Source organism: Streptomyces sp. NPDC021020 (assembly GCF_044333285.1).
In the GTDB taxonomy this organism is placed as follows: Bacteria; Actinomycetota; Actinomycetes; order Streptomycetales; family Streptomycetaceae; genus Actinacidiphila.
In genome coordinates, this window is the sequence record NZ_JBIRQQ010000012.1 from 1 (window position 1) to 55,659 (window position 55,659).

The window sequence follows — 55,659 nt, forward strand, 5'->3', positions numbered from 1 at the left end:
CGCTCTGCGGCTGAACGGCGTGAAGAACATCGCCGCCGGGCTCCGCCCAACGCGCGCGACGCCCGCCGACTACGCCGAAGCCCTGCTCCCGGAGTACCTCCTCGGAATGTGGGACATCGGCTTTCGGTCCCCCAGCGGGGGTGACCCGCCGTCGGGGGCGAACCGCAGTGCCTCACACACTCACCCCCACCGGCAGGCAGCCGCCATTCCGGCCGGGAGGGGGACGGTGCGGGGTGCCCCCGCAGGAATGCGCACGCAAGACCCGCCACCTAACGCATGAGGTCAGACGCGCATTCCGAGGAGGTGCCCCGTGCCGGCCCCCGACCCCACCCGCCGCACGGAGTGCGCGATGCCCCGCCGGGTGACAACAGGGGCTGCGTGGGGGTACCCCCACGCGAAGCTCTGGGGGAGAACGGAGCGCTCAGCCCCCACCAAGGGAAGGTCGCGCAACACACCGCAAGCGCAGCGTCAGAGCGTCCGCAGGACCAGAACCACATTGTGGCCGCCGAAGCCGAAAGAGTTGCTGAGCGCCGTGAGAGGTCCGTCGAAAGAAAGTTCGCGGGGCTTGTCGCGGATGAGGTCGAGGCCGAGGGAGCGCACCTCGGGGTCGACCGAGGAGAGGTTGAGGACGGGGGGAGCGACCCGCTCGTGGAGGGCGAGGACCGCCGCGATCGTCTGGACCGCGCCGGAGGCGCCGAGCATGTGGCCCGTCATGGACTTCGTCGCGGTCACCCCGGCGTGCCGGACAGCCGCGGGTCCGAGGACGTCGGCGAGGGCGCGGGCCTCCGCGAGATCTCCCGCGGGGGTGCCGGTCGCGTGGGCGGCGACGTGGGCGACGTCGTACGGGGAGGCGTCCGCGTCGGCGAGCGCCGCGGCGAGCGCCTCGGCGACGCCGCGCCCGGCGGGGTCGGGCTGGGCGAGGTGGTGGGCGTCGGCGGAGGCGCCGTGCCCGGCGACCTCGGCGTAGACGCGGGCGCCGCGCCGCGCGGCGTGGGCGGCGGACTCCAGGACGAGGACGCCCGCGCCCTCGCCGAGGACGAAGCCGTCGCGGTCGGCGTCGAAGGGCCGGGACGCGGCCTCGGGTTCGGCGTTGCGCCGGGACATCGCCCGCATGGCGCCGAAGGCGGCGAAGGCGAGCGGGTGGATGACGGCCTCGCAGCCGCCTGCGAGGACGACGTCGGCGCGGCCGCAGCGGATGAGGTCGCAGGCCCAGGCGATCGCCTCGGCGCCGCTCGCGCACGCGCTGACCGCGGCGTGGGCGCCGCCGTACGCCCCGAACTCCATGCTGATACGGGCACTTGCGGCGTTCGGCATGAGCTTGGGGATGGTGAGGGGCGGCACCGCGCGGGCCCCGCCCGCGGTCATGGCGTCCCAACTGCCCAGCAGCGTGTGCCAGCCGCCGACGGCGGAGCTCACGACGGTGGCGAGCCTGCGGGGCTCGACGCGGGAGCCACCGCCGGAACCGGCCAGCCCCGCGTCCGCCCACGCCTCGCGCGCGGCGACGAGCGCGAACTGCGCGGAGCGGTCGAGGCGCCGGGCCTCGACCCGGTCCAGGACGTCGGCGGGGTCGCTCGCGGCGGGGGCCGCGATGCGGACCGGCAGCTCGGCCGCCCAGGGCGCGGTGAGCGCCCGCACCCCGGAGGAGCCGTTCAGCAGGGACTGCCAGAAGGCCGTGCTGTCGCCGCCCACCGGAGTCGTCGCACCGAGTCCGGTCACGACGACGCGGATACGTTTTTCCACTGCTGTCTCCTGGCACGTACGGACCGCGGCGGGGACAGCCACGGCGGGGGAACGTGGCTCAGTCAAGCCGCGCCCCAGCCCCCGTCCGGCGGCGACGCACTGTGGCAAAGCGGTGAATTCCCGCCGCAACGCCGGGCGTCGGGCGGGGCGGTGGGCGAGGGGCCCGGTAGACGGGGCGCCATGGCCTACCTCTACGACACCTTCCGGCTGCTGGGCAGCCGCCCCTTGCGCGCGCTGTGGGACCTCGACATCAGCGGCGCGCATCATGTCCCACGGCGCACGGGCGCGATCGTCGCCGCCAACCACCTGTCCGTGTGCGACGAGTATTTCCTGATGTCCGCGGTGCCGCGCCGGATGACCTTCTGGGCCAAGGAGGACTACTTCACCGGGACGGGCGCGAGCGGCGCCGGGATGCGGCTGCTGATGCGCGGACTGGGTGCGATCCCGGTGCAACGGGCGGGCGGCCGTGAGGCGTTGGCGGCGCTCGCGGCGGCGCTGCCGGTGCTTCGGGGCGGCGGGCTGGTGTGCGTCTACCCGGAGGGCACGCGGTCGCCCGACGGGCGCCTGTACCGCGGCCGTACGGGGGTGGCGCACCTGGCGATGGCGGCGGGGGTGCCGGTGGTGCCGGTCGGCATCACCGGCACCGACCGGGTCCAGCCCATCGGCCGCCGCCTCCCGGCGTGGGAGCGCGGCGCGGTGTCGATCCGCTTCGGCGCCCCGCTCCCGCCGCCGCCCGCCCCGGAGGGCTCACCGCTGCGTGCCGCACGGGAGTTCACCGCCGCGGTCATGGACGCCGTCCAGGAGCTGAGCGGCTTGCCCTACGTGGGCACGTTCGCCCCGCCCCGCGCGCGTACGGCGGCCTGAGGCGCGGGCACGGGTGCCCGGCCGGTGAGTTCGGCGACGACGAGCGGGAAGACGTCGCGGGCGGCGTCCTTGCCGATGAAGACGTCCTGGTGGCCGTAGCCCTCGACGATGTGCAGGGAGTGGGCCTCGCGCGGGCGGCGCGCGGTGAAGTGCTCGTGGCTGCGCAGTTGGCCCACCGGGTCGAAGCAGGCGTTGGCGGCGCCGGTGAGGAAGACCATGCGCGCGTCCGTACGGGGGTCGGCGGTGACGAAGTCGGCGGGCAGCAGCGGGTTCGCGGTGACGGGGACGAGGGCGCCGCGGCGTACGCAGCGCGCCATCTGGCGGAAGAAGTCGACGGGCACCCAGCCGAATTCGTCCCGCAGCCATTCGTGCGTGGCCTCGTCGAGGTTCTCGTGCCGCCAGAGGGTGGGGTGGCCCGCGCCGAACATGAAACTGGCCGTACGGCAGACCCCGTTGTCGCACTCCCGGTGCAGCGCGCCCGCCGCGGCGCAGGTCAGGCGCGGGACGAGGCCGCGCGGCGCCTGGCCCCACTGCGCGTCGACGAAGCGCGAGACGGCGCCGAACGGCGGGGTGAGGTAACGGAGTTTGCGGGCCGCCGCGCGCGGTACGACCGGGTGCAGGGACACCGCGCTGGAGACGAACGTGTCGACCTGCGGGACGAGTCCGGCGATCAGCGCCATCACGAAGCTCGTCGAGCCCTGGCAGTGCGCGACGACCGGCAGCCGGTCGGCGCCGGTGTGCCGCAGGACGGCGGCGACGGCGGCCGGGTGGTCGTACGCGGCCGCGTCGTCGAGTGTCCAGGGCGCGGGCGGCCGGTCGACGCAGGCCCGCCAGTTCTCCAGCCAGACGTCGAAACCGGCGGTGAGCAGCGCGTCCACGACCGTGTGCCCGGTGGGCGGCCGGAAGGACGCGGCGCGCACCCCGGCGCCGTGCACGAGCAGCACCGGGCCGCGCGTCGGGGCGTGCCGGCCGCGGACGTTGACCAGGCCGAGCGGGGTGCCGTCGCCCGCCAGGAAGGGCACGCAGACGTCGGCGCTCGCCCCCGGCGTCCGGGCGGGCCGGTCCGCACCGCCTGTTCCGCCCCTCCCGGCGCCGCCCGTGCGGTGCGGGGGTCCGGCTGCGTGCTGGCTGCGAATTGCGTCCACCTGATCGTCCTGTCCTACTGGTCGGGCCGGGGAGTGGTGCTGCGCTCGCTCCCGGCGGACGATACCCAGCAAATTGTGGCGGTGCGTCCGGCAGTTGAGTGAATTGACGGCCTCCTACCCGAAATAGCCCGGTTGCGCAGGGTCAATTGGGGTTGACTGTGCTCGACAGCGGCGCCGGCGGCGCGAATTCACCGCGGCCGTCCGTTCCGCGGCGCCACCGCGCCCTCCGCGCCACCCGCGGCCTCCGGCCGCCGTATTCCGCAACCGCGCACGCGCACACCACCGCGACAGCCACGGCCGACGGTTCGGCCGCTCCGAATTCCGCTGGTCCGATCACGCCGACACGTCCCGGGAGCCCCACCACCATGAGCACGCTGATCACCGACGGCAGCCGCACGTACGCCGCCGAGGCCGCCGGGCTGGCCCGCCCGCGCGACGCGGGTGAGGTGCGCGACGTGCTCGCCCGCGCCCGCCGGGCCGGCACCGGGGTGTGCATCCGCGGCGGCGGCTACAACCAGGGCGGCCTCAACCTCGCCGACGGGGCCGTGCAGATCGACACCGGCGCCCTCGACCGCATCCTCGACATCGACGTCGCGGGCCGCACCGCGCGCGTCCAGGCAGGCGTGACCTGGGACGCGCTGCGCGAGGCGCTCGACCCGCTGGGCCTGTCGCCGCGCGTGACGCAGAGCTACGGCGTCTTCACCGTCGGCGGCTCGGTCAGCATCAACGCCCACGGCCGCAACATCGACACCGGCGTGCTCGCCGCGACCGTCGTGAGCCTGCGCGTCATGCTCGCGGACGGCGAGATCGTCACCGCCGACCGCGAGCGCGACGCCGACGTCTTCCGTCTCGTCCTCGGCGGACTCGGCCTCGTCGGCGTCCTGCTGGACGTCACGATCGAACTCACCGAGAACCACGAATACCGCAAGTCACGTGTCGCGGTGATGCCGACCGGCGAATATCCGCGGACGCTGCGCGAAGTCACCGCGGCCGCAACGGCGGAAGCGGCGGAAAGCCCCGTGCATTTCCATTACGCGAGGCTCGCCGTCACCCCGTCCGAGCTGTGGGAGAAACTGCTGTGCGTCGACTACCGGCTCACCCCGGGCGGGCGCAGCCGCGAACCCGTGCGCAGCGAACCGCTCGGCCGGGTCGATCTGCTCAAGCAGCGCGGGCTCTTCCTCGGCTGCACCTACAGCTCGTGGATGCGTGAGCGCCGCTTCGGGTGGGAGGTGCAGCACCGCGCGCGGATGGAGACCGTACGGCGCAACAACGTCGCCAAGGAGTCCATCCAGGCGCTGAGCATCCCGCGGAAACGGTCCGGCTACTGGCTCCAGGAGTTCTTCCTGCCCGCGCACCGCATCGTCGAATTCCTCGACGCGGGGCGGGAGGTGCTGCGTGCGGAAAGGTTCCAGCTGCTCAACACGACGCTGCGGTTCGTGCCCCGCAACACCGACGCCTTCCTGTCGTACGCGGCCGAGGACCGGGTCGCCGCCGTCGTCTACTTCCGCCAGCCGCTCGACGAGGCCGCCGTCGCCCGCACCGTCCACGTCATGCGCGCGCTGCTGGACCGCGCGCTCGCCGTGGGCGGCACGTACTACCTGAGTTACCACCGCTACGCCACGGCCGAGCAGTTGCGCCGGGCATACCCGGCGGTCGACGACTTCTTCCGCTACAAGGCCAAGCTGGACCCGGAGTTCACCTTCCGCAACCAGTTCTGGACGCACTACGCCGACACGGACGGCGACGTGGCGCGTTACGCGCCCGACGAGGCCGCACGGTGACCCACGCCCCCTTCCCCCCGGACCCGAGCCCGGAGCCCGCGATGCGCCCCGCTTCCGTCCCCGCCCCCGCCTCCCGCACCGCCGTGCGGCGCGGGCCGCTGCGCGCCCTGGACCACGGCCTGTTCGGGCCCGGGTCGGTCAGCTGGAAGGTGTGGGCGGCGCCGACCTCGCTGGTCGGCTTCCAGCGCGCCATCGTCCTGGAGCACCTCGACCCGCTGCTCGCCGCGGCCGCCGCCGACAGCGGCGGCATGTACCGCAACCCGCACGGCCGTTTCGACCAGACCTTCGGCTATCTGCTCACCGTCGCGCTCGGCGACGCCCGCACCGCCGTCCGCACCGCCGAGGCCGTCACCCGCATCCACACCCGCGTCACCGGCACCGACCCGGTCACCGGCCGCCGCTACAGCGCCAACAACCCGGCCTCGCAGCTGTGGGTGCACATCGTCGCGTGGGAGTCGATGCAGGCCTGCTACGAGGCCTACGGGCCGGGCCGGTTGAGCCATGCCGAGGACCGCCGCTACTGGGCGGAGTGCGCGACCGCCGCCGGGCTCCAGACCTGCGCGCCCGCCGACGTGCCGCGCTCACGTGCCGAAGTGGCCGCCTACTACGCCGGGTTGCGGCCCGGCCTGTGCACGTCCGAGCGCGCCAACGACGGCATGCGCTACCTGCTGTGGCCGCCGCTGAGCAGCGTCGGCCCGCGGCTGGGCGCGGTCTCGCGCGTCACCGCCGCGCTCACCGTCGCGACGATGCCGGACTGGTTCTGGCGCGTCACCGGCTTCCCGCGCCCGCGCGCGACCGCCGCCGCCGTACGGCTGGGCCGCCCGCTGCTGCGCCGGGCGATGCGGCTTGCGGGCCGCCCCGCCCTCGCCGTCCCCCTGACCGCGTCCATCGCCCCGACCTGCGGCCACGTCCTGCGCGAGCACTTCGCGGCGCAGGACGTGGCGGAGGCGGTCACGCTGACCGTCGGCGAGGCCCGCTCCCGCTACTCCGCGCGCCGCCCGCGGGAGCGGGCGGGGGGCGCCCTGAGGGAGCGGCCGGGAGCGCCGTAGCGCCGGGCATACGGCCCACGGGCGGTGCGAGGTCCTGCCCGCGGGGCGGCAACGTCCGCACCGGCGCGGAGTCCGGCGCTCCGTGCGACCATCCCCCCATGACGCCCGATCCCCCCGCCCCGGCCCCGCGCAAGGCTTCGGCGCTCGCGGTGCTCGGGGCGCTGGTGGACCAGTCGTGGGAGATCGTCGGCGCGTGCGCCGACGCCCGCCGCTTCGACCGGCAGCTGCTCGCCGGCACCGCGGACGTCTGGGACAACAACACGCTCCCGTTCTTCCGCGCCGCCGAGTCCGCGACGCCCTGGACGCGGGAATTCCACGCCCGCACCGCCCTGCGGTGGATGGCCGACCTCGGCGCGGCGCGGCAGGAGTGGATACGGGACCGCGCGGCCGACGCCGGGCTCACCGTGCCCTTCCGGCTGCCGCGGCAGACACCGCTGGAGACGGTCTACCGCGACTACGACGGCGAGGTCTGCGCGCCGGCCGGGGCGCTGACGCCCGAGCTGGCCGAAGGGCTGGCCGGCGACTACGACCTGGACGCCGCCGAACTGCGCTCCTTCCTCGCCGAGCACAGCGGCGGCCGGCTGCTCGCCGGCTTCTCCGTACGCGTCCCCCGCCGCTACCGGGTCCCGGACGCGCGGCCGGACTCCCGCGCCGAACTGCACCTCCACCTCGCGGACGTCACGGACATCGACCTCGACGTGGTCGGCGCCCGCGGCCTCACGGTCCGCGCGGAGGGCGGGGGTTGGGCCGTGGGCCTCGGCTCCCGCGGCACGTTGCGGGGCGCGGGCGCGGACTTCCAGGTGGACGACCTGCGGTGGCACCTGTCCCCCTCGGGCCGGCGCGCCGACGCGACGCTCCCGCCGCGCGGCCGTTTCCCCTTCCACCGCCCTGACGCGCGCCGCCCCCCGTACGTCATCGTGGGCCGCAACGCCGACACCGCCGCGGCGCTCATGCGCTGGGCCATGGTCACCGTCCGCCGGGTGCGCTTCTCCTCCGCCGCGCACGAGCCCCCGCTCGCGGCGCTGCACCGCACCTTCGCCGGGGCGGGCACGGATGTGATCGCGGCGGGCGCGCACGGCTCGTGGCGGCGCCGGGAGGCGGCGTACCGGGAGTTGACCGAGGAGTGGTTCCGGCGCGGCGGCCCGGAGATGGTGCCCGTCTTCCGCGAGGGCCTGGAAATGGTGAAGCACCGACCGGACTTGCCCGGTCTGCTACCGGAACCGGACCCCCCTTCCGTACCCGCGGACATCCCGCCCGAGGCCCGGCTGCGGGCGGTGTCGTACCGGTCGGAGTCCATGCGGTGGGGTGCCCGCGAGGGCGAGGGCGAAGCGCAGGTCCAGCTGTCCGTACCGCCTTCCGCGGACGGCGGGGAGTGGTGGGGGATGACCGCGCTGGAGGGGCGGGACCCGGCGGAAATCCGTTTGCGCGGCGCCGCGTTCGACGGCCCGGCCCGCCTCGTCCGGGAGGGCGGGACCCTGACCGTACGGGACGGGGCCCTGACGGCCGTGACGGCGGGGGAGTGGAGCCGCGGAGAGCGGGGCGAGTAGCGGCGCCCGGAAATTGGCACGCTTTCGTAACGATCCGAACGCCGCCGTCGCAGCCGCGACTTCACGACGGCATTCCGGACCCCGCCGTGACAAACGGAGTCCCTCCTACCCCACAAGCATCCTTGACGTCCCAATTGCCCCAAGATCACAACTACTTGACGTACGCTCATGTCCATCCGAACGCCCGATCGGATTAACCGGGGGGCAAATGTGGAAGTGGCGCCCATTCCCGTGGATACGCCACCGGAACTCCCGCCCCAGCCGTTTCTGGCGTAGCTCCACGCTCATTCGGGTCACCGCTCACAACGCTGCGCAATGAGCTGACGTGGGACACGTCAGGCGCTAGTCTCAGCCGCCGACTGACAAATAGTTCAAACGCGCAGGGAGACAACACGCCATGACGTACGAGGTGCCGCCGCCCCCTGGCCCGCCGGCTCCGCCGCCGAACGCGGGTGGCCGGCCCGGGGGCTCGTTCGACCCCAACTCCGTCAATCGCCTCGACTGGGCGATTCTCGGAGTCGGGGCCCTTCTCTTCATCTTCTCCTTCTTCGCCTACGAGGGCTTCTCCGAGAAGTTCATGGGCCAGAGCGTGAGCGGAAGCTGGAACGCCTGGAACTTCGACCACGGCTTCTTCATCGCCTGGCTCGCGATGGCGATAGGCGTCGCGTCCGCGGTCGTGCTGGCGCTGAGCCTCTTCGTGCCGACCGTCTCGCTGCCCACCGCCCCGCGCGTGCTCACCTTCGTGGGCTTCGTGGCGAGCTTCGTGCTCTACGTCATCGCGATCTTCGCGCACGACGACTTCGGCGACGTCATCAGCCACAAGTTCGGCTTCTGGATCAGCCTGATCCTGGCCGCCGTCGGCGCGGTCGTCGCGCTCATGCGCGCCCAGCAGACGAACACCGCCCTGCCGGGCCCGTTCGCGAGCCTGCCGCGTATCGGCAGCTGACGCTCCCGAACTCACCGGGCCGTCCGCTCCCCGATTTCCGGGGGCGGGCGGCCCGTTGCGCTGTCCGGCCGCGGGCGGTCACCCCAAGTGGGCGTCGACCAGGGCGCGCAGGCCCTGCGGGTAGGTGTCGCGCAATGAGAGGTCGCGCCAGCGCGGGCCGATGGCGGCGAGGTGCGGGACGACACCGGCGTCGAAGACGGCGCGGGAGGGCGGCAGTCCGCCCGCCGCCTTGCGGCCCGCGGTGCGGGCGCGGACCAGGATCTCGCCGACCGTGAAGTACCAGACCACCCGGAAGAGGTCGACGGCCTCCTCGGGCGAGCGCCCGAGGTCGCGCGCGCCGCCCACGATCGCCTCGACCATCCACAGCGCCGACTCGTCGAGCAGGCCCACGAAGCCGTCCGTGGTGAGCACCTCGGCCGCCCACGGCCAGCCCGCCAGGGCGTCGTGCATCGCGGTCGCGGCGACGAGCACACGCTCGCGCGGCTCGGCCGGGAGCGGCGGCTGCTCCAGTTGCTTGGCATGGTGGTTGAGCAGCTGGAGCAGCAGGTCTTCCTTGTCCCGGATGTGGTGGTAGAGCGTCGTCGCTCCCACGTCCGCCTCGGCGGCGAGCCGCCGGATCGTGAGCTTCTCCCAGCCGTCGCGGTCGATGAGCCGCCGCGCCGCGTCCAGGATCTCCGCACGTGACGTGCGCGGCGGCCGCCCCGTACGCCCACCGCCGCCTGGGCTTTGGCCTGCGGTTTTTCCGGTACGGGCGGGGGGCGGTGGTGACGGGGACATGGCCCCATCATGCCGCGCGGCGCGGGTGTGACGCGAAGCCGGGCGCCTTCGGCGCGTGCGCGGGGGCTCTTCCGGTGCTACTTTCGGAACATGTTCCTTAAGTCGGCGCCGGGGGCGCCGGGGATGGAGGGCACGATGGCTGCGCATGCCGGAAACCAGGATGCGCCGGGCGGCGCCGACAGCGGCGGAGCGGCGCCCGGCGCCCGCACGGGCGGTGCGCCGCCGGGCGCGGGGACGAGCGGTGCGGCCGACGCTCCGGTGCGCGCCCCGGACGTCGAGGGGGCGTCCGGGACGGCAGCGCGGGGGCCCGTCCCGGACGTCGAGGGGGCGTCCGGGACGGCGGGTCCAGTGGCTGCGGGCCGTACGGCAGCGCGGGGGCCTGTCCCGGGCGATGCGGAGGCGTCCGGCTTCCCGGTCCCGGGTCGTACGGCGGCGCGGGGGCCCGTCCCGGGCGATGCGGAGGCGTCCGGCTTCCCGGTCCCGGCCCGTACGGCGGCGCGGGGGCCCGTCCCGGGCGGCGGGGAGGCGTCCGAGGCAGTCGGCGCGGCGAGCGCGGCCCGGGCGTCCGGCTCCCCCGTACCCGCCCGTACCGCGCTCCGGAAGCCCGCGGCCGTCCCGCCGCCGGCGCGGGGCGGAGCCGCGGGGGCGGTATGCGCGGGCCCCAAGGCCCGGCCCAAGGCCCGGCCCAAGGCCCGGCCCAAGGCCCGGCCCGGGGCCACGCTCGCGGTTGTCGCCGTCGTGCAGTTCATGGTCTCGCTCGACGTCTCCGTCGTGAACCTCGGCCTCCCGCGTATCGCCGAAGGCCTCGGCTTCGGCGCGAGCGGTCTGACGTGGGTCATCCACGCCTACGCGCTCACCTTCGGCGGTCTGCTGCTGCTCGGCGGGAAGGCGGCCGACCGCTACGGGCGCAAGCGCGTCCTCACCCTCGGGCTCGCGCTCTTCGGACTGGCCTCCCTCGCCGGGGGATTGGCCCAGCAGCCGGGTCAACTGGTCGCGGCCCGCGCGGTGCAGGGCGTCGGCGCCGCGGTGCTCGCGCCCGCCGCGCTCGCGCTGCTCACCGCCGCGTATCCCGAAGGGCGGGCGCGGGTACGGGCGTTCGGGGTGTGGAGCGCGATGAACGCCGCTGGCGGCGCGCTCGGCGTCGTCATCGGCGGGCTGCTCACGCAGTACGCGAGCTGGCGCTGGGTGATGTTCGTGAACGTCCCCATGGCGGCGACCGCCCTCGCCCTCGCCTGGCGCGGCATCGCGTCCGGCGAACGGGGCGCGCGCGGGGGGCGGCCCGACGTGCTCGGCGCGGTGCTGGCCACCGGCGGGATGACGCTGCTGGTCTTCGGCATCGTCCGCACCGACGGGCGCGGCTGGACGTCCGCCGCGACGCTCGGCACCCTCGCGGCGGCCGCCGTGCTGCTGGCCTCCTTCGTGGCGGTCGAGCGCCGCACCGTACGCGAACCCCTCGTCCGGCTGGGCCTGTTCGCCCACCGCACCGTCACCGCCGCGAACGCCTTCAACCTGCTCGTCGGGGCGGCGATGACCCCGGCGTTCTACTTCCTGTCCCTCTACCTCCAGGGCATCGTCGGGGAGGGCCCGGCGCTCACCGGCGCGATGTTCCTGCCCTTCACCTTCGCGCTCGTCCTCGGCTCGGTCCTCGCCGTCAAACTCGGCTACCGCGCCTCCCCGCGCACCCTGCTGGTGACCGGCGGCCTCGTCACGGCCGCGGGCCTGGCCTGGTTCGGGCAGATCAGCGCGGGCGGGGGCTTCGCGACCGACGTCCTCGGCCCCTCCCTCGTCGCGGGCACCGGCTTCGGCCTGTGCCTGGGCCCGATCGTCTCGACGGCGACCACCGGGGTCGCCCCGCACGAGGCGGGCATGGCGTCGGGCCTGCTCAACAGCTCACGCCAGATCGGCGCGTCCCTCGGCCTGGCCGCCCTCGGCACCGCCGCCCAGCACCGCACGGGATCCGCCGCGACCCCCGCCACCCTCACCTCCGGCTACGCCCTCGCCCTCACCCTGGGCGCGGCCCTCGCCCTCACGGCGACCACCCTGGCCCTCACGATCCTCCGTCCGGCGCGGGGGGCTGCCAGTGCCCCGAGCGCAGGGCGTCGAGGAGGTCGCGGCTCACGACGGTGAAGGGGTGGTCCCGGCCGAGGCCGCGGGTGCGGCGGTCGACGACCTCGGCCATGAGGGCGACGGCCTCCGCGGTGTGGCCGAGCGCGGCGCGGGTACGGGCGCGGAGCTGGACGGCCGCGAGCGCGTTGGGGTAGTCGGGGCCGAACCGCCGCACATAGCCCTGCGTGACCTCGTCGATCTCGGCGTCGGCCGCCGCGAAACGCCCCAACTGGTAGATCGCCCAGGCGTGGTTGTGCCGGGCCCCCACCGTGACGGTGTGCTCGGCCCCGAGATGCTCCGCGCACTGCTGCGGGAGCGAGAGCAGCCGGGTGCGCTCGTCCTCGGCGGTGAGTTCGGCCGCGCCGAGGGAGGACAGGAGGCTGGAGCGGGAGCGCAGGGTCAGCGGGTGCCAGGGCCCCAGCGTGGCCCGCCGACCGGCGGCGGTCGCGCGCAGCAGCGTGAGCGCCTCCGCGTCGCGGCCGGTGTTCCGCAGGACGAGCTGCATCCCGTGGGCGGTGTCCAGGCTGTCCGGGTCGTCGGCGCCGAAGAGCCGCTGCTGGACGGCGAGGGTCTGCCGCAGCGAGGCCTCGGCCTGCGGGTAGCGGCCCAGCCGGAAGAGCGCCCGCCCGGCGCGGGAGCGCGCGGCGAGCACGGCCCGGTGCTCCGCCCCGAGCGACCGCGCGGCCAGGTCCGCCGCGGTGCTCGCCGTCTCGTACGCCGACAGGTAGTCGCCGGTGCGGTGCAGCGCGACGGCCAGCCGGGTGGCGGTCCCGGCGGCCCGCACCGCGGTCGCGGTGTCGGCCGTCCGCCGCAGCAGCACCGCCAGGTGGGGGGCGAGCAAGCGGAGCCGCGGGTCGTGCGGCCCCGCGTCGGGCACGTCCGGCACCGCGGCGTCGAGCAGCTCCCCGGCGGTGGCGTCGAGCAGCGCGGCCTGCGATACGGGGGAGGCCGCCCGGACGCTGTCGAGCAGCACACCGTGGCTGCGGACGCAGCGCAGGCTTCCGCCGTCACCGGCGGCGACCAGTTCGGTGAGCGAGTGGTCCAGCAGCGCCCGCAGTGCGGACTCGGCGCGGGCGTACGGCAGTACGGCGCCGATTCGGCCGTTGTTCAGGACGGAGAGCGGCAGCGGTTCGGCGGCCAGGCGGGCGAGCAGGCGCAACAGGCCCACCGCTTCCGGCAGTCCGCGCTCGGCGAACGAGTCCAGCGTCAACTGCCATGTCCGGCCCACCAGATGGCGCGGATCCGGGTTGCCCAGGGCGTCCGCTCCCCGGTCGATGAGCTGGACGCGCTCGTCCTCCTCCAGTTGGCGCCCGTACGCGTCCATCGTCCAGGGGTCGATGACCTGGTGGGAGAGGAAGCCGCCCGCCAGGGTGAGCGCGAGCGGCAGCCTGCCCAGCCGGTCGGCGACCTCGGCGGCCTGGGCGAGCGTGCCGGTGTGCGGGGCGAGGTCGTGCAGGACGCGGGCCGCGTCCTCGCGCGGCAGGACGCCGATGTGCTGGAGCTCCGCGCCGGGCCACCAGCGGGGCGCGGCACGCCGGGTGGTCACCAGCACCGTGCCGCGCGGGCTGGTGCGCAGCCAGCTGCCGTCGCCGAGGATCGCGGGGTCGTCGGCGTTGTCGAGCACCAGCAGCCAGGGCTCGGCCGAGCGGTCGAGGTGGTGCCACACGAGATCCGCAGGGGGCCGGTAGCCGCCCAGCGCGGCGAGCAACTCGCCGTCGCCCGCGCCCCGGTCGGCGGCCACGGCGAGCATCCCGGCGCGCAGGCTCGCGCGGTCGGCGGCGTTCACCCACAGCCCCGTGCGGCCGTACTCCGCGGTGGCCGCCCGGAAGAACTCGTGCGCGACGGCGGTCTTGCCGCAGCCGCCCATGCCGTGCAGCACGTAGATCTCCCCGCACTGCCCGGCGGCGACGGCGGCGCGCAGCCGTCCGAGCACGTCGGTCCGGTCGCGCAGGACCACGGGCGGCCGGCCCACTGCGGGCCGCCGTACCGAGTCGGGGCCCGGGGCCGCCGGGTGCTGGCCGTAGTGGTGGTGCTCGCTGATGTGCTGGTCGCCCGACGCCTGGTAGACGCGGCCCTCGTCCCGGGCACGGCCGTCCATGGAGTCGCCCGTGGAACTGCCGCCGGTGTCGCCGCTGCCCGTACCGCTCATCGCTCGGTGATTTCCGGATCCATGGCTCTCCCCCGGCTGCCCAATAAGCCGATCATCATAATTTTATCCACCGATCAACCCGCTTCGGAGTCGTCAGTATGGCAGTACGGGTTCGGTTTGTGAGAGATGAACGGAGGGAATACCATCCGTACTGGCATATGCCAGAGGGCTGGTTCCCGGCCGCTCCGGTGCGCGGGCCCCGGGGGTGCGGGTAGCGTACGCCGCAATAGCATCCGTAACGGCTGATACAGGGGGGATGGCTGTGACAAGGCCATGGGAAGCCGACCCGGCGACCACGTTCCGCAGGCGCCTCGGCAAGTCCCCGCAGGAGCTGGGGAACACCACGGACAGCCCGGACTGCCCGGACATCTGGGAGCTGGAGAACGGCGACATCGCCGTCATCGGCCGGGATCTGACCGGGTCGCTCGGGCAGAAGCTGCCGGACGGAGTCTCCGTCGGCTCCGACGAGCGGCTCGTCGTCATCCCCAGGAACATGCTGATCGCGGCGAAGCCGGATATCCCTGGTGTTTGAGTCCTTCCCCGACGGCGAATTCGACCGCCTCGCGCGTCCCGCCTATCACGAGGATTTCTATCGCGTCCTCAAGAGCGGTATCGACCACCAGCGCAAACTCGAACGCGGCCAGCATTTCAAGGAGCGCGGCTTCCCGAGCTGGGAGGCCTTTGCCGCCGGGCGATGGGAGGAGGCGCTCGCCCTCGTCGAGGAAAAGCGCCCGGCGTACGCCCAGCAGTTCGCGGAGGCGGAAGGCCTCGGCGTCGTGCAGCGGCGGCTGCGGGTCGTCGAATTCCCGGTGACGCCGTACGTCCAGTGGGAGCTGCACGTCCTGCGCCTGCGGGTGGAGGTGGGCGACCTGATCAAGGTCCTCGACGCGCGGACGATCACCGACATCGAGCGCGACCACCCCGTCCCAGAGGTCGTGATCCTCGGCGACGCGGTGATGTACGAGGTCCAGTACGACGCCGAAGGCAACGCGGACGGCGCACGCCGCTACGCCGACCCCGCGCTCATCGCCGAGACCGTCACCGGATTCGAGGCGCTGTACGAGCGGGCCGAGCCGTTCACCGACTTCTTCACCCGCGAGATCCTCCCCCTTCCACCCCCGCAGCCCGGCCCCGCGAGCTGATCACCCCGCGTCCCGCACCGCCTCGACCGCCTCCCGTACGTCCGGGTCCGGGTCGGTCGCGAGGGTGTCCAGGAGGTTGGTGACGCCGGGGGTGGACCAGCGGGCGACCGCCCACACCAGGTCCTCGCGTACGGTCGGGTCGGGGTGGGCGGCGAGGCGGGTCAGCTGGTCGAGGGGGCCGCGGCGGCGCATGCCGAACCAGTGCAGGGCCTCCCGCAGCGCGGCCGGGTCGTCACCGGCCGCCGCGATCCTGGCGAGCAGCACCCGCGCGGGCGGCGGCGGTCCGTCCAACGGGTGCGGCATCCGCTCGCGCAGCCGCCGCGCCCCGTAACCGCCGCGTATCCGGCATCCGTAGCAGGTGCAGGGGGGTGTGCCGTGCGCGTCCGGACGGTAGCGCCAGCCGGCGACCTGCGGGGCGGCGCGCACCCGGTGGATCTCCCGCGGCCGGATCGCCCGCGGCACGAAAACCTCCCATCCGCGCGGGTCGTCCAGCGCGGCCACCCGCCGCACGGCCTCGGCGGCCCGCACGGCCGCCTGGCTGCTCCGCGCCCGGTCCGCGTAGTGCCCGACGAGCACAGGCTGTTCGTCGTCCAGCCGTACGTGCACGGCCACGAGCCCGCCCCCGCTGCCGCCCCCGAAACGCGCCAGTTCGCGCAGCCACTGGTGCGTGAGGACGTACGACGGCAGGACCGGGAAGCAGTACACCCCCCGCGCCCCGTCCTGCCCGTGGCTCGCCGCCCGGATCCCGGACCGGCGCATACGCGGCGTGCTCGCGGCTGAGGTGAGGTGCACGAACATGGCCATGGCAGGGGATGGTAGGCCGTGCCCCGCCGATCCCGCGCCGGTCCCCCGCCGGTCCCGCGGCGGCCCGGGGGCGGGTAGCGTGCCCCGCCATGGGTGAGCTGGTGGTGATCCGGCACGGGCAGACCGAGTGGAGCCTGTCGGGGCAGCATGCCGGGCGGACGGACGTCGGGCTGACAGCGGCGGGCGAGGCGGCGGCCAGGGGGCTGGCGGGGCGGTTGGCGGGGCGGCGGTTCCGCGCCGTGTTCAGCAGTCCGCTGGGGCGGGCGATGCGGACGGCGGAGCTTGCCGGGCTGGTCGGGGTCGAGGCCGATCCGGATCTGCTGGAGTGGGATTACGGGGGCTACGAGGGCCTGACCGCCGAACAGATCCGCGCGGCGCGGCCGGGCTGGGAGCTGTGGCGGGACGGGGTCGTCCCCGGTGACGCCGAGCACCCCGGTGAGACGCTGGCGCAGGTCGCCGCGCGGACGGACGCCGTGCTGGGCCGCATCCGTCCGCTGCTGGACGGCGGGGACGGCGGGGACGGCGGGGACGGCGGGGACGTCGCCGTCGTCGCGCACGGCCACCTCGCCCGCGTCCTCGCCGTGCGCTGGCTCGGCCTCGACGCCGCCGACAGCCGCCTGCTCGGCCACCCGCACCCCGGCACCCTCGGCGTCCTGGCCACGGAGGACGGCCTGCCGTGCATCTCCGCCTGGAACGCCCGGGAAACCGCCTAGACCGGTGACGCCTCCAGGACGGAGAGCGGGGACGCCGTCGGGATCACGCGGTCGAGGCGGAAGCCGGCCTGCGTGAGGAGGGCGCGGGCCTCGGCCTCGGTGCGTTCGCGGCCGCCGACCAGGAGGAGCATGTCGAGGTCGGAGAGCTTCCCGGGGTGGGAGCCGTTGCCCTCCGGGATGACGAGTTCGATGATCAGCAGCCGGCCGCCGGGGGCGATCGCGCGGCGGACGTTGCGCAGGATCAGCGCCACCTCCTTGTCGGGCCAGTTGTGGAGGACGTTCTTCAGCAGGTAGCAGTCGCCGCCCTCCGGCACCTGCTCCAGGAAGGAGCCCGCCTGCACCGAGCCGCGGTCGGCGAGGCCCGCCGCCCGCAGCGTGTCCTCCGCGCCCGCCACCGCCGACGACAGGTCGAACACGACGCCCTTCGCGCGCGGTGCCCGCGCCAGGATCGCCGCGAGCATCGCGCCCTGGCCCCCGCCGACGTCCACGACGGACGTGCAGGCCGCGAAGTCGTACGCGGCGACGACCGGCGCCAGGGTGAAGTTAGAGAAGTCGGTCATCGCGTCGTTGAAGACACCGGCCAGCTCCTCGTTCTTCTCGAAATACGTCCAGACGTCGACCCCCCGGACCTTCTCCATGACCGGCTCGCCGGTGCGTACGGCGTCCAGCAGGTACGACCAGTGCTCGCGCTGCTCAGCGGAGTTGGTGAACATCGCGATCGACCGCATCGGCATCTGCGCGTCCGAGCGCAGCGTGCTCGCGAGCGGGGTCAGCGCGAAGCGGCCGGAGCGGTCGACGCGGAAGACGCCGTAGCTCGCCAGGGCGCGCAGCAGCCGGTTGACGCCGTCGGCGGACGCGCCGACCGTCCTGGCGATCTCCTGCGGGGTGCGCGGGCCGTCGGCCAGCGCGTCGGCGATGCCCAGGGTGGCGGTGACCTGGATCGCCTGGCTCACCATCCCGGCGGTGATCATCTCCAGCATGGTCACGGGGGGCGGCATCATCCTCTGGTGCAGCCGGAACACGCTCTCCCGCAGCCGCTCGACGATCCGGACGAGCCGGGGCGGCGGCATCTTCTGAAGCGCGGGAACGGGCCGACTCCCGGGCGCGGGGCGGGTGTCCGCGACCTGGGCCACCTGCGCCACCTGCGGGGCCGGCCGGCCCTCCCGGGCCTCCCGCGCCTCGCGGATGTCCGACACCTTCTGGCTTCCCGAACGGCTCCCCGACTGGTTCCCCGACTGGTTCCCCGTCTGGTTCCCGGTCTGGCTCCCCGTCTGGCTTCCCGGCTGGTTCCCCGACATCGCAACTCCCCACGGTACGTAGCCCCGTCGGCACCCTGCGGCTTCGCGCGTCGCGGACCGGTCATGTCGGCGGCACCTGGGTGGCGGGTTTGCGTCCCAGCATGTCCGTACATTGATTTGTCAGGCAGAATTGTCGCGGGAGATGAGACAAAGACGGGTCAGTGGTCTGGGGGAGGCTGGTGGGACGCCCAGAACGAGCCGTGGACCCCGCTGCCGGGCCGGTGGCCGAATTCGCCGCGCAGTTACGTGCGTTACGGCAGTCCGCCGGAGCACCGTCCTACCGGGCGATGGCCCGCGCGGCACACTACTCGGCCTCCACCCTCGCCAGGGCCGCCGGCGGCAGCGCCCTGCCGACCCTGGACGTCGCCCTCGCCTACGTCGAGGCCTGCGGCGGTGACGCGGCCGCGTGGCGCGAGCAGTGGCGCAACGTGGTGTCCGGTACGCGCCGCGGGGCCGCCCGCCAGGCGCCGTCCCCGCCGCCGGCGCCGCGGGTCAAGAGCCCGCCGCCGGGCGTACCCACACCCCGTCAATTACCGGCGAGCACCCGACATTTCACCGGCCGCGAAGAGGAACTGCGGCGCATCTCGGCCCAGTTGCTCGCGCCCGCCGACGAGCCGGGCGACAGCCCATCCGCCGACGGGGCCTCCGCCGCCGTCACGACCGTCTGCGGCGGCGGCGGTATGGGCAAGACCAGCCTCGTCCTGGAATGGGCCCGGCGCCACGCCGACGCCTTCCCTGACGGCCAGCTCTACGTCAACCTCCGCGGATTCGACTCCGGCGGCCCGCCCGTCGACCCGGCCACCGCCCTGCAGGGCTTCCTCCAGGCCCTGGGCATGCCGCAGGAGGCGATCCCGCCCGCGCTCGACGCGCAGGCCGCGCTCTACCGCAGCATGGTGGCCGGCCGCCGGATGCTCGTGGTGCTGGACGACGCGGCCGACACCCGGCAGGTCGTGCCGCTGCTCCCGGGCAGCGGCTCGGCCCCGGTGCTGGTCACGAGCCGGCGGCGGCTCGACGGGCTGGCCACGACGCACGACGCGCGCCGCATCCGGCTCGACGCGCTGCCCGCCGACGACGCGCGCGATCTGCTCAGCCGGCGCCTGGGGCTCCGGCGGGTGGCCGCGGAGCCTGCGGCCGCCGAGGAGATCCTGGACCGCTGCGGGGGCCTGCCGCTGGCGCTCACGATCGCGGCGGCGCGCTGGGGCGCTCGCGACGGCTTCCCGCTCGCGGATCTGGCCGCCGAACTGCGCGACGAGAGCGCGCGGTTGGACGCGCTGGAGGTCGAGGGCTCGCTGATCGGGCTGCGGGCGGCGCTGGAGTCGTCGTACCGGGCGCTGTCCGCGCCCGCAGCGGCGCTGTTCGCGCTGCTGGGGTCCGTGCCGTACGCGGAGGTCAGCACGGAGGCGGCAGCCGGCCTGACCGGGCAGCCGACGCAGCGGGCCGCGGCGCTGCTGCGCGAGCTGGACGACGCGCACCTGGTGGCGCAGCCGGCCCCGGGCCGCTACCGCACGCACGCCCTGGTGCGGCTGTACGCGGCCGAGCGGGGCCGGGCGGCGCCGCGGGAGCACGTCGAGGCGGCGCGCGCCCGGCTCGACGACTTCTACCTGCACTCCCTCTTCCGGGCCGAGCGGCAGCTCTACCCGCAGCGCGCGCCGATCGCGCTGCCCGAGCCCGTCGCCGGGGCGGAGCCGATCCGTTTCGCCGGGCTCGCGGAGGCGCTGGCCTGGCTCGACACCGAATACGTCAACCTCGGCACGCTGCGCGAGGACGCCGTCGCGCGCGGCCGCCACGAGGTCGTCTGGAAGGCGGCGTGGGCCCTGATGACGTACCGCATCCGGCGCGGCAGGATGCGGGACGACCTGGTGTCCTGGCGGGACGCGCTGGCCGTGCTGCCGCGGCTGGGCGGGCAGCCCGAGGCCGCGTACATGGTGCGCTGCGGCTACGGCGGCGCCTGCGTGCGGGCGGGCCGGCACGCCGAGGGGCTGCCCCACCTGCGGCGCGCGAAGGCGCTGGCGGAGGCGGCGGGGGACGTCTTCTGCCTGGCCGAGGCGTATTTCCACCTCGCGGCCGCGGACCACTACGCCGGGGAGGGCCGGGAGTCCCTGGCCGACGCCACCCGGGCGCTGGCCCTCTTCCGTACGATCGGCGACCCGGTGTGGATCGGCCTGTCCCTCAACGCGGCGGCCCGCGCCGCCACCCACGTCGGCGCCTACCCCGAGGCCCACGCCCACGCGCAGGCCGCGTACGTCCTGGCGCGCTCCCACGACCAGACCGACGCCGAGGCCGAGGCCTCCGTCAACCTCGGCTTCATCGCCCAGCGCACCGGCGACCCGGCCGCCGCGCTGGAGCACTACGAGCACGCGGTGCGCATCCACCGCACCCGCCGCAACGTCTACTTCGAGGCCGACGTCCTCGAACAACTCGGCCACGCCCAGGCCCGGTTGGGCCGTGCCACCGCCGCCCGGGCGGCCTGGCAGCAGGCCGCCGAGTCCTACCGCGTCCAGTGGCGCCTGCCCGAGGCCGACCGCGTCGACCGCCTCCTGTCCACCCGCCCCGACGCCGCCCCCCTGATCCCGACCCCCTCGGGGATCATGTGCTTCTCCGTCGTCCGGACGTGACAGGCGCCGCGGAAGCGCCCGGCGGGAGGGCCTGAAGCGCTCCGCGGAGCGCCGGAACCCCGGGAAACACGGGGACGCGCTGTCCGATTTGCGGGCATATGCCCGGGGTGTCAGTCTGGAGATCCAACCGGAAAGAAGGAGTTGGTCCCATGGCTACGGAGCTGACAGCCCCGGTCGAGACGACGGCCCTCGCCGCCGAGGTCGAAGGACTGCTGGATTCCGCAGAACCGGAAGGCATCTACCGCGACAGCCGCGAGTGCTTCGGCGGCCTGCTTCTCGCAGGACTGCTGCTCGTGTCGCCCCCGACCCCCCGGCCCGTGAAGACGGACGACCGCTGACGGCAAGGGGAGACCATTGGCCGAGCAGGCGCAGGAGAACTCTCCCCTGAGCGCTGCGGTGGCCGATGTCGCCAACGGAGTCGCCCTCGCCCTTGACGGCGAGGGCGGCTCCTACGCGCTGTCGGCCCTTCTCGCGCAGGACGACCGGGTCGCGCTCGCCGCGATCCGGGTGCTGGGTGCGGACGTGCTCGCGCCGTACGCGCTGGGGCTCGATCCCGCGCGGGGCGGCGCGGACGCGCCGGACGCCCGGCTCGTACGGGACGCGCTGGCCGCCTACCCGCCGGGGGCGGACGCCTCAGACGTGTCGTGGTGGAGCTACCGCGGGCTCGCCGAGGCGTCCCGCGCGTACCTGCCCGCGGCGCAGGTGCTCGCCGCCGAGGCGGCGGGCGGCGGGGACGACACGTGGGTGCGCACCGACCCGTGGCCGCGGCTCTCGCACCGCGCCGCCCAGCTCGCCGCCCTCTCGTTGCCGGGGCTGGCCCCCGCGCTCGCCGCGGGCCTGGCCGGGCGGACGGACGACCTCGCGCGCGGCTTCGTCCGGGCGGTACGGCGCCGGGACTGGCTCCAGGCCTCCGGGGTCGGGCGCTGGCTGGTGCGGGCCCCGGACGTACCCGGCACGCTCGGGCTCGACGCGGGCCTGGTGTACGTGCACCGGATGAGCGGCGGCGACCCCCGGGTGGCCCTGCACACCACCGCCGCCCGCCGCTTCCCCGGCGGCGGCCCCCGGTGAGCCCGGCGGCGGAGGCGGGCACCGACGGGTCCCCGGCCGACGGGGCGGACGGCGGCGGGCTGCGTGCCCTCCTCGACGACGTCGCCGGCGGGGCCCTGCGCAGGCTCGACGCCATGCGCCCCTGCTTCCGGCTGCCCGCCGACGTCACCACCGACGCCGACCCCAACCTCACCCTCAAGCCGCTCGGCGAGCTGGCCGAGCTGATGCGCGTCATCACCGTCCTGCACCCGCTGCCCGCCGTCCGGGACGCCGCCGCCGACCTCTTCGCCTTCGCGTGGAAGGAGGCGCGCGGCGGCGAGCTGTTCGCCGAGCTGGTGCACGGCGAGCCCGCGGCGACGTATCCGGTGGAGCTGTACGGGGTCTTCGCCGCCGCGGGCCTGCGCCATCCGGGGGCCGAGGAGCTGATCGGCGCGACGACGTCCCTGCGGCGCTGGCGGGTCGCCCGCGACGACCACACCCGCACGCTCGGCGTCCTGAACGCCGAGCGGCGCATCGGCCTGCCCCCGCACGCGGACTTCGCGGACGTCCTCGCCCGCACCGGCCTGGGCCTGCGCCCGGAGCCGTGGGCGCTGGACCGCACGGGCGCGTACGGGATCACGCACGACGTCTTCCACACCACCGACTGGGGCCGGGCGCCCGAGCGGCTGCCCGCGGACCTCGCGGCCTACCTGCGGCTGTGGCTGCCCGCGTGGACGCACACGTGGGCGGAGGAGCGGCTGTGGGACCTGACGGGCGAATTCCTGGCGGTGGCCGCGTGCCTGCCGGGGCGCCCGCCGGACGCCGAGCAGTGGGCCCGCTTCGCCGCCGCCCGCACCCCGGACGGCGCCGTGCCGGAGAGCGGCGACCCGCCGCCGCCGGGCGCCACGGAGCACGAGACCTTCCTCGCCTGCTACCACTCCACCCTCGTGGCCGCCTTCGCGTCCACGCTTGCCCGAGCATCCATGGAAAGCGAGGCGACACCGTGACCGCGAGCGCCGCAACCCCCGCGCTGCTGCACGCCGTCGGCGACCGGGCGCTGGCCTGGCTGGACGCGAACCGCGAGCATTTCCGGCTCACCGACGAGGACCGCGCCACCGGCCGCGGGATCGTCGAACGCCTCAAGCCGGTCGGCGAGTTGGCGGTCAACATGCGGGTGCTCGCGCGCGAGGGGGTCGCGGGATCGCGGCAGCACGAGGCCTCGTCACGGCTGCTGGACTTCGCGTGGCGCGACCTGCTCGACGGCGGCAACCTGCTCGCCGAACTCCAGCGCCAGGAGCCGATGTCACCCGTCCCGCTGGAGATCTACGCGAGCCTGTACGAGCTGGGCCACCGCCACCCCGGGCTGGAGGCGGCCATCAACCTGGCCCGCACGACGATCAGTTGGCAGGCCCTGGAGATGATGCCCAACCGGCGGCTCGGCCTGCTCAACGCCGAGCGCAAGATCGGGCTTATGCCCAGCGGCGACCGGGAGCAGGCCCTCGCGGCCACCTGGCTCGGCCGCACGCCCGAACCCTGGACCGTACAGCTGCACGTCGCCTACCACATCACCCACACCGTCTTCCATCTCACCGACTGGGGCGCCGATCCGCACGGCATCCCGCCCGCCGTCGCCGACTACCTCGCGCGCTATCTGCCCGCCTGGCTGGAGGACTGGGCCGAACTCGAACACTGGGATCTGGTGGGTGAGTTGCTGGTGGTCGACGCGTGCCTGCCGCGTCCCGCGCTGGACGCCGGGCTGTGGGAGCGGTACGCCGCCGTGCAGGGGCCGGACGGCGCGATGCCGGTGCGCGGCGCGCTGCCCGAGGGCGACCCTGCCACAGTCTTCGACGAGGTCCACCACCCCACGCTGGTCGCGGCGTTCGCGTCCGCGATGGCCACCTCGCGCGCGCTGTCCGCGGACGTGGCGGCGTGACGGCGACCCTCCCACCGCCGACCACCGAAGCCGTTACGGCCCCCGAAGTCCCCCTGATGCAGGCCGCGCTGGCCCGCGTCCGGGCCCCCGACGTCGTCCTCGCCGTCACCCGCGCGGGCCGGCGCACGTACGTGTCGGGCGGTACGGGTACGGGGGGCGCCGGGCGCGAGCACCTCGCGTACGGGCTCGGCTCGCTCACGAAGACCTTCACCGTCCTGCTGCTGGCCGACCTCGCCCGCGCGGGCGCCCTCACCCTCGACGACCCGCTCACCGCCCATCTCCCGCACCGGCGTACGGGTACGGGCGCGGGCAAGGGTGCGTACGGCCCCGCCGCCGACCGCATCACCCTGCGCCACCTGGCCACCCACACCTCGGGCCTGCCCCGCGTGCCCCGCGACCTGCTGGCCCCGGCGATCCTGCACCCGCAGACCAACGGCTACGCCGGCTACACGCGCGAGCGCCTGCTCGCCGCCCTCGCCGCCGCCCGCCCGCGGCACGCGCCCGGCACCCGCTGGCACTACTCCAACCTCGGCATCGCCCTGCTCGGCCCCGTCCTCGAAAGCGCCGGCGGCGCCCCGTACGCCGAGCTGCTGGCCCGCCGCGTCCTGCGCCCGCTCGGCATGACCGGCGCCGTGCTCGGCCCCGGCGGCGCGGCCGCGAACGCCGCCACCGGCCACCGCGGCGACGGCCGCACGCCCATGCCCGCCGTCGACATGGCGGCCTTCAGCCCCGCGGGCGGCCTGCTCGCCACCCCCGCGGACCTGCTCGCGTACGCCGAGGCGCTGCTCGACCCGCGGGCGGCGGCGCTGCGCGACGTGCAGATCCCGCAGTTGCGCCGCCGTACGCCCCGGCACCGCGGCGAGGTGCACACCCTGACGTGGTATCAGCACCCGGCCCCCGGCGGCCCGCTGCTCTTCCACGCGGGCGCGACCTTCGGCCAGCAGTGCTTCCTGGGCTTCCACCCGGCGACCCGCACCGCCGTCGCGGGCTTCGCGACCCGGCACGACCGGCTGACCGCGATCGTCGGCGCCTCGTACGGGCTGCTGCACGCCCTCACGGCGTTGTGATCATCGGAGCCGCGTCCACTCGGCGCGCCGAGAAATAGCCCGAAAGAGGCGCAAAGCCCATCAGAGCTTGGCAGTGGCCCCAAAGTTCGGCAAAACTGGGCAAAGTTTTCGGCATGTGCATATGCCGTACGGCCTTGCCGTGCACGCGCACAGGCACCCGCACCCGCGCGTGCCTCGGCACATCTGCCCATGCCTCGTTGCCTGCCACCACCACCAGCCAGGGAGAACGCGTGCAGTACGGAACCGTCCTGCGGAACGAGATCGCCTCCGCCGGGACGACCCCGCTCATCGGGGTTTACGACATGTATTCGGCCTCTATCGCCGCCCAGCACTACAACGGTTTCTTCGTCTCCGGCTTCGGCTTCGCCGCCTCCTACTACGGTCTCCCCGACATCGGCTTCATCGCCTGGCCGGACATGGTCGCCTTCGCCGAGCGGCTGCGGCTGGCCTTCCCCCGGCACCACCTGCTCGTGGACATCGACGACGGCTACGTGGACCCCGAGGTCGCCTGCCATGTCGTGCAGCGGCTGGAGCGGGCGGGCGCGTCCGGCGTCATCCTGGAGGACCAGAAGCGGCCGCGCCGCTGCGGGCACGCCGACGGCAAGCTCACGCTGCCGCTGGAGGAATACCTGGAGAAGCTGGAGCTGGTGCTCGCCAGCCGGACGGACCTGCTGGTCGTCGCCCGTACCGACGCCACCGAGGAGTCCGACATCCTGCGCCGGGCCGCCGCGCTCGCCGAGACGGACGCGGATGTCGTGCTCGTCGACGGGGTGCGCAGCGTCGACTGGGTCCACCGCATCCGCGAGGTGATCGGCGACAAGCCGCTGCTCTTCAACCAGATCGGCGGCGGCAAGTCGCCGCGGCTGTCCCTGACCGAGCTGACCGACCTCGGTGTGGACGTCGCCATTTACAGCACCCCGTGCCTGTTCGCCGCGCACACGGCGATCGAGAACGCCCTGGTGGGACTGAAGGCGGCGGACGGGCGGCTGCCCGAGGTGCGCGGCGCGGGCGCGGTCGGCGTGGCCGGCTCCACGCAGCTGCTGGAGCGCAACATCAGCCGCCACCACGGCACTTCGGGCGTGCCGCACGACCGTGCGCCGGTCGCCGCGCCCGTCGGCGTCTGAGCGGGGCGCGCGCGATGAGCGGCAGGCACGCGGCCCCCGGGCCGACGGCCGCGCGCCGGGCAGGCGTCGCGTCCCTGCTGGCGGCGGGCCTGCTGGCCGCCGGCGGCGGATGGACGTCGGCGTCCGCGGCGCAGGGCGGTACGGCGCCGGGTACGGATACGGGTGCGAAGTCGGCCCCGGCCGCGCCCCCTTGCTGCCGTGACGACGACGAGCCCGCGCAGCCCGAGCAGGTGCACGGCGACAACCACGGGCTCCTGATCATCGACAACTCCAACGCCGACTCCTGGCTGGAGGTCGACAGGACGCTCAACACGATGCTGCGCAGCAAGGGCACGGCGGGCAGCGACCACGACGGGGACGGCGGCGACGTCGACGTCACCCACGCACCCGCGGCGGGCACGGCCCCGCAGCCCGCATCACCCCCGGAGGAACCGGAAGGGGACGACTGAGGTGCCCGTACCGCCCCGGCCGCCCGACCCGAGCCCCGCCCCCGGCCCGGGTTCACCGCACGCGGGTCCGCACAGCCCGGACTCCTCTTCGGGGACGCCGAGCCCGGCCTCCCGCGCGCCCGGCGACCGGGGCTCTTCCGTACGCGGCGCGGCGGGTCCGGTGTCCCGTGCGCCCGACGCGGCGGATCCGGCGCCTCGCGCGCCCGGCGGCTCGCCCGGCGCAGCGGATCCGGCCTCCCGCGCGCCTGGCGGCTCGCCCGGCGCGGCAGGTCCGGTGTCCCGCGCGCCTGGCGGCTCGCCCGGCGCGGCGCGTACGGCCCCTCGCGCGCCCGGCGTCTTGCCCGGCGCAGCGGATCCGGCCTCCCGCGCGCCCGGCGACCGGGGCCCCTCCGTACGCGACGCGGCGCGTCCTGCGCCGCGCGCGCCCGGCGGCCGGGCCATGCCCCGGAAGGCGCTCGGTGCGCTGCGCCGGGTGGCCGACCCGTATACGGCGGCCCTCGCCGGTACGGTCGCGTTCGCCGCGCTGCTGCCCGCCGAGGGCGGCGCGGCGGTCGCGGCGGGGGACGCCGCGGACATCGCCATCGGCCTGCTCTTCTTCCTCTACGGCAGCAGGCTCTCCGCCCGCGAGGCGGTGGAGGGCCTGCGCGGCTGGCGGCTGCACTCCGTCGTCGTCGCGGCGACGTTCGTGCTCTTCCCGCTGCTCGGCCTCGCGGTCGGCGCGGCCGCCACGCCCGCGCTGCTGAGCCCGCAGCTCGCGACGGGGCTGCTCTTCCTGTGCGTGGTGCCCTCCACCGTGCAGTCGTCGATCGCCTTCACCTCCACCGCCCGCGGCAACGTCGCGGCGGCGATCTGCGCGGGCACGTACAGCAGCCTGCTCGGCATGCTCCTCACCCCGCTGCTCGCGGCCTGGCTCATCGGCTCCACCGTCCGCTTCTCCGCGGACGGCCTCGCCACGCTCGGGCTGCAACTCGTCGCGCCCTTCCTGGCGGGCCAGCTGCTGCGCCGCTGGACGGGCGGCTTCGTCACCCGCCACAAGCGCGTCCTCGGCCGCCTCGACCGCGTCTCCATCCTGCTGGTCGTCTACACGGCCTTCAGCAAGGGCATGTCCGAGGGCATCTGGCACCAGGTGACCCTGCCGCGCCTGACCGCTCTCCTCCTCCTGGAGGCGGCGATGCTCGCGGTCGCCCTCACCGCGACCTCGCTGGCCGCCCGCCGCCTCGGCTTCCCGGCGGAAGACCGCATCGCGATCGTCTTCTGCGGCTCGAAGAAGAGCCTGGCCACGGGCCTGCCCATGGCGGCGGCCCTCTTCGGCCCCCGCGCGGGCCTGGCGATCCTCCCCCTGATGCTCTTCCACCAGATGCAGCTCGCCGTCTGCGCCGTGATCGCCACCCACTGGTCCCGCCGCCCCGCGCCTTCTGCCGCCCCGGAGCAGCCCGCCCTTGCGTAGGGTCCGGGCCACCAGGGGCGCGGGGAACTGCGCGAGCAACCGTCCACCGGCCGGTGGTCCGGTACGGACCGGGCTGCCCCTTCGGGTCGGTGACGACCCGCGCCGCGGCGGTGGGCCGCCCCCGCCCCTCAGTGCTCACCGCCCTGCGCAGCAGAAACGCCCACCCCGCGCGGCAGCGCAAGACGCTCACCCCCGCGGGAGGCGTCAAGGTTCCGATAAAATGACCCCCGGTGTGCCGGGAAGCCTGGTCGGCGTGGGTGCGGTGGTCGCGTAAGGGCGGCGGCCGGCCCAGTGGCGTCGTGGGGTCGTACGCAAGGTGCACGCTGTAGGGGTCGTTCTTCTGCTGGTTGTTCTGGCCACCGTGGTCGCGACGTTCGCGCGCCGGTGGCAGTTGCCCGCGCCGTCCGTGCTGGTGCTGGCCGGGGTCGGGGTGGCACTCGTGCCGGGGGTGCCGGCGCTGGATCTGCCGCCGGAGGCGATCGCGCTGGTGGTGCTGCCGCCGCTGCTGTACGCCTCCGCGGAGGAGCTGTCGCTGCGGGACCTCGCGGCGGTGTGGCGGCCGGTGACGGTGCTCGCGCTGGGGCTGGTCTTCGCGTCGGCGGCCGCGATCGCCTTCGTGGCCGTCGCGGTGACGGGGCTCCCGGCGGAGATGGCCTTCGTGCTGGGGGCGGTGCTGGCCAGTACGGATCCGGTCGCGGTGACGGCGCTGGGGCGGCGGCTCGCGCTGCCGGGGCGGGTGCAGGTGCTGGTGCAGGCGGAGAGCCTGTTCAACGACGCGACCTCGCTGGTGCTGTTCAAGGTCGCGGTGGGCGTGGCGGTGGCCGCGGGCGGCGCGGCGGTGGGCGTGCCCGCCGCGGGTGGCGAGTTCCTGCTGCTGGGCGGCGGCGGGGCCGCGGTCGGCGGGGGCGTCGCGGGGGTCGTGTGGCTGATCCGGCGGCGTACCGCCGACCCCGTGCTGGAGACGGTGACCGCGCTCGTCACCCCGTACGCCGCCTACGTGCTCGGCGAGTCGGCCCACACGTCGGGCGTGACCGCGGTCGTCGTCGCCGGGGTGCTGCTGGGGCGCTCCGGGCGCACGCTGGGCCACGCGCACGTACGGCTCCAGGTCCAAGCCGTCTACGCGGTGGTGGTGTTCCTGCTGGAGAGCGTCGTCTTCGGCGTCATCGGGCTGGAACTGCCCGCGCTGGTGCAGGAGTTGCCCGCCGGCAGCCGGTGGTGGCCGGTGCAGGCGCTCGCGCTCGCCGCGGTGCTGCTCGCCGTACGGGTGCTGTGGACGCTGCCGTTGACGCGCGGGGTGCAGCCGGCCGGGACGGAAGGGCGGCTGCCGTGGCGGGCCGCGGGGGTCGTGACGTGGGCCGGGACGCGCGGGGTGATGCCGCTGGCCGCCGCGCTGTCCATTCCGCTGACCGCCGACGACGGGTCGCCGCTCGCCGGGCGGCCGCTGGTCCTGGTGCTCACCACGGCCGTCGTCGTCCTCACCCTCGTCGTGCAGGGGCTCACCCTCGCCGGGGTGGTGGGCCGCTCCGGTCTCGCCCTGGAGCCCGAGCACACCGCCCGCGAGGAGGCCGCCGCGCGGGACGTGCTCAACCGCGCCGCCCTCGCCCACGTCGACACGCTCGCCGGGCTGGAGGCCGCGCCCGCGACCGCCCTGGACCGCGCCCGGCGCGCCTTCGCCGACCGCCTGGAGCGCAACGGCGGGGGCGGCGACGGTAACGGCCGCGGAAACACTGCCGACGAGGCCTACCGCCTGCTCCGCCAGGAGGCCATCATCGTGCAACGCGAAGAACTTCTCCGCCTCTACGACGGCCACCGCATCAGCGACACCACCCGCCGCCGACTCCAACTCGACCTCGACCGCGAGGAAGCCGCCCTGGGCGGCCCGTGACCCTCCAACCACCCCTCCCCACCGGCGGATTCGGGCACTGACGGTGCGGCCGGATACGGTGCGGGCCCGAGGACGAACACCGCACGAGTACGCACTGCACATCGCACGAGCACAGGGGGAGACAACCGTGGGAGCCAAGACCGGACTGCTCGGGTACGCCGACGGCGCCGTACCGGACGCGCTGCGGCAGGCGGCAGCGGCGGGGGAGCCGGACCGGGAGCGGACGCGGGCGCTGATGCGGCGGCTCTACCCGGGGTGGGAGGTCACGCCCGCCGCGGACGGCACCCTCGACGACACCTACCCGGTCAACGGCACCGCTTTCGCCGGGAGTTGGCCCGGCCTGGACCTGGTGTGCGACAAGGGCGTGATGCTGGACTTCCCCTCCCAGCTGCCCGCCCGGCTGGTCGCGGCGAGCCGCGGGCGGCGGCTGGTGCTGCACGCGATGCACAGCGCCGTCGACTGGCTGGCCTTCGCGGTGTGGGAGGACGGCCGGCTCGTGCGCTCCCTGAGCGTCTCCCCGGAGGACGGGGTCACCGAGGACATCGGTGAGCCGCTGCCTTTCGAGCGCCCCTACTGGGCCGGTGAGCGCCCCGCCGAGATCGAGCCGTGGCCCGGCGAGGAGGACGAGACCTACCCGCTGCCCTTCCACCCGCTGGAGCTCGGCGAGGACGCGCTGCGCGCCCTCTTCGGCTTCACCGTGGAGGGCCGCCCCGACCCCGCCGACGTCGACCGGCGGGCGGTGCCGCTGTGCGGCTTCGCGCTGCGCGACCCGGCGGGCCCGACGCCGGAGGAGCGGGCGGCGGAGATCCGGCGGCTGGTCGAGTCGATGCCCCCGCCGCGCTTCTACGGCCTCCAGCCGGACGGCTCGCTCGCCGAGGTCGCCCCGCCGTTCGCGGGCGGCGCGTAGGGCCCGGGAGCCCCCGCGGAGCCCTCGTCCCGTGGCACTCCCCGCGGCCGGGAGCCCTCAGCTCGTGGCACTCCCCGCGGGCGCGAGCCCGCACCGCACGTACCCGTCGGGCGAGTAGCAGGGCACGTGCCCGCGAGCCGCTATCAGCGACGGGCCGCCGCCGCGCAGCAGGAAGTTCAGGAAGCTCGTGGCGAGCGAGTCGTCGCCGGGGGTGCCGTACGTGTAGGCGTGCTCGATCTCGGTGAAGGGGTAGCCGGAGGGCTCGGCGGTGGCGGCGGCGCCGTCGATGGTGACGGTCCGCACGCCGGGCGCGGCGAGGGCGGCGCTCGTCTCGGCGTAGCCGATCGCGCCGGGCACCGAGGCGACGGCGGACAGCACGTCGCCGGTGGTGTCGCGTTCGCAGCGCACGAAGTGGTCGGTGGGGCCGTTCGTCGTCCGGCAGTCGTGCGAGGTGAGCGCGGGTTCGCCGTAGTTGCCGAGCAGCTTGTGGCTGAAGATGTCGCGGGTGCCGGAGTTGGCGGTGCGGCTGACGAGCCGGATCTCCTGGTTCCCGCCGCCGAACTGGTCCCAGTCGGTGACGTGGGCCAGGAAGATCCGCTGGATGTCGGCGGTCGACAGATTCCGCACCGGCAGACCGGAGTTGACGACGACGGAGAAGGACATGACGGCGACCTGGTTGTCCCGGAGCGCCGGGTAGTCGCCCTCCGCCTTGGGCCCGTCGGACATCGCGATGACATCGGGCGCGCCGCCGTCGTCGCCGTCGGCGGACAGCTGCCGTACACCCTCCTCGCTGCCGTTCGCGGTGACGGTGACGGACGCGTCCGGGCATTCGCCGGTGTACTCGGCGGCGACGGCCCGTACGGTGGGGGCGAAGGCCGTGGAGCCGGTGACGGTCAGGTGGCCGGTGGCGCAGTCCATCGGCGGCGGGGGGTTCTCGGCGACGACGATGATCGCGGCGAGCACGGTGACGCACACCGTGAGCAGCACGGTGACGAAGCGCGCCGGGCGCGGGAAGGACGGCGGCTTCTCGTCCATCGGCACCGACCGGTTGGGCTTGACCTTGCCGCCCGCGATGCCGCCGGTGATCGTGACCGGGGAGTTGACCGGGCCGCCGGTGAGCCGGATGAGCAGCTTGTAGTGCTCGCCGGGGTTGAGCGGCACCCGCGGCAGGTAGACCTTGTCGGCGTCGTGCCGCACGCCGGTGGCGTCCGGCGCGAGCCGGAAGTGGCCGATCAGGCCCGCGGGGTCGGGCTGGGTGACGGCGGCGCTCTGCACCTGGCGGCCGGTGAAGAGCACGGTGAGGCCGCGGTCCGGATCGGGGTCGGTGTAGTCGCCGGTGCGGATGTCCTCGGCGCCGTCGTTCTCGATCCGCAGCAGCACGAGCGTGGCGTCGGGGGTGCGCGGCAGCGCGGTGAACAGCTCGTTGCCGCCGTCGACCGCGATGTCCATCTGCACGCGGTAGCCGATGCTCTTGCCGCGCACCCGGCGCTCGTACCAGACGACGCCGACCGAGACCCCGACGCCGATCAGCGCGGTCGCGACGGCCACGATGTTGTCGGCGCTGAGGAAGCCGTCCATCCCGCCCATGCCCGGTACGCCCCCCAAGTACGCCGCCGGTAGGCCCTGTTGTGCGTAGGGCGGTCCATTCCAGCAGCGCACCGCGGGCGTTGACACCTGCGGAGGGTGAACTCCCGGTGACGTTCCGCCCCGACGAGAGCGGTCACCGACGAGGCGGTCCCCGGCGCGGCACGGCCCCCTGCCGGAGGGAGCCGTGCCGCGCGCGGGCTCAGCGCACGGTGATCGTGACGGTGACGGTCTTCAGCACGGCCGGCAGCTTGGTCGTGTCGACCTTGAGGATCTCGCCGCTGTCCTCCGCGCCCGTCGACGGCAGCACCTTCTGGTGGACCGTCCACGTACCGTCGGGGTCGACGGCGATGGTGTCGATGCCGAAGTCGTCGTCGTTCGACAGGTACAGCGTCCGGCCGCCGTCCGACGTCGCGACGCCCTCGACCTTGTCGTGCGCGAAGAAGCCGCCGGTCGGGTCGAGTTGGCTGACCAGGGTGCCGACGTCCAGGGTCTGCTGCTTCTGCGCGACGTTCACGCCCGCGGCGGTCAGCGCGGCGAGCGCGTCGTTCGTGCCGTCCTTGCCGACGAAGGCCTCCGGCGACTTGCCGCCGATCGTCAGGCCGGAGACGTCCGTCGCGCCGTTGACGTCGACGGTGTAGAGCGTCTTCTTCGCGAACGGCTGGTAGTTGCCGTCGCGCTCGTCGACCAGGAATTTCGTCCCGGACAGCGCGGTGATCTCGCTGTTGGCGTTGCCCGTGTCGGCCGGGTCGTCCAGCAGGTACAGGTACTGCTTGGTGGCGAAGGTGCGCAGGTCGACCGTGACGATACGGGTCGGCGCGACGTTCTTGGCCTTCGTGCTGCCGAGGTCCGGCTGCTGGAGCGCGGACTGCATGATGCCGACGAGGGTGCGGCCGTCGGGGCTGACGGTCAGGCCCTCCATGCCCTTGTTGGTGGCGCGGTTGGCCAGCTCGGCGGGCAGGTAGCCGAGGATCTTGTGCTTGGCGTTGTCCACGCTGTTGCGGTACGGCGTGAGGCGGCCCAGCTCGTAGCCGTTGGCGTCGAAGTGCGTGATGTACGGGCCGTATTCGTCCGACACCCAGAAGCTGCCGTCGGGCAGCGCGACCAGGCCCTCGGAGTCGTAGCCGTACGCGTCGCGCGCGACGGGCACGGGGGTGCCGCCGTTGGCGTTGGTCCTGTCGACGTCGTCGATGACCTCGGCGGTGTCGTGCGGCGGCAGCCCGCTGTACTTCACGCCGCCCAGGCTCTTCGGGCCCTTCAGCGTGACCTGCTTGACCAGCTCCGCCTTGCCGTCGACCAGCTTGAACTCGCCGATCTGCGGGGTGAATCCGAGCAGCATCTCCGACTTGTTGCCGTCGGGGGCGTCCGCGTTCGGGCCGCGGTCGGTCAGCCCGTAGAAGTAGCCCGGCCGGTGCGGGACGGGGGTGAGCGACGAGCCGTAGCCCTCGCCGGACAGCTGCGTGGTCGTGCCGTTCGGCCCCTTGACCTGCGCGAGCGGCGCCAGCGGGGTGCCCTTCGCGGTGGTGTCCTTGAACAGCTCGACCGCGTCGGTGGTGGTGTACGTGAACGTGTCGGTGCCCCTGAAGCCGGCCTGCGGCTTGTAGCTGAAGCTGCCGTCCGCGCCGATCGTCAGCGCGCCGTGCGAGGGGGCGGAGTGCCGGACGACCGCGGTCGCGCCGGAGTCGTTGCGCAGCACGTCACCGGTGAGGGTGCTGCTGCCGTGCGTGGAGTACGTGTCCGCGTTCGCGCGGAAGTCGTGCGACGGGGAGAGCCACCCGGCGCCCTGTGCGGCGGCGGTGCCCGCGCCCGCGACGGCGACGGCCACGCCGATCGCCATCGCGACGCGGGTACGCCGACGGGTGAGGAGGGATCGTGAAGTCATGCCCCGAAGGTGGCGCCCCCTGGTGAACTGCGCGCCGCGCGGGGGTGAACCAGGGCTGAAACCGGCGCCGTTCTTGGCGCTGCCTGCGCCGCCGGCGGGGGCGGTGACGTGCGTGTTCCCTGCGGGGGCCGGTGGGGCGGGTGGGCCTGCGCGGAAGGGCAGGTGGGCCGGTGCCGGGGAGCCGTACTGCATTACCAGAGCCGCCCGTGGGCGTCCACCAGTTGAGACGTTCCGGCCCGCGGAGGCGGGGTCGTAGGGAACGATGCGGCCTCATGACGTACGCGGTGACGGTCGACGCGGAGATCCCCGCGGATGCACCCGCGCTGGACGCGCTCCAGCGCGAGGGCGCGGTCAGCCTGCTGGAGCGGCATTTCGACGCGCTGGAGCCCGACGGCTCCGACGTCACCGTCCTGGACCGGGTGATCGCCGGGCATCCGCGCGGCGCGCTGCTCAGGGTCGTCGTGGCCGCCCCGGGGCTGGAGCCAGCGGAGGACGCGGTGCACGTCGTCATGACGGAGATGCTGGCCCGCAGCGGGCTGCTCGCGCACTGGGTGGTCACCCGGTGCGAGGTGCAGCTGCACGACGGCATCGCCCAGGAGAGCCTGGACGCCGCGGACGGCCCGGACGCCCCGCCGTCCGACCCCGCCGAGCGCGCCCGCCGGCACGCGGCCGGCGGACCGGCCGCGCCGGGCAGCCCGGACGCGGAGGCCGACGCGATGCGGCGCAGGCTGCGCGCGATGGCCCCCCAGCTGCGGGCCTTCCCGCACACCGCGGGAGCCGCCGCGGAGATCGCCGCGGGCGCCCTCGTCTACGGCGTCCACCTGCTCGTCGACGAGCTGTTCGCGGACCTGGGACGGCTGGAGCCCGCGGGCCCGGGGTGCACCGGGCACGGCGAGCCCTTCCTCGTCCTGGACGACCTCCCGGCGGAATACACCGGCCACTACGACGTGCTCTTCGTCCGCCGCCTGGTCACGACCGCGGTGACGATGACGGGGCGCCTCGCCCAGCCGCTCCCCGCGCCCCCGGCGTGCCCGGCCGAACAGCTGCTCATGCGGCTGCTGCTGGACCGGGCCGAGGCAACCGCCGACCTCTACGGCCTGCTGGACGCCGAAGTCCGCACCGCCTTCGGCGACTTCGCGGCGGGCCTGGACGCGACGACCACGGACCCGGCCCCGGTGGCCGACTGGTTCACCCCGCTGTCCGCCGACCGCTTCGTCCACCCGTACGCGGCGGAGGACGGCGAGGAGGACGAGGAGGAGGGGGCCTGAGGCTCGCGCCCAACTCCCCCTCCCACCCTCATGCGTAGCGCTGCCGCAGCTCCTCCACGAGGCGGATCTCGGCGGGGCTGAGGGTCGGGTCGGCCAGGCGCAGGCGGGTCGCGGCGGGCATGCCGGCGCGTACGTCGGCTTCGGCGGCGCGGTTGGCCGACCGCAGCAGGGCGCGCAGCACCAGCCGCGTGGGCAGGGGCAGTTCGAGGCAGCGCAGGATCACCGACGTCATGGCGACGTCCACCTCGGGCGCCCCGGCCCGCGCGTTGGACCAGTCGATGACCCGCGGCCCCTGCGCGGTGAGCAGCACGTTCTCCGGGTGGAGGTCGAGGTGCAGCACCCGGGCGTCCCCGGCGCCGTCATCGGTGAGCGGCGGCAGCCACTCCGGCGCCCGCAGCGCGTGCAGTTCGCGGTGCAGCCGCCCGAGCACCGCCCCGTACTCCGCGGCCCGCCACGGGTGCTCGCGCAGCGCCTCGGACATGGTGGGGCCGTGCAGCCGCTCCATGACGAGGTCGGCCCCGTCCGCGGCGTGCACGGCGGGTACGGGGTAGCCCGCGGCGGCCAGCCACCGCAGGGTCCGCGCCTCCTGCGCGGTGGAGCGGCCCCCGTCCCGGAAGCGGCGCAGCACCCACCCCTCGTCCAGGGCGTACACGTCCGCCTCGCGGCCCTTCGCGATCAGCTCCATGCCGGGGAGTCTGCCAACTCCCGCGCCCCGCCGCCCGGTCGGGGTCGCCGGCTCCCCGCCGGGGAACACTTGTGCGCCCGCCCGGCAGAGGTTAGTGTCCCCCCGCCGCATATCAAGAATTGTCGCAGGTGGGGGACATGTCCGGGGAGAGCCAGGCTCGGCCGAAGAGTGCGAGCGCGTGGGGCCAGGCCGTCATGGCGGTGGTGCTGATCGGGGGCTTCGGCGCCGCTCTGCTCTTCTTCCAGCACACGCACGCCGACAAGGAGCACGCGCACGCCGCCCCGGCCGCGACGTGCTCGAAGCCCTCGAAGCCGCCGGTGAAGTCCCCCTACCTGTCCGGGGCGCAGCTGTGCGAGCTGCTGTACGTCCCGGACCTGGCCGACCTGCTGGGCACCCCGGGGGAGAAGGCGCAGTCCACGACGACCAGCGGCAGCACGCCCCCCACCGACGACAAGGGCCTGTCCGGCCCCTACGCCCAGGTCTCGTTCCCGACCTGGACGGTCAACCTGGCCGTCACGTACCACAACCTCCCGATGGCCCAGACGGTGAAGATCCTCGGCGCCGACGCGCGGCAGCACACCGTCCTGGGCCACCCTGCGTTCTCCTACGCGGACCGCGCGATCAGGATCAGCCTCGGCTCCGACTCCAGCTCCGGCGGTTCCGCCCCCGGCGCCCCGTCGACCGTCCTGTCCGTGTCCATGGACCCCCAGGGCTCCGGCAAATCCTTCGACCTCGCCCTCTGGCACACGAACGGCACCCTCCCCCCTGACGACACCACCCTCCTCCACCTGGCCACCACCCTCCTCCCCACCCTCCCCGGCTGGACCCCCACGACATGAGCCCGCGACCCGCGGACCTGGGCCGGGGAATTGCCGGGCCGCCGGGTGGTTTCATACGCCCGGTATGACGAATTCATGGCCAGGTGTGAGGAATTCATGAATTGCGGCATAACGCCTCACGCGCACCCCTTCCGGCCTGCGGCGTCCGCGCTGGCGTGAATCAGCCGTCGTTCGGGGGGATTTCCCGTTCGCCGGTAATCGTAGACGCCCGTGCCTCCGGCAAATTACACTCGCTGCCTCCGGAGACGTCCGGACGACCGTCATCCTCGTCCAGTGCCCGTCGCGCCACATTTCGGCCAACGTGTGCCGGCGCATCGCCGCGCCCGTCCCTTGCGTGCGCCCGCGTAGGTCTGCCTGTGCGGCCGCATGGGCCCACCGCAGAGCCTGTTGAGCACCACGACCGCTGTGACCGCTCCCGCCGGAGCCGCGCGGCCCGCGCGGTTCGGCGGCCTCCTGAGGAGATCCGCTCACATGACGAACGTTGCGCTGCATTCGCTCGCCCCGCACGCCGATTTACAAATCGCCATCATGATGGCCGGTATCGCCTTCGTGCTGCTGGTCGGTCTCGCTCTCGGCGGCATTGCCCCGCGGTTTCGCCAGCCGGTCGTCATGGCCGAGGTGCTCGCCGGCATCGTGCTCGGGCCGAGTGTGCTCGGGCAGTTCCCCGGTGACCTGACGCACAAGCTCTTCCCCGCCGATTCGAGACCGATGCTTTCCGCGGTGTCGCAGGTCGGCCTCGCGCTGTTCATGTTCATGGTGGGGTGGGAGTTCGAGAAGCGCATCCTGCGGCCGCACCGCGGGCTCGCCGCGGCCGTGTCGATGTCGTCGATCGCGTGCGCCTTCGGGCTCGGCGTGCTCGTCGCCGTCTTCCTCTACCCGCACCACAACACGGTGGCCGGGCACCACATCTCCTTCACCACCTTCGCCACCTTCATGGGCGCCGCGATGTCCGTGACCGCCTTCCCGGTGCTCGCCCGCATCATCACCGACCGCAACATCGGCCACACCCGCGTGGGCACGCTGGCGCTGGCGAGCGCCGCCGTGGACGACATCCTCGCGTGGTGCATGCTCGCGTACGTCTCCGCGCTCGTGACGTCCGGCAGCGCGCGCGACCTCGTGCAGGTGCTGTCGCTGAGCGCCGGCTACGTCGTGCTGATGTTCTTCGTGGTCAAGCCCGTGCTCGCCCGCCTGGTGGGCTTCTTCGCCGGCCGCCGCAAGTGGCGCGAGCTGCTGGTGATGCTCGCGTCCGGCGCGTTCCTCTCCGCCTACGCGACGACGTGGATCGGCATCCACGCGATCTTCGGCGCGTTCCTCTTCGGCTTCATCATGCCGCGCGAGCCCGCCCGCGAGCTGACCGAGCACCTGCGCAAGCCGCTGGACAACGTCAGTACGGTGCTGCTGCCGGTCTTCTTCATCATCACCGGCCTCGGCGTCGACATCAACGGCCTCGGCGGCCGCCAGTACGTCGAGCTGCTGGCCATCGTCGCCGTCGCCTGCCTCGGCAAACTCCTCGGCGCGATCGGCCCGGCCCGCGTCTTCGGCCTGTCGTGGACGGAGTCGCGCGCGCTCGGCCTGCTGATGAACACCCGCGGCCTGACCGAGCTGATCATCCTCAACGTGGCCGTCCAACTGAACGTCCTGGACAGCCAGATGTTCACCATGATGGTGATCATGGCCCTCGTGACCACGGCGCTGGCGGGCCCGCTGCTCCCCCGCGCGAGTGTCCTGGCAAGCGCGAGCGTCGAGGTCCCGCCCCCGGCGAAGCCCGCGACCCCGGTGCCGGACCCGGTGACCGAGCCCGTGGAACCCGGTTCCCACGGCTGATCCTTCCCGCGGGCCCGCCGGTGCGGAGGCCCGGACCTCCGCACCGGCGGGGCCGCCCACCGCCGGATCAGCCACCCTCACGCAGGTACAGGTCGCGCAGCAGGCCGATCTCGCCGCCGTGAGCACCTAGCCGCGCAGGCAGAGGTTGCCGATATGCCAGATCCGCCACGCGACCGTCGTGACGGGGTCCGGCGCCCCCGGACCCGATTCCGGGAACAGCGTGGCGACCTGGTCAACCGCCGCAGGCGCCGGGCCGTTTCGAGGCCCGCGGCCCGGCTCGTGTCTTGCGGACCGGGCCGCGGGAGCGGAACGATGTCCGGCATGGCCTCCGCGGACCTCGTCGCCTGCCCCTGCTGCTTCCAGCTGACCTTGGAGAAGCGGGCCGACTTCGAGATCTGCCCGGAGTGCGGCTGGGAGGACGACGGGCAGGACGACGCGGACGCCCACATGGTGCGTGGCGGGCCCAACGGTTCGCTCAGCCTGGCGCAGGCGCGGCTCGACTACCGTGCCTACGCGGCGGAGACGGCCGAGGAGTCCGTGACGCACGGCGGCCCCGGCCGGTGGCTGGCGGAGGCCCACCGCCAGGTCCCGGACCTGGGCGCGCCCCAGGCGGGTCCTAGTCGTCGTCCGAGCGGAAGAGCGTGGCGAAGGCCGCGGTGAGGGCGAACGCGAGCGCCACGACCGCGACGGCCAGGCCGAGCGTGGTGGCGGCGCTGACCTCGGACGGCGGAAAGGCCGCTTGGCGGGCGATGTTGAGGACGACCGCGACGGCGGCGAACGTCCACCACGAGGTCTTGTCGAAACGGCGCATACCCGTACCCCTTATTTAGCACGGCCGTGTCACTTCCCCTCAAGATAACACAGGCGTGCGATAATGGCCGGATGCCGAAAGTGGTCGACCATGACGAGCGGCGCGCGGAGCTGGCCGCCGCGCTGTGGCGCGTCGCGCTGCGGGAGGGCTTCGACGCGGTGAGCGTCCGCTCGGTCGCGCGGGAGTCCGGCTGGTCGGCGGGGGCGCTGCGGCACTACTTCGCGGACAGGACGGCCATGGTGCTCTTCGCCGTCGACCACGCCGTGGCCGCCGTGCGGGAGCGGATCGCCGCGGCCAACGCGGCGTCGGGCGCGCTCTCGCCGGAGTTCGTGCAGGCGCACCTGGAGCAGCTGCTGCCGCTGGACGACGAGCGGCGGCTGGAGTCCGAGGCGTGGTTCGCACTCGTCGTGCTCGCCCACCGCGACCCGGCGGCGGCCGAGCGCCGGGCCGAGGTCGACGACCTGATCCGCGACTCCGTCGAGAGCGCGGTCGCCGCGCTGGCGGAGCTGGGCAGGCTCGGTGCGGGCCGCACCCCCGCCACCGAGGGCGCCCGCCTGCACGCCCTCCTCGACGGCCTCGTCCTCCAGCTCCTCGCCGCGCCCCCGCGCCTGACCGCGGCCCGCGCCCGCGCCCTGCTGGCGGACCACCTCGCGGACCTGGCCCGTAAAGCGGGCTGACGCGACGGGTCCGTGCATGTAAGACTCACTCCATGACGGAGACCATTACCTCATCAGGTGTCGGCAGCACGGACGGACTCACCCCCGCGGAGCTGAAGCGCGCGTGGGTCGAGGGCTGGGTGGTCTCCCGGGCGGCGGCGCCGCCGATCGAGGGGCCGTGGGGGCTCACCGTCGACGTGGGGCTCGTGCCGCAGGTGCGCCGGTACGTACTGCCGGACGCGGACGAGGCGCTCGTCCGTACGGTCGTGCGGACCGTCACCGCGCCCGGGACATGGCTCAAGTGCTTCCTGGAAGCGGAGACCGTGGAGGCCTGGCTCGCCCCGGGCTGGAAGCTCGACAGCCCCGGCTTCCTGATGGCGACCCGGCTGACCGCGGGGCCCGAACCCCGCTGCCCCGACGGCTACCGGCTGCGCACCTGGACCCACGGCGGCCTCACCCGCGCGCTCGTCACCACCGACGACCACGCCTTCGCCGCCCGCGGCCAGATCGCGGTCCCCGCCCCCGGCGCCGCCGCCGTGATCGACCAGATCGAGACAGCCCCGGCCCACCGCCGCCACGGCCTCGGCAGCCTCGTCATGCGCACCCTGTGCGCCACGGCCGCCGCCGCCGGATCCCCGACCGCCGTCCTGGGCGCGACCACCGAGGGCCGCGCCCTCTACGAACACCTCGGCTGGACGACCTACACCCCGCTGACCGGCGCCGTCCTCACCCCGGTCGACGAGCCGTCCGTCTAGGCGGCCCGGCTCAGACCAGCACCGCCGCCGGCTCCGGGGAGGGCTCGCGGGGCTGGGGTGGGTTCCAGGGGCGGGTGGTGCGGAGGTAGGCGGTGATCACGGAGAGCAGGGCCAGGATCAGGAGGGGGCCGGCGAGCCAGGGGTGGTGGGCCATCTGGGTCGGGAGGTAGCGGTAGGAGAGGAGGAGGGCGGTGAAGACGGCTGTGCCGTAGGCGACGAGGGCGAGGCCGCGGGGGTCGAGGCCGCGGTCGAGGGTGCGCAGGGCGGCCTCGATCGTGAGGGAGAAGACCGCGCCCGCGATGAGGTCGACGCCGTAGTGGTAGCCGAAGCCGAGGGTGGCCAGCAGGGTCGCGACGAGCCAGAAGGCGCCCGCCCAGCGCAGGGCGCGGGGGCCGCGGCGGGAGTGGACGAAGATCGCGGTGGCCCACGCGGTGTGCAGGCTGGGCATGCAGTTGCGCGGGGTGACCTCGTCGAAGGGCATCGGGTGCGGGGTGGTGAGCGCCGGCGCGGTGTGCGGCCACAGGTTCGCGAGCGCCCAGTGGCCGCCGTCGCCGCCGTACGCGAAGACCGGGCCGACGGTCGGGAAGAGCATGTAGATGCCCGGCCCGACCAGGCCGATGACCAGGAAGGTGCGCACCAGGTGGTGGCGCGGGAAGCCGCGGTCGGTCGCGACGTGCCGCAGCTGGTAGAAGGCGACGGCGACCGCGGCCACCGCGAGCTGGATGTACACGTAGTCCAGCAGGTGCTCGCCGACCGGCCCGGTGGCGTGCACCATCCGGCCGACCAGCCACGACGGGTTGCCGAGCGCCCGGTCGGCGGTCTCGGCGTACGGGTCGAGCACGTTCGGGCGCGCCTTCGACGTGATGAGCAGCCACGTGTCGCCGACCTTGCGCCCGGTCACCAGCAGCAGCCCCAGCCCGACGCCCTTGAGCAGCAGCTCCCGCTCCCGCCCGGTGCGCCGGGTCAGCGCGATCACGACGCAGCCGATGATCACCCACAGCGCCCCGTTGCCGAACGTCGGCTTCGCCCCCGCCGCCCACCGCACCAGCAGGAAGACGGCGTCGATGCCGACCGCCGCGCCGAGCGCGACCGCCCGCTCCCGCCAGGTGAGCACGACCATCAACAGCGCCATGCTCGCGTAGAGCAGGAAGCCCGACTTCGGCGCGAACACGACCTCCCGCACCTGGTTGGTCACCGGCCCCGGCAGGTCGTAGTGCCGGGCGGCGATCTCCATCCCGGCCATGAAGGCGGCGGTCACCACCCCGGCCACGCCCCACAGCCATCCCGGCACCCGGATCGGCTTCACCGCCGCGTCCGCGCCGGTGGCGGGCGCCGCGTCGGTGGAGCGGTCCGGGTGCCGGGACGACCGGGACTGCCCGGGTATTCGGGTCCGTATTCGCGAGTTCGTCTGCGTCAACGGACTGGCCGATTTGTCAGAATGGGGCTGATTATCGCGGTTTTCATGCCGTAATGCAGGGCTTTCCGGTGAACGAGCGGCGAAGCAGAATCGCCATAGGCTCGAACATGTTAACGGAACGCGAAGAGCGGGTGGCGGTGCCCGTACGCGGACGAGCCCCCGTCCGCTACGCGCGTAGCGGACGGGGGCTCGGGTCTGCTCCGGCGGCGTGCCGCCGGGGCGGGGTCAGCCGTTGGCCAGGGCCTGCACCCGGCTGAAGTCGCCGTTGAAGGCGTCCTGGTCGCCCGGGAAGACGCCGCTGTCGGCGTACTGCCAGATCGTCTGGTAGGGCCACTTGTACGGCATCGTGCCGGGGCTGCCGTTGTAGTTGGCCAGCGCCAGCGGGTTGGTGGAGGAGAAGTCGCCGGTGTTGCCGGTGCACTGGCTCCACCAGCTCGTCGCCGTGTAGATCACCGGCCAGCGGCTCGTCTTGGCGTGGTATTCGTTGCTGAACGACAGGATCCAGTTGACCATCCCGGCCGCCGACAGGCCGTAGCAGCTCGCGCCGTACGGATTCCACTCGATGTCGAGCATGCCGGGCAGCGTCTTGCCGTCCTTCGACCAGCCGCCGCCGTGGGCGACGAAGTAGTCGGCCTGCGTGGCGCCCGAGGACGTGTTGGGCGTCGCGAAGTGGTACGAGCCGCGGATGAGGCCGGCGTTGTACGAACCGTTGTACTGCTGGGCGAAGTACGGGTTCGTGTACGACGTGGACTCCGTCGCCTTGACGTACGCGAATCGCGCCCCGTTCGCCGCGACCGAGGCCCAGTTGACGTTGCCCTGGTAGCTGCTGACGTCGAGGCCCGGCGTGCCCGCGACGTTCGGGGTGAGGGTGAGGTGGCTCGCGTCCGCGGAGGCGGACTGGTGCTTGGCGGTCTGCGACCCGGCCCAGTCCAGCTCGGGGTGGGTGATCGGGTTCGTGGTGGCGTGGGAGGGGGCGGCCGCGGCGGGTATTGCGGTGGCACCGAGGGCGGCACAGGCCAGCACCGCGCAGGCGGTGAGCCCGCGAGAGCTGACAGGGGCATGCCAAATCATGGATTCCTCCGGACAGGAAGGGGTTCCGGGTGGGGGGTGTGGGGACGGCATCGTCCAAGCCAAGAGTGAAGGTAACTTTCTTCCGGCACAAGGCGCATGAAAGAAAATTTCTGCGCGCGGGCGTGGGCGGACGGTACGGGGGCGCTGGCGCTGGCCGGGAGGGGGCTCGCTGCGCGCGGGGGCGCTGGCGCCGGCCGGAGGCGGGACCGCTGGGCGCGGGCCGGCGCGGGTGCGGCTGGTGCGGCTGGTGCGTGCGCGTACCCGGTGCGGCTGGTGCGGGCTGGTGCGTGCCCGTACCCGGTGCGGCTGGTGCGGGCCAGCGCGCGTGCGCGTACCTGGTGCGGGCCGGTGGATGCTCACCGGGCGGCCTCCGGACGTTCGTCGGGGGGACTGTTGCCCAGCGGTGACGATTCACCCACGGGCGCAGGACCGTTGATCGTCGACACTCTCACCAGCAGCTTCGCGCCGGGCGCGGCGCGAGGCCCATCGTGACCCACGCTCATGAATTCTGGGGGGAATTCCTGTGTCCGTTCGACGTGGCGCCGCATCCGCCGCCCTTGTCGCCGCCGCCGTCATCGGTGGCGTCCTGCTCGTACCGGCCGCCGCCTCGGCCGCGCCCGCCTCCGCCTCCGCCTCCTCCGACGGCCTGGGCGTGACCGTCGGCGATGCCGTCCGCGACACCGTCACCCGCGGGCACGGGGAGGACGGCTTCACGCTCACCGTCAGCAACCCGACCGGCAAGGCGCTGCCCTTCACCGGCACCGTCGTCCTGACCCCGCTCGGCGGTCCCAGCCCGCTGGCGCCCGGCCAGCTCACGGTCGGCGTCCAGCCGCTGACCGCGCCGGCCACGGACACCTCCGTACTGGGCGAGAACCCGGGCCTCTTCGCGCAGTTCTTCCCGCAGGGCGGCAACGCGCTGAAGGACCCCTTCCGGCTGCCGGCCGGGTCCAGCTACAGCTGGAAGGTCACCTTCGGCTTCGCCGCCGGCTTCCCCGGCAACGACGACGGGGTACGGGCCGCCGTCGACATCTCCGTCCCCGACGGCGGGCACGTCACGCCCGACCCCGCGGCCCCCATGGACTTCGGCCTGTCGCCCGCCCTCCCGGACGGCGAGGTCACCGAGCACTTCTCCGGTGACGTCAGCCTCTCGCCCGGCCACCCCGGGCAGACCACCCTCACGGTCGACAACGGCGCGGGCGGCAGCTTCACCAGCCCGCTGGAGACGATCGTCGAGGTCCACCCCGCCAAGGGCGACGCGCTGCCGGACCTCAAGGGCCTCACCCTCGAATACCGCACGGGCGGCGGCGCCTGGACGCAGGCCGAGGCGATCGAGCCGGGCGAGGGGTGGGCGCTCCCCGACATCCCCGCGGGCTTCGCGTACCAGCAGACGCGGGCGTTCGACCTGCGCTTCTCGCTTCCCGCGGGGAGCGGCAACCGCACGACCGCGGAGGATCTGACGATCGACTCGCTGCTGCGGCTCGGCGGCACGGTCGCCTCGGCGGAGGGGACGTTGCACTACGCCCCCGCGGCGGGGGGTACGTCGCCGTCGTCGTCCGGGACGACCGGTACGGCCGGCGGGGCGGACTCCGGCGCCTCCCTGCGGCTCGCCGAGACCGGCAGCCCGCACGCCGACCTCTTCGCCGGGGCCGCGGCCCTCTTCGCCGCGGCGGGCGCTGCGCTGGCCCTTGCCGCGAGGCGGCGCCCCTCCGCGTAGGGGGCCGAACGCCCCGGCAGGAGGCCGCGCGTGCGGCGCCGGGCAACTACCAGGAGGCTGCGTGTGCCGCGCGTGGCGAGCGTTTTAGGGGCGCGGGGAGGATGCGCGTGCGGCGCCGGGCGAGCGTTTTTAGGGGCGCGGGGAACTGCGCGCTCAGCCCCCACCGGGGCGCGGGTAGTCACCGGCCCAAAGGGGCAACCCGGTCCGCTCCGGACCACCCGCCAGTGGTGGGTTGCTCGCGCAGTTCCTCGCGCCCCTGATGGTTGCCCGGCGCAGTAGGCGCAGCCTGAAAAACGAGCGCCCTGCGGCGCAGCCGCGCCCCTGGCGTACCCGGCGCGGGGAGCGCGGAGGGGGCGCACCGGCGTACGCCATATGCAGGTGGCATGCGTCCACGCGCCGGACAGGGTTTCCGGCGCGTACCGTGCCGCGGCCCGCGGCGGGAGCACACTGGTGGGCCGGATCGCGGCCGCCGGGCCCGCGGCCGTACACAAGGGGCGGGTTCATGACGAAGCGGGAGTCGGTCTTACCGGGGCAGCGCACGGGCGGTACGCCGCACGAGCCCCCCGGCGCGGGGAAGGCCGGAAGCGCCGGAAGCGCCGGGAGCGCCGGAAGCGCCGGAAGCGGCGAAAAGGCCAAAACCCCCGCCGACCCCGCCGGCACCGAGGAGCTGCGGCTCGACTTCCCCGCCGACCGGCGGCTGGAGGCCGGGAAGGCGATCACGCTCGGGGCGATGGCGCGGCGCCTGCCGCAGCTCATCGGCCGCGCGCTGGCGATGGCGTGGCAGGTGGACCGCGCAGCGGTGATCGCGCTGCTGGTGTGCCAGGTGGTCTCGGGCGTGCTGGAGGCGCTGGGGCTGCTGGCGATGACGGGCACGATCACCGCCGTCATCGCGTCCGGCCACATCGCCGCCCGCCTGCACCAGGCCGCGCCCTCGCTCGTGCTGCTGGCCTCGGCGGCGGGGCTGCGGGCGGTGCTGGGCATCGCGGTCACGGCCCTCTCCACCCGCCTGGCCCCGCGGATCTCCCGCGAGGCGGAGCTGCGGCTGCTGGACGCGGCGACGCACGCCGAGCTGGCGGCGTACGACCACCCCGGCTACAACGACCGCTGGGACGCTGCCGACCGCGGGGTCGAGGTCTCGCAGGAGATGCTGAACCAGTCGCAGAGCGTGCTGGCGGCCGCGGCCTCGCTGGTCGCGGCGGCGGCGGTGCTGACGACCGTCCACCCGGTGCTGCTGCCGCTGCTGGTGCTCGCGTCGACCCCGCAGGCGATCGCGGGCGTACGGGCGGCGCGGCTGACGTATCTGACGTCGCTGGACACGATGAAGGACCGGCGGCTGCTGGGCATCCTGCGCTGGTATCTGGTCGACAAGCAGAACGCCGACCAGATCCGCTCGGGCACGATGGCGGGCTTCCTGCTGGGCAAGTACCGCGCCGCCGGGACGCGGGTGGACGCGGCGACCGACCGGGCGGCGTGGCGGGCGGCGAAGATGGCGCTGGCCGGGAGCGTGGCGGGCGGGGTGGCGTCGGGCGCGGTGTGGGCGACGCTGCTGTGGCTGATCGCGTCGGGGCGGGTGTCGGTCGCGGCGGCGGGGACGGCGACGTTCGCGCTGCGGTCGGTGGGGACGGGGCTGCGCGGGGTCGTCGGCTACGGGGCGATCATCTTCCGTACGGGCATGTACCTCGACGACTGGTCGGACTTCCTCGACGAGGCCGGTGGCCACCGCGTCGACCGCGGCGCCACCGTGCCGTACGGCCCGGCCGTCGTCCGTACCGACGACCTCGGCTACACCTACCCGCACGCCGAGCGGCCCGCGCTCGACGGCGTCAGCCTGGAGGTGCGGCGCGGCGAGGTGCTGGCGCTGGTCGGCGAGAACGGCTCCGGCAAGACGACGCTGAGCAAGCTGCTCGCCGCGCTCTACCTGCCCGGCTCCGGCAGCGTCACCTGGGACGGCGCCGACACCCGCACGCTCGACGCGCAGGCGGCCTGGCGGCGGGTCGCGGTCGTCCCGCAGGAGTACGCGCGGTGGCCGCTGACCGCCCGCGAGAACATCACCCTCGGCCAGCCGCTGCCCGCCGCGGACGACGCCGTACGCGCCGCGGCCCTGGCCTCCGGCGCCGACGACGTCCTCGAATCGCTGCGCTCGGGCCTCGACACGCTGCTGGCCCGCGAGTGGTGGGGCGGCCAGGAGCTGTCCGGCGGGCAGTGGCAGCGGGTGGCGCTGGCCCGCGCCTTCCACCGCGACGCGGGCCTGCTCGTCCTCGACGAGCCAACCGCCGCCCTCGACCCGCGCGCCGAGCACCGCATCTTCACCGGCCTGCGCACCCTGGCCGCGGACCGCGCGGTCGTCCTCGTCACGCACCGGCTGACCAACGTCACCGTCGCCGACAAGATCGCCGTCCTCGACCACGGCCGCCTCGTCCAGTACGGCACCTTCGCCGAGCTGCGCGATTCCCCCGGACTTTTCCACGACCTGTGGATACTCCAGAACGACCGCGCGACGGTGTAGGACCGGCGGGTTCCGCGGGCCGGTGCGCGGCGACCGGTGTGCGGCGACCGCGCCGGTCCGGGCCTTCAGCGCGGGCGCGTCCCCTCCCGCCTGGCCTCGGTCGCGGCACGGAACTCGGCCAGCGCGGCCCGGCGGCGGCTCAGGTCCGCGATGTCCGCGTCCATCCTCTCCAGGTGCGCGGCCATCGTCCGCAGCACCTCCGGGCACGGCTCGATCCCGGGCCCCGCGCCGGTGGCACACGGCAGCATCCCGCGGATGGCCTCGGTGGTCAGCCCGGCCGCCAGCATGCCGCGGATGCGGGCGACGACGTACGGGGCGTCCGCCGCGTACACGCGGTATCCGCTGGTGTCGCGGTCGGGGCGCAGCAGGCCCTGCTCCTCGTAATACCGCAGCAGCCGGGCCGCGACTCCGGTCCGCCGCGACAGTTCGCCTATCAGCACCGGCTCTCCTCACCACGCCCGGGACTTGACCTTCGCACCCATGTGAGGGGTCAACGTACGGGGCATGCGCGATTCATTCCCCGCCCTCGCCACCACCGTCACCGGAACCGGACCAGGGCTGCTGCTCGCCCACGGCGCCACCGGCAGCATCGAAGGCAACTTCGCCCCGGTCCTGCCCGCCCTCGCCGCCGCCCACACCGTCGTCGCCCCGGACTACCCCGGCTCGGGCCGCACCCCGGTCGCCGCGGCCCCGCTGGACCTCGACGCGCTCGCGGACGCGGTCGTCGACTCCGCCGTACGGCGCGGCGTCGGGCGGTTCGCCGTGCTCGGCTTCTCGCTCGGCACGCTGGTGGCGGTGCGTGCCGCCGTACGCCATCCCGAGCGGGTGACCGCGCTCGTGCTCACCGCCGGGTTCGCCCGGCCCGACGACCACCTGCTCGGCCTGCTCCCCGGCTGGCGCGCCGCGGTGGACCCCGCGCTGCACCCGCACATCGACCTGATCCCCTCCCTCGACACCACCGCCGACCTGGCCGGGGTCGCCGTCCCCACGCTGGTCGTCGCGACGACCGCCGACAGCATGGTCCTTCCCGACGGCTCGCGCGCGCTCGCGGCCGGGATCCGGGGCGCGCGGTACACGGAGGTCGACAGCGACCACGTGGTCATGGCCGAGCGGCCCGACGCGTGGCTGACACCGGTCCTCGACTTCCTCCACTCCCTTTCCCTTGCGGGCGGAAGGGACCTCCCGGGCGGCCGGGCAGGCGGCTGAGCGGCGCCCGCCGCCCTTCCGCGGACCGCGCGCTCAGTCCTTGTGCTGGTACTTCGTGCCGCCCATGAGCACGAGCAGCGTGCCGACGCAGATCGCGATCACCGCGAGCGAGAACCCGATCGTCTCCAACGCCCTCATCGCACCGCCCTCCTCCCGTTCCCCCCTCACCGTCGCACACGGTCACGTAAGCGGCATTCCGGACGCGGGCCGCATGGGCGGGGTCCCGAAGGGTATAGTCGAAGTCGGGTAATCGAAGTCGGTCATGGAGAGTCGGGCCAGGGGAGGGGCGGATGGCGGCACGCGCGGTGCGGACCCCGCTCACGCTGGCGGTGCTGAGCCTGCTCAGGGAGCGGGCGCGGCATCCGTACGAGATCCAGGCGCTCGTGCGGGAGCGGCATGTGGACGAGGTCGTGAAGATGCGCGGCGGGTCGCTCTACGACGCGATCCGGCGGCTGGCCGACGCCGGGCTCGTCACGAGCGTGGCGTCGGAGCGCGCGGGTGCGCGGCCGGAGCGGACGGTGTACGCGATCACGGACGAGGGGGTCGCGGTCGCCGACGCGCTCGTGCGGGACTACCTGCGCGAGCCCGCGCAGGACTTCCCGGTGTTCGTCGCCGGGCTCGCGCACATCCTCGACCTCGAACCCACCACCGCCGCGGCCCTGTTGCGGGAGCGGCGCGCCGCGATCCAGGCCGAGCACGACCGCGTCGCCGCCCAACTGCACGCCGACACGGCCGACTTGCCGCGGGTCGTGACGCTGGAGGCCGACTACGCCCAGGCGTTGCGGGTCGCCGAACTGGCCTGGCTCGACCGCGTCGCCGCCGGGATCGAGGCGGGCGAGCTGCCCTGGCCGGAAGGCCGCACGTAGAACGCACATCGCGCACCGACGAGCGGAGGAAGCACATGGGAACGGTCGTGCTGGCGGTCGACGTGGTGCGCGGCGCCACCGGCGGGCTCGACGTGACGTGGGAGGCGGCGGGCGCGGGCGGTGTGGAGGTCGCGGTCGGGCCGACGCCCGAGGCGGCCGGCAGCGGCCCGCCCGTCGCCCGCGTCGCGGACGGCGCCGCCCGCCGGGTCGCCCTCGCCGGGCTCGGGCCCGGACGCCACTACGTACGCGTCGCCCCCGCGGGCGGCGGCCCCGCCGTGCTCGCCGCCGAGCGCGTACTGCCGCTGGAGGGCGCGACCAACTTCCGCGACCTCGGCGGCTATCCGGTGCGTGGCGGCGGCCGCACCCGCTGGGGCCTGGTCTTCCGCGCCGACGCCCCCGACCGCCTCACCCCCGCCGACCTCGCCGCCCTCGCCCCGCTCGGCCTGCGCGTCGCCTACGACCTGCGCACCCCCGACGAGCGCGCCAAGGCCCCCTCCGCGCTCCCCGCCGCTATCCGCCACGAGCCGTACGACATCGGCGGCGACGCCTCCCGTACGACGCTGCTCGGCGACCTCTTCCGCACCGGCCGCCTCGACGCCCTGCCCGACGACTTCCTGCACCGCGTCTACCTCGACATGGCCGGCCAGGACGCCGCCACCTTCGGCGCCGTCCTCACCGCGCTGGCCGCCCCGGACGGCGCCCCCGCCCTCGTCCACTGCACCGCGGGCAAGGACCGCACCGGCATGGCCGCCGCCCTCCTGCTGTCCGCCCTCGGCGTCCCCACCGCCGCGGTCCTCGACGACTACACCCTCAGCCGCCGCCACTACAGCGAGCAGCGCCTCGCCGCCGTCCTCCCCCGCCTGCGCCGCCTCGGCCTCGACGAAGCCCGCTACCACGCCGTCTTCGGTGCCCCCCGCGACGCGATGGAGCACACACTGGCCGCCCTGCGCGACCGCCACGGCTCGATCGAGACCTACCTGACCGACCGCTGCGGGGTGACGCCCGCGACGCTGACCGCACTGCGCGAGCGGCTGGTGGGGTGAGGCAAAAGCGGGAGGGGCGCGGCGAGATCGCCGCGCCCCTCCCGCATGTCCGGTCCGCTCAGGCGCGGCTGGGCCAGTCGACGCGGTAATCCAGCACCCAGTCCAGGGAGTTGTCGGGGAGGCCGGCGTCGAGTTTGGCCGCCGACGCGCGGGCGCCGAGGGCGACGACGGATTCGACGCGGATGCGGCGCAACTCCTCGTAGCGGGCGGGGGCTTGGGACCAGGGGAGGTCGCGCAGGCACTTGGCGAGGACCACCGCGTCCTCCAGGGCCATGGAGGAGCCCTGGCCGGAGGTGGGGGTGGTGGCGTGGGCGGCGTCGCCGAGGAGGACGAGGCGGTCGCGCTGCCAGACCGGGACGGTGGGCAGGTCGTGGGTGGCCAGCGCGTAGAGGTCGGTGTAGGTCGCGCGGATGACGTCCGCGACGAAGGGCGGGGCGGCGGCGAAGGTGTCGAGGAGGCGGGCGGTGAGGGCGGCGCGGTCCATCGCGGCCAGCTCGGCGCGGGTGGGCTCGGCGCCCCACGGGAGGTTGGCGAACCACCACACCTCGCGGCTGCCGGAGACGGTGTAGCCGAAGAATCCCTTGGGTGTGGGGACGAACTGGAGCTGCGCCGGTTCGCCGGGGGCGTCCACGCCGGAGGCGAAGCCGCCGAGGTTGAGCAGGGGTACGTAGCGGGTCCGCGGCGCGTCCGGGTCGATGAGGGTACGGGTGCGCGAGTGGATGCCGTCGCAGCCGACGAGCAGGTCGCCGGAGAGCGCGGGGCCCTCGGCGAAGCGCGCGACCACCCTGTCCGCGACGGTGTCCGCGGCGACGAGCTTGCGGTCGTGCACGATACGGGCCCCGGCCGCCGCCGCGGCCTCGCGCAGCACCCGGTAGAGCCCGGCCCGGCGGATCGGCGCGAAGCCCGAGGGCCCGGCCGCGCCCGCGAGCGACTCGCGCAGCACCGCCTCCTTCAGGCCCAGAACGTCCAGCGCGGCAAGGCCGTTGGGGGCGAGCATGACCCACAGCCCGGCGTCCTTGTCCTCGGCCGGGCGCGCCTCGCAGACGGTGACCTCCGCGCCGATCGACCGCAGTGCGACAGCGGTGGCCGGACCGGCCACCCCGCCGCCGATGACCAGGGCGTGCATCACTGGCTCCTCTCGTCGTGGGTGGTGCGGGCGTGCACGATGCGGCCGCCGAACAGGTCGGGCAGCGCCGGGTCGAGGTCGTAGCGCGTCACGCAGTCCCGCCAGCCGACGTCGACGATGCTGCCGAAGCCCGCGTCGGCCAGCTCCGCGGCGATCTCCGGCGGGGTGAAGAACGACCGCCACGGCTCGCCCATCCGGGCCATGGCCTCGGCCTGCGCGGCGAGCGCGGGCCTGCGGTGCGGGGGCAGCGCGGCGGCGGGCTGGTTGTAGTCGAAGACCAGCTCGGCGGGCGCGGGCAGGCCCGCGACGAAGCGCGCGGTGTCCAGCAGCGCCTCCCGCTCCAGATACGGCGCCACCCCGAGCAGCAGGAAGAACGCCGGTGCGGCGCGGTCGAACCCGGCGGCCACGAGCGCCGACTCGGCGGTCTGCTCGGCGAAGTCGGCCGGGCAGAAGACGACCGTGTCGGGGACGTCGATACCGGCCGCCGCGAGCCGCTCCCGCTTCCACACCTGCGTGGCGGGCAGGTCGACCTCGAAGACCCGCAGTGCGGGATTGCGGTTGCGGTAGGCGAAGGTGTCCAGGCCCGCCCCGAGGATGACCACCTGCCGGGTGCGGGCCGCGGCGAGCAGCGCGTCCTCCGCCACCCGGTGGCGCAGCGCCATGAACAGCCGCACCTCGGCGGGCATGCCGTGCGGGGTGCCGCCCGCGGGTCTGCCCGGCCCGGCGGCGGCCGGCAGGATGCGCGCCGCCAGCGGGTCGGCGAAGACCCGCGGCGAGTCCGCCGTCTGGTGGGCGGCGCGGGCGTGCGCCGAACTCATCGCGGTGCGGCTGGGCCGGCCCGTCTGCATCAGCGCTCTCCTCCTGCCGTGGTCAGCCGCAACCGCCGTGCGTGGCTGATCAGTTCGGCCCGGCGGCTGACGCCGAGCTTGACCTTGATCGAGGCCCGCTGGGCCTCGACGGTGCGGACGGACAGGCCCAGTTCGTCGGCGATCTGCGGGTGGGTGAGGCCGTCGGCGATCAGGCCCAGCACCTCCCGCTCGCGGCGGCTGAGCGGCCCTTCGGGGCTCGCGGTGCGGTCCAGCAGGGCCGCGCCGAGGGCGGGTTGGAGGTAGCGGCCGCCGGCGGCGAGCGCGTCGACGGCGGCGACGAGCTCCTCGGCGGCGGCGTCCTTGGGCAGGAAGCCGTGGGCCCCGGCGGCGAGCGCGTCGCGCGCGGAGTCCAGGTCGTTGCGCATGGTCAGGACGAGCACCCGGGTGGCCGGGGACAGCGCCCGTACGGTCGGCAGGACGGGCAGGCTCGGGGCGCCGAGGAAGCTCAGGTCGAGCAGCAGCACGTCGGGGCGGTGCGTGCGGACCTGCGCGACGGTGCCGGGCAGGTCGGCGGCCTCACCGGCGATGCGGTAGCGCTCGCCGTCCAGCAGCGTGCGGATGCCGTAGCGGACGACGGGGTGGTCGTCGCAGACGAGGATGCTCGGCGCGGGCCCGGGGCGGTTCATCGCCGGGACCTCCCGTCGGGGGCGGGGCGCGGCTCCCTGGGCAGCGAGAGCGTCAGCGAGGTGCCGTCGCCGCCGGACCGCACGGCCAGATAGCCGCCCGCTGCCCGCGCCCGCGCGTAGCTCGCGCCGAGCCCGAAGTGGGCCCGGGGGGCGGTGCCTTGGGCGGGCTGGAAGCCGTGGCCGTCGTCCGAGACCACGCACACCAGGCGGCTGCGCGAGGACGCCAGCGACACCCACGCGTGCGCGGCGCCGCTGTGCCGGGCGGTGTTGTGCAGGGCCTCGCGCACGATCCGGTACGCGACCAGGTCGTTGCCCGCCCAACTGCCCGACGCGGTGGTGTGGTTGTCGACGCGGATCCGCACGCCGGTCGCCGACTGCAGGTGCGCGGCGGTCGCGGCGAGCGCGCTGGGCAGGTCCTGGTGCGCGGGTACGTCCGGCTCGGCGGCGGGCTCCACGGGGCCCGGCTGCGCGGCCCCCGCGATGAGCCGCCGCAGCCCCGCGATCTCGCCGTCCAGCAACTCCCGCAACTCCTCGCCCACTTCACGGGGCAGCGGGCCGGCCCCCGCGAGGGCCCGGCCCAGCCGGATGCGGGCGACGGCCAGGCCCTGGAGCACCCCGTCGTGCAACACCTGCGCCGGTACGGCCGGTTCGCCGCTCATCACGCCCCCGGGTGGCGCGCGGCGAACAGGCAGATCGTCCCGGAGCGGACCGTCTCGACATCGGTGAAGCGCGCGCCGAGCTGCTCGGCGAGGTCGCCCTGCCGGTCGTCGAGGTTGCTGAAGACCTCGCTGCGGTTGAGCTTGGCCAGCAGCTTGCCGGAGCGCTTGCTGTGGTGCGGGCCCAGGCCCAGCACGGTCGCGCCGAACACCCGCGCGCCGGGGCGCAGATGGGGCGTGACGTGGTCGAAGACCACCGCCTTCTGCGCCATCGTGCCCGGCAGGCAGTGCAGCAGGAAGTTCATGCCGACCGAGTCGAAGCGCGCGCCGCGCAGCGTGTCGAAGGGCTGGAAGGCGTCACCGGTGCGGATCTCGGGGCGGTAGCGCCGGATGCGGTGCGCGGCCGTCGCGAGGACGACCTCGTTGAGGTCGAGCAGGGTGATCGACGGGGATTCCACCGGAAATCTGCATTTGTCCATGAACCATCCGGTGCCCGGCCCGATATCGAGATGCGCGGCCCCGGCGTGGCGGTTGTAGTGTGCGAGCATTCTGCCGCGCGGGCAGCGCCACATGAAGCGGCTCATCATGCCGAGCACGAAGAGGTCGTACGCGGCGAGCATGGGCCGCCGATAGGACTCGGCACCCGCCTGAATGCGCTCCTGCGTCGGTTCGGAAAGTTCGGTCTGCGCGCGGTTCGATTCCATGGCAGTCAATCCCTCGGCGTCCTCGTCGGCATCCTGTGCGGGTCCTCCGGCCCGGCCGCGTCAGACGCGGGTCGCGGTGACGAACTGGCCGCCCGGCAGCCGCTTGTCGGGCCGCCCGTAGCGCGCCCCGAGCTCACCGCGGTCGGTCACGTGCAGGCTCCAGCCCTGCGACGCCACCCAGTCCCGCCCCTCCGGGCCGAGGCCGCCGCGCACCATCGCGCTGATCCGGTCCGCGCCCGGCGTGCTGAGGGCGGCGTCCTTGGCCCGCGGGTCGGGGCCGGCCTTGTCGGAGTGCTCGAAGACGAGCCTGCTGCCCGGCGCGGACAGCCGCCCGACGTCCCCGACGACCTTCCGCGCCTGCTCGCCGGTGAGGTACGGCAGCACGCCCTCGGCGACCCACGCGGTGGGCCGGGCGGGGTCGAAGGCGTGCCCGGCGAGCCGGGCGGCGAAGTCCTCGCGCAGGTCGGCGCGTACGGCGGTGCGGGAGCGGGCGGTCGGCTGCGCGCCCGCGGCGGCGAGCACCGCGTCCTTGAAGCCGAAGACGGACGGGGTGTCGACCTCGTACACGTCCGCGTCCGGCACCGGCAGCCGGAAGGCGCGCGCGTCGAGCCCGGCGCCGAGGATGACGACCTGCCGGCAGCCGGCGGCCACCGCCTCGCACACGTAGTCGTCGATGAAGCGCGTGCGGACGACCCCGCGGGAGTAGAACAGGTCGACCCACGCCTCCAGCGAGGGCCACTCGCCCGGCTCCAGCACGTCCTTGGCCGCGTCCACGAACCCCTGCGCGTAGGGGTCGTGGAACATCCGGTCGGGGCGGGCGGATTCCAGCGCCCTGGCCATCGCGACCGCGACCGAGGTGACCCCGGCGCCGGCCGGCGCCGCGGATACGGAGGCCGCTGCTGACGAGTCCATTACCGTCTCCTCGCAATCGGGAAATCAATTGACGCCAGTGAAGCACCGGCCCGGAAATTGCGTCAATAATTCCTCCGGTCGGCGAAAGCTCGTCCCCGAGGATGGGCGGGCCTCGTTCTCGGGTA

50 protein-coding genes are annotated in these 55,659 nt (G+C 74.5%); 31 read left to right on the forward strand and 19 right to left on the reverse strand.

From position 1 onward, the window contains the following. Positions 1 to 468: 468 nt before the first annotated feature. Positions 469 to 1,740, reverse strand: a complete 1,272-nt coding sequence (locus ACH4SL_RS30495; RefSeq protein ID WP_398451432.1) for a beta-ketoacyl-[acyl-carrier-protein] synthase family protein — start codon at positions 1,738 to 1,740, stop codon at positions 469 to 471. Between the two features lie 180 nt (positions 1,741 to 1,920). On the opposite strand from ACH4SL_RS30495, the gene ACH4SL_RS30500 reads away from it, so the two are divergent. Beyond that, positions 1,921 to 2,604: a lysophospholipid acyltransferase family protein gene (locus ACH4SL_RS30500; RefSeq protein ID WP_398451434.1), complete on the forward strand. Its 684-nt coding sequence runs from the start codon at positions 1,921 to 1,923 to the stop codon at positions 2,602 to 2,604. On the opposite strand, the gene ACH4SL_RS30505 is transcribed toward ACH4SL_RS30500, so the two are convergent. After that, positions 2,559 to 3,749, reverse strand: a complete 1,191-nt coding sequence (locus tag ACH4SL_RS30505) for an alpha/beta fold hydrolase (protein ID WP_398451436.1) — start codon at positions 3,747 to 3,749, stop codon at positions 2,559 to 2,561. The two genes, ACH4SL_RS30500 and ACH4SL_RS30505, sit on opposite strands and share 46 nt — an antisense overlap. A 365-nt stretch (positions 3,750 to 4,114) precedes the next feature. On the opposite strand from ACH4SL_RS30505, the gene ACH4SL_RS30510 reads away from it, so the two are divergent. The 4 genes from ACH4SL_RS30510 (at position 4,115) to ACH4SL_RS30525 (ending at position 9,072) form a co-directional block, all read left to right on the forward strand. Continuing rightward, positions 4,115 to 5,530, forward strand: a complete 1,416-nt coding sequence (locus tag ACH4SL_RS30510; protein WP_398451438.1) for an FAD-dependent oxidoreductase — start codon at positions 4,115 to 4,117, stop codon at positions 5,528 to 5,530. A gap of 41 nt (positions 5,531 to 5,571) precedes the next feature. Next, on the forward strand, positions 5,572 to 6,579 hold the full coding sequence (locus ACH4SL_RS30515; protein WP_398451440.1) for an oxygenase MpaB family protein: 1,008 nt from the start codon (positions 5,572 to 5,574) through the stop codon (positions 6,577 to 6,579). Between the two features lie 98 nt (positions 6,580 to 6,677). After that, positions 6,678 to 8,126 carry a hypothetical protein gene (locus tag ACH4SL_RS30520; RefSeq protein WP_398451442.1) on the forward strand — a complete coding sequence of 483 codons (1,449 nt, stop codon included), beginning with the start codon at positions 6,678 to 6,680 and terminating at the stop codon, positions 8,124 to 8,126. A gap of 397 nt (positions 8,127 to 8,523) precedes the next feature. After that, the gene (locus ACH4SL_RS30525; RefSeq protein WP_398451444.1) at positions 8,524 to 9,072 is read left to right on the forward strand and encodes a hypothetical protein; all 549 of its coding nucleotides are present in this window, start codon (positions 8,524 to 8,526) and stop codon (positions 9,070 to 9,072) included. 78 nt (positions 9,073 to 9,150) lie between these two features. Here the strand turns inward: ACH4SL_RS30525 and ACH4SL_RS30530 are convergent, their stop codons facing one another. Next, positions 9,151 to 9,849 (reverse strand): TetR/AcrR family transcriptional regulator, encoded by a 699-nt coding sequence (locus ACH4SL_RS30530; RefSeq protein WP_398451446.1) that lies wholly within the window; start codon positions 9,847 to 9,849, stop codon positions 9,151 to 9,153. Positions 9,850 to 9,984: 135 nt separating this feature from the next. Between ACH4SL_RS30530 and ACH4SL_RS30535 the strand changes: the two genes are divergently transcribed. Next, on the forward strand, positions 9,985 to 11,976 hold the full coding sequence (locus ACH4SL_RS30535) for an MFS transporter (RefSeq protein ID WP_398451448.1): 1,992 nt from the start codon (positions 9,985 to 9,987) through the stop codon (positions 11,974 to 11,976). Here ACH4SL_RS30535 and ACH4SL_RS30540 read toward each other — a convergent pair. Beyond that, positions 11,897 to 14,053 (reverse strand): tetratricopeptide repeat protein, encoded by a 2,157-nt coding sequence (locus tag ACH4SL_RS30540; protein WP_398452008.1) that lies wholly within the window; start codon positions 14,051 to 14,053, stop codon positions 11,897 to 11,899. The two genes, ACH4SL_RS30535 and ACH4SL_RS30540, sit on opposite strands and share 80 nt — an antisense overlap. 313 nt (positions 14,054 to 14,366) lie before the next feature. Between ACH4SL_RS30540 and ACH4SL_RS30545 the strand changes: the two genes are divergently transcribed. Continuing rightward, a complete protein-coding gene (locus ACH4SL_RS30545; RefSeq protein WP_398451450.1) occupies positions 14,367 to 14,636 on the forward strand; it encodes a hypothetical protein in 270 nt (89 codons plus the stop codon). Further along, positions 14,629 to 15,246, forward strand: a complete 618-nt coding sequence (locus tag ACH4SL_RS30550) for a DUF6879 family protein (RefSeq protein WP_398451452.1) — start codon at positions 14,629 to 14,631, stop codon at positions 15,244 to 15,246. Before ACH4SL_RS30545 ends, ACH4SL_RS30550 begins: the two co-directional genes overlap by 8 nt. Here the strand turns inward: ACH4SL_RS30550 and ACH4SL_RS30555 are convergent, their stop codons facing one another. After that, positions 15,247 to 16,050, reverse strand: coding sequence for a HEAT repeat domain-containing protein (locus ACH4SL_RS30555; protein WP_398451454.1), 804 nt, complete (start codon positions 16,048 to 16,050; stop codon positions 15,247 to 15,249). An 89-nt stretch (positions 16,051 to 16,139) separates the two neighbouring features. On the opposite strand from ACH4SL_RS30555, the gene ACH4SL_RS30560 reads away from it, so the two are divergent. After that, positions 16,140 to 16,763: a histidine phosphatase family protein gene (locus tag ACH4SL_RS30560; RefSeq protein ID WP_398451456.1), complete on the forward strand. Its 624-nt coding sequence runs from the start codon at positions 16,140 to 16,142 to the stop codon at positions 16,761 to 16,763. Here ACH4SL_RS30560 and ACH4SL_RS30565 read toward each other — a convergent pair. Next, the gene (locus ACH4SL_RS30565; RefSeq protein ID WP_398451458.1) at positions 16,760 to 17,959 is read right to left on the reverse strand and encodes a methyltransferase; all 1,200 of its coding nucleotides are present in this window, start codon (positions 17,957 to 17,959) and stop codon (positions 16,760 to 16,762) included. The genes ACH4SL_RS30560 and ACH4SL_RS30565 overlap by 4 nt on opposite strands. Positions 17,960 to 18,348: 389 nt before the next feature. Here ACH4SL_RS30565 and ACH4SL_RS30570 point away from each other — a divergent pair, with 389 nt between their 5' ends. From ACH4SL_RS30570 to ACH4SL_RS30620, 11 genes are all read left to right on the forward strand, one after another. Then, entirely contained in the window at positions 18,349 to 20,676 is a 2,328-nt protein-coding gene (locus ACH4SL_RS30570; protein ID WP_398451460.1) for an NB-ARC domain-containing protein, read from the forward strand. 149 nt (positions 20,677 to 20,825) lie between these two features. After that, positions 20,826 to 21,014: a hypothetical protein gene (locus ACH4SL_RS30575; protein ID WP_031518242.1), complete on the forward strand. Its 189-nt coding sequence runs from the start codon at positions 20,826 to 20,828 to the stop codon at positions 21,012 to 21,014. Positions 21,015 to 21,030: 16 nt separating this feature from the next. Next, complete coding sequence (locus ACH4SL_RS30580; protein ID WP_398451463.1) at positions 21,031 to 21,744, forward strand: hypothetical protein; 714 nt, start codon at positions 21,031 to 21,033, stop codon at positions 21,742 to 21,744. Further along, entirely contained in the window at positions 21,741 to 22,709 is a 969-nt protein-coding gene (locus tag ACH4SL_RS30585) for a DUF6895 family protein (protein WP_398451465.1), read from the forward strand. Before ACH4SL_RS30580 ends, ACH4SL_RS30585 begins: the two co-directional genes overlap by 4 nt. Further along, a complete protein-coding gene (locus ACH4SL_RS30590) occupies positions 22,706 to 23,635 on the forward strand; it encodes a DUF6895 family protein (RefSeq protein ID WP_398451467.1) in 930 nt (309 codons plus the stop codon). Before ACH4SL_RS30585 ends, ACH4SL_RS30590 begins: the two co-directional genes overlap by 4 nt. Continuing rightward, on the forward strand, positions 23,632 to 24,702 hold the full coding sequence (locus tag ACH4SL_RS30595) for a serine hydrolase domain-containing protein (RefSeq protein ID WP_398451469.1): 1,071 nt from the start codon (positions 23,632 to 23,634) through the stop codon (positions 24,700 to 24,702). Before ACH4SL_RS30590 ends, ACH4SL_RS30595 begins: the two co-directional genes overlap by 4 nt. A 230-nt stretch (positions 24,703 to 24,932) precedes the next feature. Further along, a complete protein-coding gene (locus ACH4SL_RS30600; protein WP_398451471.1) occupies positions 24,933 to 25,826 on the forward strand; it encodes an oxaloacetate decarboxylase in 894 nt (297 codons plus the stop codon). Positions 25,827 to 25,840: 14 nt separating this feature from the next. Continuing rightward, positions 25,841 to 26,275, forward strand: a complete 435-nt coding sequence (locus tag ACH4SL_RS30605) for a hypothetical protein (RefSeq protein WP_398451473.1) — start codon at positions 25,841 to 25,843, stop codon at positions 26,273 to 26,275. Between the two features lie 439 nt (positions 26,276 to 26,714). Then, positions 26,715 to 27,722 (forward strand): bile acid:sodium symporter family protein, encoded by a 1,008-nt coding sequence (locus tag ACH4SL_RS30610; protein ID WP_398451475.1) that lies wholly within the window; start codon positions 26,715 to 26,717, stop codon positions 27,720 to 27,722. Positions 27,723 to 28,083: 361 nt separating this feature from the next. Further along, positions 28,084 to 29,607 (forward strand): Na+/H+ antiporter, encoded by a 1,524-nt coding sequence (locus tag ACH4SL_RS30615; RefSeq protein WP_398451477.1) that lies wholly within the window; start codon positions 28,084 to 28,086, stop codon positions 29,605 to 29,607. Positions 29,608 to 29,734: 127 nt separating this feature from the next. After that, positions 29,735 to 30,514 carry a DUF6928 family protein gene (locus ACH4SL_RS30620; RefSeq protein ID WP_398451479.1) on the forward strand — a complete coding sequence of 260 codons (780 nt, stop codon included), beginning with the start codon at positions 29,735 to 29,737 and terminating at the stop codon, positions 30,512 to 30,514. A gap of 57 nt (positions 30,515 to 30,571) precedes the next feature. Here the strand turns inward: ACH4SL_RS30620 and ACH4SL_RS30625 are convergent, their stop codons facing one another. Both ACH4SL_RS30625 and ACH4SL_RS30630 read right to left on the reverse strand, forming a co-directional pair. Then, positions 30,572 to 32,101 (reverse strand): PstS family phosphate ABC transporter substrate-binding protein, encoded by a 1,530-nt coding sequence (locus ACH4SL_RS30625; protein WP_398451481.1) that lies wholly within the window; start codon positions 32,099 to 32,101, stop codon positions 30,572 to 30,574. 199 nt (positions 32,102 to 32,300) lie between these two features. Then, positions 32,301 to 33,980, reverse strand: a complete 1,680-nt coding sequence (locus ACH4SL_RS30630; protein ID WP_398451483.1) for an esterase-like activity of phytase family protein — start codon at positions 33,978 to 33,980, stop codon at positions 32,301 to 32,303. A gap of 272 nt (positions 33,981 to 34,252) precedes the next feature. Here ACH4SL_RS30630 and ACH4SL_RS30635 point away from each other — a divergent pair, with 272 nt between their 5' ends. After that, positions 34,253 to 35,248, forward strand: coding sequence for a hypothetical protein (locus ACH4SL_RS30635; protein ID WP_398451485.1), 996 nt, complete (start codon positions 34,253 to 34,255; stop codon positions 35,246 to 35,248). A gap of 28 nt (positions 35,249 to 35,276) precedes the next feature. Here ACH4SL_RS30635 and ACH4SL_RS30640 read toward each other — a convergent pair whose 3' ends face one another. Next, positions 35,277 to 35,933 carry a phosphotransferase gene (locus tag ACH4SL_RS30640; protein WP_398451487.1) on the reverse strand — a complete coding sequence of 219 codons (657 nt, stop codon included), beginning with the start codon at positions 35,931 to 35,933 and terminating at the stop codon, positions 35,277 to 35,279. Positions 35,934 to 36,070: 137 nt separating this feature from the next. Between ACH4SL_RS30640 and ACH4SL_RS30645 the strand changes: the two genes are divergently transcribed. From ACH4SL_RS30645 to ACH4SL_RS30655, 3 genes are all read left to right on the forward strand, one after another. After that, a complete protein-coding gene (locus ACH4SL_RS30645; protein WP_398451489.1) occupies positions 36,071 to 36,772 on the forward strand; it encodes a DUF6215 domain-containing protein in 702 nt (233 codons plus the stop codon). 471 nt (positions 36,773 to 37,243) lie between these two features. After that, on the forward strand, positions 37,244 to 38,596 hold the full coding sequence (locus tag ACH4SL_RS30650) for a cation:proton antiporter (RefSeq protein WP_398451491.1): 1,353 nt from the start codon (positions 37,244 to 37,246) through the stop codon (positions 38,594 to 38,596). A 321-nt stretch (positions 38,597 to 38,917) separates the two neighbouring features. Further along, positions 38,918 to 39,256 carry a CPCC family cysteine-rich protein gene (locus tag ACH4SL_RS30655; protein ID WP_398451493.1) on the forward strand — a complete coding sequence of 113 codons (339 nt, stop codon included), beginning with the start codon at positions 38,918 to 38,920 and terminating at the stop codon, positions 39,254 to 39,256. On the opposite strand, the gene ACH4SL_RS30660 is transcribed toward ACH4SL_RS30655, so the two are convergent. Next, entirely contained in the window at positions 39,213 to 39,407 is a 195-nt protein-coding gene (locus tag ACH4SL_RS30660) for a hypothetical protein (RefSeq protein WP_398451495.1), read from the reverse strand. The two genes, ACH4SL_RS30655 and ACH4SL_RS30660, sit on opposite strands and share 44 nt — an antisense overlap. A gap of 71 nt (positions 39,408 to 39,478) precedes the next feature. On the opposite strand from ACH4SL_RS30660, the gene ACH4SL_RS30665 reads away from it, so the two are divergent. Together ACH4SL_RS30665 and ACH4SL_RS30670 are read left to right on the forward strand one after the other, a co-directional pair. Beyond that, on the forward strand, positions 39,479 to 40,084 hold the full coding sequence (locus ACH4SL_RS30665; protein WP_398451497.1) for a TetR/AcrR family transcriptional regulator: 606 nt from the start codon (positions 39,479 to 39,481) through the stop codon (positions 40,082 to 40,084). 32 nt (positions 40,085 to 40,116) lie between these two features. Further along, the gene (locus tag ACH4SL_RS30670; protein ID WP_398451499.1) at positions 40,117 to 40,818 is read left to right on the forward strand and encodes a GNAT family N-acetyltransferase; all 702 of its coding nucleotides are present in this window, start codon (positions 40,117 to 40,119) and stop codon (positions 40,816 to 40,818) included. Between the two features lie 10 nt (positions 40,819 to 40,828). Here the strand turns inward: ACH4SL_RS30670 and ACH4SL_RS30675 are convergent, their stop codons facing one another. Together ACH4SL_RS30675 and ACH4SL_RS30680 are read right to left on the reverse strand one after the other, a co-directional pair. After that, positions 40,829 to 42,097 (reverse strand): phosphatase PAP2 family protein, encoded by a 1,269-nt coding sequence (locus ACH4SL_RS30675; RefSeq protein WP_398452011.1) that lies wholly within the window; start codon positions 42,095 to 42,097, stop codon positions 40,829 to 40,831. A 363-nt stretch (positions 42,098 to 42,460) separates the two neighbouring features. Further along, complete coding sequence (locus ACH4SL_RS30680; protein WP_398451501.1) at positions 42,461 to 43,306, reverse strand: lysozyme; 846 nt, start codon at positions 43,304 to 43,306, stop codon at positions 42,461 to 42,463. A gap of 523 nt (positions 43,307 to 43,829) precedes the next feature. Here ACH4SL_RS30680 and ACH4SL_RS30685 point away from each other — a divergent pair. Further along, positions 43,830 to 45,020, forward strand: a complete 1,191-nt coding sequence (locus ACH4SL_RS30685) for a hypothetical protein (protein WP_398451503.1) — start codon at positions 43,830 to 43,832, stop codon at positions 45,018 to 45,020. Between the two features lie 502 nt (positions 45,021 to 45,522). Continuing rightward, positions 45,523 to 47,526 (forward strand): ABC transporter ATP-binding protein, encoded by a 2,004-nt coding sequence (locus tag ACH4SL_RS30690; protein ID WP_398451505.1) that lies wholly within the window; start codon positions 45,523 to 45,525, stop codon positions 47,524 to 47,526. 65 nt (positions 47,527 to 47,591) lie between these two features. Here the strand turns inward: ACH4SL_RS30690 and ACH4SL_RS30695 are convergent, their stop codons facing one another. Next, on the reverse strand, positions 47,592 to 47,966 hold the full coding sequence (locus ACH4SL_RS30695) for a MerR family transcriptional regulator (protein ID WP_398451510.1): 375 nt from the start codon (positions 47,964 to 47,966) through the stop codon (positions 47,592 to 47,594). Positions 47,967 to 48,030: 64 nt separating this feature from the next. Here ACH4SL_RS30695 and ACH4SL_RS30700 point away from each other — a divergent pair, with 64 nt between their 5' ends. From ACH4SL_RS30700 to ACH4SL_RS30710, 3 genes are all read left to right on the forward strand, one after another. Continuing rightward, the gene (locus tag ACH4SL_RS30700; RefSeq protein ID WP_398451512.1) at positions 48,031 to 48,732 is read left to right on the forward strand and encodes an alpha/beta fold hydrolase; all 702 of its coding nucleotides are present in this window, start codon (positions 48,031 to 48,033) and stop codon (positions 48,730 to 48,732) included. A gap of 290 nt (positions 48,733 to 49,022) precedes the next feature. Then, positions 49,023 to 49,598, forward strand: a complete 576-nt coding sequence (locus tag ACH4SL_RS30705) for a PadR family transcriptional regulator (protein WP_398451514.1) — start codon at positions 49,023 to 49,025, stop codon at positions 49,596 to 49,598. A 35-nt stretch (positions 49,599 to 49,633) separates the two neighbouring features. After that, positions 49,634 to 50,641 (forward strand): tyrosine-protein phosphatase, encoded by a 1,008-nt coding sequence (locus ACH4SL_RS30710; RefSeq protein ID WP_398451516.1) that lies wholly within the window; start codon positions 49,634 to 49,636, stop codon positions 50,639 to 50,641. A 58-nt stretch (positions 50,642 to 50,699) separates the two neighbouring features. Here the strand turns inward: ACH4SL_RS30710 and ACH4SL_RS30715 are convergent, their stop codons facing one another. The 6 genes from ACH4SL_RS30715 to ACH4SL_RS30740 are packed head-to-tail and all read right to left on the reverse strand — an operon-like array spanning position 50,700 to position 55,534. Beyond that, positions 50,700 to 51,767 carry an FAD-dependent monooxygenase gene (locus tag ACH4SL_RS30715; RefSeq protein ID WP_398451518.1) on the reverse strand — a complete coding sequence of 356 codons (1,068 nt, stop codon included), beginning with the start codon at positions 51,765 to 51,767 and terminating at the stop codon, positions 50,700 to 50,702. Then, complete coding sequence (locus tag ACH4SL_RS30720; RefSeq protein WP_398451520.1) at positions 51,767 to 52,615, reverse strand: class I SAM-dependent methyltransferase; 849 nt, start codon at positions 52,613 to 52,615, stop codon at positions 51,767 to 51,769. Before ACH4SL_RS30720 ends, ACH4SL_RS30715 begins: the two co-directional genes overlap by 1 nt. Next, positions 52,615 to 53,262: a response regulator gene (locus ACH4SL_RS30725; protein ID WP_398451522.1), complete on the reverse strand. Its 648-nt coding sequence runs from the start codon at positions 53,260 to 53,262 to the stop codon at positions 52,615 to 52,617. Before ACH4SL_RS30725 ends, ACH4SL_RS30720 begins: the two co-directional genes overlap by 1 nt. Next, the gene (locus ACH4SL_RS30730; RefSeq protein ID WP_398451524.1) at positions 53,259 to 53,921 is read right to left on the reverse strand and encodes a sensor histidine kinase; all 663 of its coding nucleotides are present in this window, start codon (positions 53,919 to 53,921) and stop codon (positions 53,259 to 53,261) included. The genes ACH4SL_RS30725 and ACH4SL_RS30730 overlap by 4 nt, the downstream gene beginning before the upstream one ends. Then, complete coding sequence (locus tag ACH4SL_RS30735) at positions 53,921 to 54,622, reverse strand: class I SAM-dependent methyltransferase (protein ID WP_398451527.1); 702 nt, start codon at positions 54,620 to 54,622, stop codon at positions 53,921 to 53,923. Before ACH4SL_RS30735 ends, ACH4SL_RS30730 begins: the two co-directional genes overlap by 1 nt. A gap of 60 nt (positions 54,623 to 54,682) precedes the next feature. Then, positions 54,683 to 55,534, reverse strand: coding sequence for an SAM-dependent methyltransferase (locus ACH4SL_RS30740; RefSeq protein ID WP_398451529.1), 852 nt, complete (start codon positions 55,532 to 55,534; stop codon positions 54,683 to 54,685). Positions 55,535 to 55,659 lie beyond the last annotated feature (125 nt).

Bases quoted from the DNA above. Each gene is read 5' to 3' on its own strand.
- ACH4SL_RS30500 (WP_398451434.1), top strand. From the start codon at position 1,921: ATGGCCTACCTCTACGACACCTTCCGGCTGCTGGGCAGCCGCCCCTTG.
- ACH4SL_RS30510 (WP_398451438.1), top strand. From the start codon at position 4,115: ATGAGCACGCTGATCACCGACGGCAGCCGCACGTACGCCGCCGAGGCC.
- ACH4SL_RS30515 (WP_398451440.1), top strand. From the start codon at position 5,572: ATGCGCCCCGCTTCCGTCCCCGCCCCCGCCTCCCGCACCGCCGTGCGG.
- ACH4SL_RS30520 (WP_398451442.1), top strand. From the start codon at position 6,678: ATGACGCCCGATCCCCCCGCCCCGGCCCCGCGCAAGGCTTCGGCGCTC.
- ACH4SL_RS30525 (WP_398451444.1), top strand. From the start codon at position 8,524: ATGACGTACGAGGTGCCGCCGCCCCCTGGCCCGCCGGCTCCGCCGCCG.
- ACH4SL_RS30530 (WP_398451446.1), bottom strand. From the start codon at position 9,849: ATGTCCCCGTCACCACCGCCCCCCGCCCGTACCGGAAAAACCGCAGGC.
- ACH4SL_RS30535 (WP_398451448.1), top strand. From the start codon at position 9,985: ATGGCTGCGCATGCCGGAAACCAGGATGCGCCGGGCGGCGCCGACAGC.
- ACH4SL_RS30540 (WP_398452008.1), bottom strand. From the start codon at position 14,053: ATGGACGGCCGTGCCCGGGACGAGGGCCGCGTCTACCAGGCGTCGGGC.
- ACH4SL_RS30555 (WP_398451454.1), bottom strand. From the start codon at position 16,050: ATGGCCATGTTCGTGCACCTCACCTCAGCCGCGAGCACGCCGCGTATG.
- ACH4SL_RS30560 (WP_398451456.1), top strand. From the start codon at position 16,140: ATGGGTGAGCTGGTGGTGATCCGGCACGGGCAGACCGAGTGGAGCCTG.
- ACH4SL_RS30570 (WP_398451460.1), top strand. From the start codon at position 18,349: ATGGCCCGCGCGGCACACTACTCGGCCTCCACCCTCGCCAGGGCCGCC.
- ACH4SL_RS30575 (WP_031518242.1), top strand. From the start codon at position 20,826: ATGGCTACGGAGCTGACAGCCCCGGTCGAGACGACGGCCCTCGCCGCC.
- ACH4SL_RS30605 (WP_398451473.1), top strand. From the start codon at position 25,841: ATGAGCGGCAGGCACGCGGCCCCCGGGCCGACGGCCGCGCGCCGGGCA.
- ACH4SL_RS30610 (WP_398451475.1), top strand. From the start codon at position 26,715: ATGCCCCGGAAGGCGCTCGGTGCGCTGCGCCGGGTGGCCGACCCGTAT.
- ACH4SL_RS30625 (WP_398451481.1), bottom strand. From the start codon at position 32,101: ATGGGCGGGATGGACGGCTTCCTCAGCGCCGACAACATCGTGGCCGTC.
- ACH4SL_RS30630 (WP_398451483.1), bottom strand. From the start codon at position 33,980: ATGACTTCACGATCCCTCCTCACCCGTCGGCGTACCCGCGTCGCGATG.
- ACH4SL_RS30635 (WP_398451485.1), top strand. From the start codon at position 34,253: ATGACGTACGCGGTGACGGTCGACGCGGAGATCCCCGCGGATGCACCC.
- ACH4SL_RS30640 (WP_398451487.1), bottom strand. From the start codon at position 35,933: ATGGAGCTGATCGCGAAGGGCCGCGAGGCGGACGTGTACGCCCTGGAC.
- ACH4SL_RS30645 (WP_398451489.1), top strand. From the start codon at position 36,071: ATGTCCGGGGAGAGCCAGGCTCGGCCGAAGAGTGCGAGCGCGTGGGGC.
- ACH4SL_RS30650 (WP_398451491.1), top strand. From the start codon at position 37,244: ATGACGAACGTTGCGCTGCATTCGCTCGCCCCGCACGCCGATTTACAA.
- ACH4SL_RS30655 (WP_398451493.1), top strand. From the start codon at position 38,918: ATGGCCTCCGCGGACCTCGTCGCCTGCCCCTGCTGCTTCCAGCTGACC.
- ACH4SL_RS30660 (WP_398451495.1), bottom strand. From the start codon at position 39,407: ATGCGCCGTTTCGACAAGACCTCGTGGTGGACGTTCGCCGCCGTCGCG.
- ACH4SL_RS30665 (WP_398451497.1), top strand. From the start codon at position 39,479: ATGCCGAAAGTGGTCGACCATGACGAGCGGCGCGCGGAGCTGGCCGCC.
- ACH4SL_RS30670 (WP_398451499.1), top strand. From the start codon at position 40,117: ATGACGGAGACCATTACCTCATCAGGTGTCGGCAGCACGGACGGACTC.
- ACH4SL_RS30680 (WP_398451501.1), bottom strand. From the start codon at position 43,306: ATGATTTGGCATGCCCCTGTCAGCTCTCGCGGGCTCACCGCCTGCGCG.
- ACH4SL_RS30690 (WP_398451505.1), top strand. From the start codon at position 45,523: ATGACGAAGCGGGAGTCGGTCTTACCGGGGCAGCGCACGGGCGGTACG.
- ACH4SL_RS30700 (WP_398451512.1), top strand. From the start codon at position 48,031: ATGCGCGATTCATTCCCCGCCCTCGCCACCACCGTCACCGGAACCGGA.
- ACH4SL_RS30705 (WP_398451514.1), top strand. From the start codon at position 49,023: ATGGCGGCACGCGCGGTGCGGACCCCGCTCACGCTGGCGGTGCTGAGC.
- ACH4SL_RS30710 (WP_398451516.1), top strand. From the start codon at position 49,634: ATGGGAACGGTCGTGCTGGCGGTCGACGTGGTGCGCGGCGCCACCGGC.
- ACH4SL_RS30715 (WP_398451518.1), bottom strand. From the start codon at position 51,767: ATGCACGCCCTGGTCATCGGCGGCGGGGTGGCCGGTCCGGCCACCGCT.
- ACH4SL_RS30720 (WP_398451520.1), bottom strand. From the start codon at position 52,615: ATGCAGACGGGCCGGCCCAGCCGCACCGCGATGAGTTCGGCGCACGCC.
- ACH4SL_RS30725 (WP_398451522.1), bottom strand. From the start codon at position 53,262: ATGAACCGCCCCGGGCCCGCGCCGAGCATCCTCGTCTGCGACGACCAC.
- ACH4SL_RS30730 (WP_398451524.1), bottom strand. From the start codon at position 53,921: ATGAGCGGCGAACCGGCCGTACCGGCGCAGGTGTTGCACGACGGGGTG.
- ACH4SL_RS30735 (WP_398451527.1), bottom strand. From the start codon at position 54,622: ATGGAATCGAACCGCGCGCAGACCGAACTTTCCGAACCGACGCAGGAG.
- ACH4SL_RS30740 (WP_398451529.1), bottom strand. From the start codon at position 55,534: ATGGACTCGTCAGCAGCGGCCTCCGTATCCGCGGCGCCGGCCGGCGCC.